Here is a 57671-nt window from a genome sequence, read left to right as displayed (position 1 = left end):
CATGCCAAGGAGCCGAAATGAGTAGTTGGGGTATGCAAAGGGCCGCCCTGGGAGAGCGCTTGGCGGCCGGCCGAAAGCACGCGAAGGGAAAGGTCGTCCCGATCCCGAGCCTGCCCGCATTTTTGAATGCGGTGATCCGGTCAGGAGACCGGGTGTGCCTGGAGGGTGACAATCAGAAGCAGGCTGACATCCTCGCCTCGGCGCTCGCGAACCTTGACCCCGAAGACGTCCGTGACCTCCACATGGTCCAGTCCGGGGTGGTCCTCCCATCCCACCTCGACATCTTCGACAAGGGCATCGCGCGGCGGCTCGACTTCTCCTATTCAGGCCCGCAGTCGGCGCGGATCGCGCGGATGCTATTCGGGCGAAAGATCGAGCTCGGTGCCGTCCATACCTATCTCGAGTTGTTCGCCCGCTACTTCATCGATCTCACGCCGAACGTCGCGTTGATCGCGGCCGTCAGCGCCGACAGGGACGGCAACCTCTATACGGGGCCAAATACCGAGGACACTCCGACCGTCGTCGAGGCGACGAGCTACAAGAACGGCCTCGTCGTGGCGCAGGTCACGGAGATCGTCGACAAGGTGCCCCGCGTCGACATTCCCGGCGACCTCGTGCATTTCGTGGTCGAAGCCGGGCGCCCCTTCTATGTCGAGCCGCTCTTCACCCGCGATCCCGCCGCCATCACCGAGACCCAGATCCTGACGGCGATGCTCGCCATCAAGGGCATCTATGCGCCCTACGGCGTGCGCCGGCTCAATCACGGCATCGGCTTCAACACCGCCGCAATCGAGCTCTTGCTGCCGACTTACGGCGAGAAGCTCGGCCTCAAGGGCAAGGTCTGCACCCATTTCGCGCTCAACCCGCATCCCACGATGATTCCGGCGATCGAATCCGGCTGGGTCGAGCAGATCCACTGCTTCGGATCGGAGGTCGGCATGGAGGATTATGTTGCGGCGCGCTCCGATATCTTCTTCACGGGTCCCGACGGCTCGCTGCGATCCAACCGCGCCTTCTGCCAGACGGCGGGCCTCTATGCCTGCGACATGTTCATCGGATCGACGTTGCAGATCGACCTCGAAGGCCACAGCTCGACGGTGACGACGAGCCGCATCGCGGGATTCGGCGGCGCGCCCAACATGGGCTCCGATCCGCGCGGGCGCCGTCACCCGAGCGAACCCTGGCTCAAAGCGGGTGCCGAGGCCGACCCCGCCTCCAATGCTGCCCTGCGCCGAGGCCGCAAGCTCGTGGTGCAGATCGGTGAGACATTCGGTGACGGCAATGCCCCGCTCTTCGTCGAGCAACTCGATGCGCTAGAGCTGGCGCGCAAGCTCGACCTCGATCTGGCACCGGTGATGGTCTACTCCGACGACGTCACCCACATCGTCACCGAGGAAGGCATCGCCAACCTGCTGATGTGCCGCAGCAAGGACGAGCGCGAGCAGGCGATCCGCGGCGTTGCCGGCTACACCGACATCGGGCGCGCGCGTGACGCGAAGCTCGTCGAGCAGCTCAGGCAGCGCGGCGTGATCCGGCGCCCCGAGGATCTCGGCATCGATCCGCTTGACGCCGACCGGCGCCTGCTGGCGGCCCGTTCGATCAAGGATCTCATGCTGGCCTCCGGCGGTCTCTACCGCCCGCCCAGCCGCTTCCGCAACTGGTGAGGAGTTTCGCATGGAAAAGCTCAGCTTCAGACTGACTGCACCGAACCGCGCCGGCGGCACCCGCGCGCAGGCGATCGTCGGCGTGGTCGCCTCCGGCAATCTCGAAGTGCTGCTGGAACGGACCTCGCCGGCCGACAGCTGCACGATCGACATCGCAACCGCAGCTCACGGCTTTGGCTCCGTGTGGGACGCTGTGGTCCGCGATTTCGTCGCCCGCCGCTCTGCCGGGGGCTTGCGCATCTCCATCAATGACGGCGGAGCCCGACCTGACACGGTCGCGCTGCGCCTCGCGCAAGGCATCCGCAAGATCGAGGAGCCGGAACGATGACGGTGGCCACAGCCAATACGGTTTCGCTGAGCTGGTATGAGGCGAGCGCCCGGCAACGCATAGAAGCGCTGGTCGATGCCGGCAGCTTTGCTGAATTCATCGGTCCCGAGCAGCGCGAGATGAGCCCGCATCTGGCGATCTTCGACCTGCCGGAGCAGTTCGACGACGGCATCGTCATCGGCCGCGGTCGCCTGGATGGCTCGCCGGTGTTCGTCGCCGCACAGGAAGGACGCTTCATGGGCGGCGCCTTCGGTGAGGTCCACGGCGCCAAGCTCACCGGCCTCCTGCGCGCAGCTCGCACGCTCAAGCAAGATCTGCTGATCCTGTTCGACACCGGCGGCGTGCGGCTCCAGGAGGCCAATGCCGGCGAGCTTGCGATCGCCGAGATCATGCGCGCGATCATCGAGGCACGCCGCGCCGGCATCCACGTCGTCGGCCTGATCGGGGGGCGCGCCGGCTGCTATGGCGGCGGCAGCCTGATCGCGGGCACCTGCTCGCGGCTGATCATCTCCGAACAGGGGCGGCTCAGCGTCAGCGGCCCCGAGGTGATCGAAACCAACAAGGGGATCGAGGAATTCGACTCGCGCGACCGCGCGCTGGTCTGGCGCACGATGGGCGGCAAGCACCGCTATCTCATCGGCGGTGCCGATATCTTCGTCGACGACGAAGCGACGGCGTTTCGCGAGGCGGCCATTGACGCGATCAAAATAGCCAGACGATGCGACGCCGAGATTCTCGAGGCCGAGCAGAAGCGCCTCGAACGACGGCTGCAGCGCTTTGGCGAGGCTGAGGACGCCGTCGATATCTGGGAGACGCTCGGCATCGGGCAGCCGACCGAGATTCCCGCACTTCCGACCGGCGCATTTCTTCGCGCGGCAGCCAACAGGGAGAATGCCGATGACGCTCGATGACATCCTGGCCGGCCTATTCCCGAACGGCCACAAGATCAAAACGACCGGCGCGATGATCGCGGGGGAGGCGACGCTGCCTGACGGCGGACCAATCCACGTGCTCGGCATCACGCAGGGGCAGCCGCTCGGCGTGGACGAAGCCATCGTGCTCGCGGGGCGGCTGGTCGAGATCGTCCAAACGAAGGACCGTGCGCCGATCCTGTTCCTGGTGGATTCCGCCAGCCAGCGCATGAGCAAGCGCGACGAACTGCTGGGCCTCAGCGAATATCTGTCGCATCTCGCCAAGGCCCTGCTGCTGGCGGAAGCCGAAGGACACCGCACCGTCGGCCTGCTCTATGGCGGCAGCGCCGCCGGCGCATTCATCGCCACCGCGCTTGCCGCCGGCACGCTGGTGGCGCTGCCCGGCGCGCATCCCGCGGTGATGGATCTGCCGTCGATGGCCCGGGTCACCAAGCTTCCGATCGACGTCTTGAAAGCCAAGGCCGAAGCCACGCCGGTGTTCGCGCCCGGGCTCGACAACATGGTGCAGACCGGCGGCATTCACGCCGTCTGGGATGAACATGCGCCGCTGGCGCCGCAGCTTGCGGCCGTGCTGCAACGACCGCACGGACAGGATGATCGCGGCCAGATCGGTGCCCAACGTGGCGGCCGGCGGAAAGCGGCCGAACTTGCCGAGCGCGTTGTCGTCTCAGCCACTTCACATCAAGGAGCGCCAAATGGGTGAAGCTCTCGCGCGCCACAGCATGGTCAAGGTCACAGCCGCCGGCTGGACGGCCGTGATGAAGCGTTATCCGGAACTCGCCCGCGAGCCGATCGTCGCAGGCTGGGTGCACGTCGGCCGTCCCCTCGTCGTTCGCCGACCGGCTTGCAGCGATACTGCAGGCCTCGTTCCGCTCGGACTGCCGCTGCCGCCGAGCCATGGTAAACGTCGTATTGCGGTCTCGCTGGCCGCAGCCGATATCGTCGCGTTCGCTCAGCCTCCGTTGCTGGCCGACGCCGCGGCCGCGGCGCCGCCCGCTTGGCGCGAGACGATCGAGAAACTGGTCCAACTCCTGCCGGAGACCCGCGCCTATGGCAGCCTTGCGTGGCAGCACCTTACCGGCCTGCCCTATCTTTCGGAAGGCTCGGACCTCGATCTGCTGTGGCCTCTCTCGTCGGCCGACAAGACAGGAATTCTGTTGTCCGACATCGCGCGGATCGCAAGGCAGTCGCCGATGCGGCTGGACGGTGAGATCACAGGTCCCGCCGGCGGGGTTCAATGGCGCGAACTGACCGGCACTGACGAAGACGAAGTGCTTGTGAAGAGCCCGGCAGGAGTGACCACCACGACTCGCGCGGCCTTCCTCACAGGTCATGTCTCATGACCATTGCGCTCAGATGGCAATCACAGCCGGGCGGCGCGCTTGATGCCGAGCAGCTCGGTCATCTTGCTTCGCTATGCCTGAAGCTGGAAGTAAAAACCTATCCGAAGCCCGGGCTTGTCAGCCATGTCGACAACGGTGCGCATCGCGACATGGACGCCGGGCTGTTGTGCCTGAGCGCTGAGACCTTGATGCCTTTCTTCAGCGATCTCGCCCTCGCGGGCGCCGCAGGTGCGGGCATGAACCGGCTGCGCGCCATCGGGGTTGCCGCGGAGCGCGCGATGATGGCTGCGACCTCCGGCGTCAACACCCATCGCGGCGCGATTTTCGGACTGGGCCTGCTCTGCGCCGCGGCCGGCTATCGGAGTGCCGTCGGCATTCGCAAATCTCTTGGCCGGCTGGTTTCGGAGCGTTGGGGCGAGGACATCCTATCTGGCCCGGTATCGCTGCGCAGCCACGGCGCTGTGGCCGCGCGGCGCTATGGCGCCGGGGGCGCCAGAGGGGAAGCCGCCGACGGATTCCCGTCTGTCTACGACATCGCCCTACCCGCGCTGCAGGCAGCGCGCGAGCTTGCGCCTCATGACGAGGAAGCCGCTCGCGTTCAGACGTGCATGAGCTTGATTAGTAGCGTCACCGACACCAACCTCCTGCATCGAGGCGGGCCGGAGGGACTGTGCTTCGCGCAAGCCAGCGCGTCAGCGTTCCTTGCCGCCGGCGGTGTTGGATCGCCGGAATGGCGCAGGCGTGCCGCCGACATCCACCAAGCGTTCCTGACCCGCAATCTCAGTCCCGGCGGCTCCGCAGACCTGCTGGCCATGGCGCTATTCGTCGATCGGATAGATCGCGGATGTTAGCACTGCTCTGCGGCGGACAAGGTGCGCTTTCGGACAAGATCTTTGATCTTGTCGCGCACCAGCCTGCCGCGGAGTCAATCTTCACGGCGGCGGCGGCTTGGCTCGGTGAGGACCCGCGAGAATTCGTTCGGACGCGCAGCCCCGAGCAACTGTCCGAGAATTATGCCAGCCAGATCCTGACCGTCACATCGGCTCTCGCGACCCACGCCTGCATCGCTGACCTGTTGACCGAAGAGACCGCTGTCACCGGGTATAGCGTCGGCGAGATGGCGGCCTGGAGTATCGCGGGAATCTGGACTGCCGAAGAAGCGTTGCGGCTTACCAATATTCGTGCCCGGCTGATGGAGAACGCAGCGGGGCCCACCGGTCGCCTGGGTTACATCCGCGGGCTCGACCGGGCTACGATTGAACCTCTCCTTGCAAAACACCGCTGCGAGATCGCGATCAGGAATCCGGACCTTCTTTTCGTGATCGGAGGCGTGGAGCGGGAGGTCATTGCGCTCTGCGACGAGGCTGCCCGGAAAGGAGCGCGAACGGGGCTTCTGGCCGTCAAAATCGCGTCGCATACGACAAGGCTCGCGCAGGCCTGCCGACCTCTGCAACAGGCACTCGATGTCAACAGGGACGCGGCCGTCGCAAACCATCGCGTCTTACTTGCCGGCGGTGACGGCGAACGCATCTTCTCGGTCGCGGGCGCGACGGTGAAGCTGGCAAACCAGGTCGCCCATCCTATTGATTGGGCGGCAACCCTGGACGCGCTTACAGAGCTGGGCGTCACCGAGGTACTAGACCTCGGGCCCGGACACGCGCTGGCGGAGATGATGCTAGCATCTCAGCCGGACATGCGCTGCTACGCCGCCGACGGCTTTCGCACGATCGAGGGCCTACGTAACTGGGTTGCTGCCGTATAGCAGGAGATCCGGAAGCGAGCCACGCTCGCGTGCGTTGCAAAGCAGGTCGGATCCACATGGGCCCGAACAGGACTACCAACCGATCGTCGCACGGGTACGGTACCTCCGACAGAAGATCCTGGTTGTTTTCTGCCCACCTCATCGCCTCAGCCCCCAGAGCACGATGCAAGAGCTGGCCAGCCTCAGGATGCCGACCCACACGAAGCCGGTCGTCACCAGCATCACTTGCCAGGCCGGCGCACCTCGACCCGCGGCTGTGATGGGTGAGAGTGCGGCTGTGCCGGTCACAGCGGCGAGCGTTGTCGTCGCCCAATTGCGTTATGTCCCCGCCACCAACGCTGCGAACGTGCCGCGCTCAAGCGCGGCGGATAGTCGAACCTGCGTCCAACAGCACCCCAGCCCCAAAGGAAAGTCCCGTTCCTGACGCCCTAGAGGTGCGCCGCAAGCCCACCCTCCTGTTCGAGAAGCTTTGTTCGGCAAGCCGGTCAGCAACCCCAATAGGAACAGAACCATCCCGTGCCACAGCAGCCAACGTCCGATTGTCTGCAGGCTTCGCCGTCTGCGATTTCGGGTTCCGGCATTCAACCTGCAGCCCCGACATCAAGCTTAATTCGCGACTTAGGTTGACCCGGCCTCCGGCGACGCTAGGCTGAACACAGGACATTGCCCCCGTCCGGGTCCATCAATGGCGAAGTCGGCGCGCCGTCACATTCGGCGCGTCGGTTTCGCGTTTTTGCTACGGATAGCGCGAGCCCCGGTTTGACGAATGATCCGGATGATCACCCGCTCGATTTAGTCGAGACACGAGGAGAGATCACGGCGTTGCGCTCGCAAGACTCTGACAATCGTCTCGTCACATCGCGATTGAACCGCTTCCTCGTCGAGATTCTTAGAGCCAAAAGATGCGGCGCACACTCGACATCTTCAGTCTGAATCCGCTCGGATGCTGCGAGCTGTCGAGGAAATGGTCTCACGCGGCCGATCCACGAAGCGGCCGAACGTAGTTAGGCCGCGGTTCAAGTAACACTAACGCACGGACGATCTTGCGTCGATCGGGCCCAGCGCCCATGCTGGATGCAGTCGCGAAGTGGTCCGCGTCTCGCGTAACGGCGCCTTCGCGGCGAGGGGTCGCCGCCGTCACAAGCGACGGCCCCGCCCATGATCAGCTCTAGTGACCGCGCCGCACTGCTCGGGGCACAAACGGCAGTCTCGGAGAAAACGACTTCGCGATCGCGAGAACTGCGGCTTCGTCAGTTTCGAGTGCGATCTTCTGGGCGAGCATCACATCGCCAACTGCCAACGCCCGTTCGGGGAGGAAGCACCACCCCACCTTAGGCTCCAACTGTTCATCCAGCTCCAAAACATTACTCATCGTGCCCTGATAAATTCGGTATCGACGGCCAGTAAGAGAACCAGCGACTTCAAAAAAGCCATTGGCATCAAATTGCGCGCGCTGTTCTGGAGATAGCCATTCCCGCAAAAGACGACGTGCACGCGCTTCCGGGCCATTGTGCTCGTTGAAGCTCCGATAGAGGGCACGCAGGGCACGCAGACGCGCGCCCTGGGCGACGTTACGTCCGAACAAAAACATCTTTGATGCTGGACGGTTCTACCCGCCGACTAAGTGCGGATAGAACAGCGTTTCCTCCGCTGTTGGATCAAATGACCGTATCAGCTTGAGATCGCCGGCCGGCGTCCGAGTGGCAGCGGTAAATCCCTGGGCGGTGAACTTCTTGAAGCGCCGCTCAGCCTCGGCGAGCCCCTTCGGGTCCTCTCGCTCAAAAAAATGTCTGCTGTCGCCTGTGCTGTCCATTACGATCTGGGTAGCCATGGAAGAGAACTCCGCGATGCCTAGCCTCTGATGAAGAACAAACCTCGCCCCTGTGAATAGTGTTCCTGCTCTCGGGAAATTTCGTTCTGCCGTCTTTATAATCGGGATCGTCTGGCTCGCTGAAATCAATGAGAACCTGATCCGCCGCGACCTGAGGGCGGCACAACTGGCGAAGCTGGTCGGAAAGCGGAAGCCGGCTTATGAGGCGGTGCATCCGAGACGAAGAAGGGCGGCGACCGCAGATCAATCCGCCAAATTGGCGGTACGGGCAGCTTCGCAAGGGACACGTCAGAAAAGAGCGGGACACCGCTTCGTACGGTCGAACGGATAGTACGCGCACTCGGAAGCTAGGTCCCGATCTCGGACCATGTTTCAACAAGTTGCGTACCAACCGTCAGGAAATGGAACGAGGAGCGAGGGGCCGTCCTCGTTGTTATCGTTTGCAGCTTCGGGCCTGCCGGTTGCTAGAGGCTCGGCGGCGAGCTCTTCCACCTCAACGGCACTCGCCGCGTGACGCCCGGCGCACCTTAAATCGCTTTGCATGAACAAAACTCCCCACCGGGGTACGATCAAATATGGAGCGTCTTCAAAGATTTCGATCAAAGGGTTACGACGATAAAATATCAGGTCTCCTTCCCAAGCGATAGGAGCGCGACCCTGTCCTTTCCGCATCCTTATCGTGCAGCGCCATCGGCGTTGCAGTGCAGCCAAGAGTCGCCCCTCATCGTTTGAGCAATGGGCGCTCGGCGAAGCTCGCTCGCCACAGTCACGTCCATCTCAGACAGCGCACACACAATGTGGAAAGCCGCCCCCGTGATGCTTTGCGGCGGGAGGTGATCGGCCGTCACGACGTCGTCATGGAGCAGCTCGTAAGGTCATCTTCGTTCTCGAGCCCACTGTTTCGCGAGCACGTAGCACTTTTGTGCCTAGGCAGAACCGGGGCGCGTCTGCATGTCGTTCTCCTCAACCGCCTCAGCATTGCGCTCGACAGCCTGTGCGACCAGGTCCATCGCGCCGCGCTCTTCATCGGGCGAGCGCGACCCTCCTCGTCCGGATCACGATCGGCCGCGGCTCGACGATTGGGGGCAACGTCTGGGTGACCGAAGATGCGCCGCCAAACAGCTTCGTGACGCAGGCTACGGCCCGCAACAACGGGGCTAGGCCGCTACGGGCGCCTTCCAGCGCATCAAGCGACGTTCCAGCGCCTCGAGGATCGCGTTGAAGACGAGGCCGATCACGGTGATGCCGAGGATGCCGAAATACATCTGCGGGATCAGGAAACTGTACTGGCTGTTGATGATGAGATAGCCGAGCCCGGACTTGGCACCGACCATCTCGGAAGCGACCAACACCAGCATCGCGGAAGCGCTTGCCAGCCGAATGCCGACGAAGATGGTTGGCAGCGACGCCGGCAGGATCACCTTGCGGAACAATTGGCTTGGCGTCGCGCCCATCGTCCGCGCCGACTTGACCAGCAGCGGATCGACCTGCCGCACGGCCGCGATGGTGTTGAGCAGCAGCGGCCAGGCGCAGCTATAGACCACCATCGTGACCTTCGAGAGCTCGCCGATACCGAGCAAAAGGATGAACACCGGCAGCAGCGCCAGCGGCGCCGTGTTGCGCGCGATCTCGATGGTCTGGTTCAGCAGATCGCCAAGCCGGGCGTACCAGCCCGTGAGCAGGCCAAGCGGCACCATCAGAACGACCGCAATCAGGAATCCGCTCAGCGCCCGCAGCAGGCTTGCGCCGACGTCCTCATAGAGTTCACCGCTCTGCGCGAGCTGCCAACCCGCGGCGATCACCTCGGAGAACGGCGGCAGGAACGTCACGTCGATCAGACCCAACCGCGGCGCCGTCTCCCAGACGGTCAGGAACAGCAGCAGCAGCAGCGATCGCTGCCCGATGGCACCGAACCATCGCGCGAAGTCGCCCGGCGCCGCGGTACGCGCGCCGGCGCGTCGTGCGGCTCGGTCCTTCGGACTTCCCTCGGCCAGCTCCAGCAGCGTCAGCACCTCCAGATTAGACATGAGCCAATTCCTTCGGCTTTGCGACGCCCTCGCCGTCCGCTGCGGGGCCCTGAGCTCCTTGCGCCTTCAACACCTCGTCGCGCAGCAAGGACCAGACCTCATGCCGCACACGCCCGAACTGATGCAACGAGCGGACGTCCTCGGTTTCGCTATGCAGTTCGTCGGGAATATCGACGATCTGCTTGATGCGGCCGGGACGCGAAGTCATCACCGCCACGCGCTGGCCGAGGACGACGGCTTCGTCGATGCCATGCGTGATGAACAGGATGGTCTTTCCGGTGCTGCGCCAGATCCGCAACAGCTCGCCTTGCAGCGTCTCGCGCGTCTGCGCGTCGAGCGCCGCGAACGGCTCGTCCATCAGCAGCACCCCGGGATCGTAGGCCAGGCTTCGCGCGATCGCGACGCGCTGCTTCATGCCGCCCGAGAGCTCGTGCGGATAGCGGTCGGCAAAGCCGGACAGCCCGACCAGATCGAGATAGTGCAGCGCCTTCTCCCGCCGTGCCCTGGCCTTCAGGCCGGCGATGTCGAGTCCGAACTCAACATTCTGCGCGGCCGTCCGCCAAGGAAACAGCGCGTATTGCTGGAACACGATGCCGCGGTCGCGCGCCGGCCCGTTGATGGCCTTGCCGTCGAGCAGGATCCGCCCGCTGCTCGGCAGCGAAAGGCCGCCGAGCAGGTCCAGCAAGGTCGACTTGCCGCAGCCGCTCGGCCCGACCAGCGCAAGGAACTCGCCGGGCCGGACATCCAGCGTGATGTCGTCCAGCGCGGTGAAGCGTTGCGCCGGCCCGCCATCCTTGCCGCGGACCAGGAAGTCCTTCCGGACATGCTCGAATCTGATCTTGGTCGTAGTCATTTCGCCTCCGCGGTCTTGCCGGGGCGGAAATAGTTGAACTCGTTGGTGTAGAGATCAGACGGCTTGAGCTGGTCCGGCTTCAAGAGACCATCCTTGACCAGCCAGTCGACCCACACCTGCAGCTCGGCATCGCCGATCACGCCGCCCTTGGTCGCAACACCCGTGCTCTTCCAGTACTTGATCGGTGTGGCGTCCTCGTTCCGCTTGCGATCGGCGATGATGCGCTCGAAACGGGCGCGAACTTCCTCCGGCGGCGTCGTCTGCGCCCAGGCGATGGCACGCGACACGCCCTCGACCAGCCTGCGCGAGGTGTTGGGATTGTCCTTGATGAACTTGTCCCTCAGCACGTAGGACCCGCCGGTGAAGTTTCCGAAGATGTCGGTATCGGCAAACAGCCTGCGGATGCCGCCGCGTTCGAGCGCCTTGTCGCGCAACACGCCGTTGAGCGTGGCCACCTCGACCTGTCCCTGCCGCAACACCTGCTCGCCGGTGACGGGCGGGATCGCGACCAGCGTCACCTGCTTCGCATCCGCCGGCGTAAGGCCGTTACGAGCCAAGTATTCGCGCAGCACGAATTCGAGATGTGCTCCGAGCGTGTTGACCGCGACCTTCTTGCCGATCAGGTCCCGCGCGGTCTTGATCGGGCTGTCATCCTTCACGTAATAGCCGTTGTAGGTGTTGTCGTCCGAGCCGTAATAGCCGACCACCGCCTTGATCGGCGCCTTGGCCGCGATCAGCTTGATGATCGCGCCATAGAACGCGCCGCCGATGTCGATATCGCCGGTCACCACCGTCTGGATGTCCTGCGGACCGCTGATGGTGTTGCCGATCCATTTCAGCTTGAGCGGCGCGAGATAGCCGAGGTCATCGGCCAGCTCGATAAACGTGACTTGGCCGGCCCAGCCTTGATAGCGGACCTCGGTCCTTTCGAGCTGCGGCTCGGCCATGGCGCTGCCGACGAGCCCTATCAGCCCGAGGGCGGCGAGGCCAAGTTGCCACCCTCTTGCACGCAGACCGGCAACCAGGCGACGCAACGCAGAGATAGCGATTTCCATTGTATTCACTCCTCGCTCGTTTCAGGCGGCCTTCGCCTGTGGCTTGGTCGACTTGACGCGGGTGACGCTGTTGCGGCCGTCGATGCTGACCGGCACTTCGCCGTCGATGGTGGCGCGCCGGACGACGCGGTGCTGGTCGCCGTAATCGTTGACCGCGTAGTGCTGGGTAGCGCGATTGTCCCAGATCACCACATCACCCTGCTGCCAGCTCCAGCGCACCGTATTCTCGGGCGCAGTGATGTGGGACTGGAACAGGTCGAATAGCTTCTGGCTGTCATATTTCGACAGGCCGACGAAGCGCTGGACGAAATTGCCAAGCACCAGCGTCCGTTCTCCGGTCTCGGGATGGACGCGAACGACGGGATGCTCGGTCTCGTAGATCGTGCCGGTGAAGACCTCCTCGAAGTGCTTCCTGTCGGCCTCGCTCGCGCGGGTCTTGACGGCGTAGTCATAGGCGTTGCTGTGCACCGCCCAGAGCTCGTCCGCGAGCTTGCGCAGCGGCGCCGGCAGATCGAGATAGGATGCCGCGGTGTTTGACCAGATCGTATCGCCGCCGAACTCGGGGATCACGACGCCGCGCAGCACGGAGATCTTCGGATAGGCGTCGACGAAGGTAACATCGGTGTGCCACTGGTCGGCGCGGCCGCCGCCGCGTCCGGAATCGAGTTCCAGGATCGACGCCGTTCCCTTGGTCGCGCCGACCGTCGGGTGCGGAACCAGTTTGCCGAGCCTCACGGCAAAACTCTCCTGCCCCGCGTCGTCGAGATGGTCCTGGTCGCGGAAGAAGACGACCTTGTGCTCGAGCAGAACCTGGTTGATCGCCGCGATCGTCCGGTCCCGGAGATCGCCCGAGAGCTTGATGTTCCTGATCTCCGCGCCGATACGTGCCGACCGCTTGACGATATCCGCGCGCGGAATGACGTTGTCGATGGTGATTGCGTCCGTCATGTCATTTTCCCCAAAATCGCGATCCCGTTTGGACAAGGCTCCGCCGTTCGCCGATCGCTGATGCGATGGCGGAGTAAATACACAGCTGATGGTCGTGATCGATCCTCTTGCAGTATCGCCGTCTGCTCTGGCGGCAATCGGGTCCGGCGGGATCTTCCCCGAGAGACGGCATCAATGCAGCCTCTCGCTCAGTCACAGGATGCTAACTCAAGACTTTCGGAAATAGCTTCCAAAGTTGGACGAAGGTGGAAAATAGTTGCACGCACCCGCACGACGTATCCGATTGATATCTGCGCTTTCTGCTATTCAGCCGCGACGACGCTCTGCGTGCGCCACACCGCAGGCGCATAAAGTGCAGGTTCGAAATCGTCGGCGATCGGCGCATTGATGCGGGCCTCATGCGAGGCAAGATCGTCCAGAAAGAGATCCCTGCTGATTTGCGCGACGACGGCCGGGATATCACGCTTGAAGCTCGGGACGTCTCCAATTGGCAAGCCGAAGCTCACGAACGCCGCAGGGTTGAAGACGTGGATGTTACGGAGATAAGGAGCGCGGCCGGGTGCCTTCTCGAGGAATTCGTGCCCCGACCCGAGATAGGGATGTGCGCCTAGGGTCTCGTCCTGCTCGTCCGCAGAAGGCGAAAAGCGGTCGCGCCACAACAGGATGTTATCGGAGAAGGCTGCCAGCTCCGGTGTTTTTGCGAGATCGACCCGATAACCCGTACCGGCGATCACGAAATCGAATGCGATATCGCCATGCGGCGTGGTCGCAAGCAGCCGCCGCCCGAACGGCTTGGCCGACGTCCACGGCGCCGCCAGACGAAGGTGGAAATTCGGGAACTTGACGGCGCGCGCGACCGCATCAGGCGGTGGCGTGGATCCGGCACGGCGGAAGCGGATGGCCTGGTGCCAGCGAAGAGCATCCGGCAACGATCCGTAATTGTCGTAAGCTCCCGGATAGCCGCGCGTCCTGATCACCGGCTCCGAGGCAAGCCTGTCGCGCCGCGCGAAGAGATGCACCTCCCTCGCCCCGGCTTCGAGCGCCACCGCCGCCGCGTCGAATGCGGAGGCCGCGCTGCCCAACACCGCGACTGACCTGTCGCGCAGCTTCTCGAAATCGATCGCTTCCAGCGTATGAGCGTAAAGCTCTTTTGGCAGATTGCGCGAGAGCACGTCGGGGACGGACGGACCGCCGTTACTGGGGAAGCCACTGGCAAGAATGATCTTGCGGGCCGTTTCAGTTCGCGCTTCGCCGGCCAGGTCGAGATGAAGCCGCAGATGGTCAGCGGCCGGCTCGACACGGAGAAGCCGCGTCCGGTAGCGTACGTTGATGCGAAGCGTGCTGCGATACCAGTCGAGGTAGGCGGCCCAATCCACCCGGGCAATGCGATCGATCGCTTCATACGCGGCGGCGCCGTGGCGGGCTTCATACCAGGCCTGGAAACTCAGCCCTGTCAAACCGGGTTCGGGCCCAGGCAACCCTTTCGGCGTACGCAGCTTGTTCATGCGCGCGCTGCTCAACCAGGGGCCGGACGAAGCAGCGTCGCCGGCGGCATCGATCAGGGTGACCTTGCCGATGCCGGCACGACGCAACGCAAAGGCGAACGCGCTTCCGGATTGCCCGCCGCCGATGATGGCGACGTTGTGATCGATCCCCTGACGGTCAGGGATCCAGTTCTGCGGATCGGGTCCAATCAGGCGCAAGGTCTCGCGCGCCGCAGTGTCGACATCGGGACTGAAACATATTCGCACCTCGATTTTTCAGCATCAAATGCGGTCAAATCGTAGAAGCGAACGATACTCAGTCAATGAAATGGAATCGGCTTTGTTTTTCAACCCGCACAACGAACCCATCGCCGGGCTACGGCGTGTTGAAAGATTTGCGTAGCGTCGTGGAGCGAGCCAGAGACCGGGGCGAGACGCTCGGCATGCGCGGGCATCCAATTGGCACGATCAGTTTGCAACATCATCTCTTCCAGGGATGCGCGCCGCTAGATTCATGCTCGCATCACACCGAACAACGCAAATCAATTTCATCGACATTCCTCGTTCCGACAACATAAACTTCGTCCAATCAAGCCGTCTCGTCGGCCCGTTGGAGATTTGAGAAGCACGATGTCGATCCCCGGCGTCATCAGCCTTGAACGAGACACACCCGAGCTTGCTCGGACCTATGAGCAGGCCGGCATCCTCCAGTTTCATCACGGTAAATTCCTCGTCGGCCCGCTCGCATTGAAGGCCGGGAATCACGTGCTCGATATCGGTGCCGGTACGGGCCGCCTTACCGAATTCGTCGCAGAACTTGTCGGCCCTGACGGCCGTGTGACCGGCATCGATCCTCTCGAGAACCGTATTGCCATCGCGCGTCTCCGCGCGTCGAAGACGCTGGCATTCGCGGTCGGCCGCGCCGAAGACCTTTCGCGCTTTGAACCTGCGGACTTCGACGCCGTCTATCTCAACAGCGTGTTCCATTGGATCGCGGACAAGCGGCGAGCCCTGCACGAAATTCACCGCGTTCTCAAGCCGGGCGGCCGGATCGGGTTGAACGTTCAGGACCCGACCAAACCTCACGAGTCCCGCACCTTGCTTCGGCAGGCGATCGAACAGGCTGGGTTCGCCGAGAGGAGTAGTGAAGCGCACCGGGTGCTCGGAGCCACTGACGACGAGCTCAAAATGCTCTTCGTTGAGGCCGGTCTCGTCGATTACCGAAGCGACCTGCGTTCACTGGTCGATTTGCATGACGACGTGAGTTCGGCGCTCGGATGGTCCGAGGCTAGCGCATTCGGTAACTTCCTCGGCGGCTTTTCCACAGCGGAACGGGAAGCGATCGAGCGCGCCTTTGCTGGCTTGGTCGAGGCGAAGCGCACCCCGGAGGGCCTCCGCCTGGAGCGATATCTGCGCTTCGCGTTCGCTCGAAAGCCGGAGCCACGGGATTCCTCTCCGGGTCTTTAATCGTTCAAGTCTCACCATTGGCCATCGCATCGGGACAAACGAACCATGAGCAACCAACGCCAGCTTGTTCTCAATCTCTTCATCTATCCGGGCGGCCATCACGAAGCCGCGTGGCGCTATAAGGGATCTGAACCGGACCGCATCCTCGACATCACCCATTATCAGGAGCTGGCGCAACGGGCCGAAGCGAGCAAATTCGACGCCATCTTCTTTGCCGACGGGCCGGCGCTGGCCGACAACGTTCGGTACGCCCAGCGCCTTCGTTTCGAACCAATCACCTGGCTCGCAGCGATTGCCGCCGTCACGAGCCGTATCGGGCTGATCGCGACGGCGTCAACGACCTATACCGAGCCGTACAATCTGGCACGGCTGTTTGCGTCTCTCGACCATCTCAGCCGGGGTCGCGCCGGCTGGAACATCGTCACCACCGGTGCGCAGCAGGCCGCACAGAACTTTGGGTTGCCTGAACATCCGCCTCACCACGAGCGCTATGAGCGCGCCCGCGAATATCTCGACGTGATCTCCCGGCTGTGGGATAGCTGGGAGGATGACGCGCTCGTCAACGATCCGGCTTCTGGCATCTTCGCCGACACCAGCAAGATCCACACGCTCGACCATATCGGCAAGCATTTTCGCGTTCGTGGCCCGCTGAACATCTCGCGGGCGCCGCAGGGACGGCCGGTCTACGTACAGGCCGGCTCTTCCGACGACGGCCGCGCGTTCGCCGCCCGGTTCGCGGAGGCAATTTTCACGGCGCATCAGACACTGGAGTCCGCGACGGCGTTCTATGCCGACATCAAGCGCCAGGCCCGCACCTTCGATCGCAGTCCCGACGAGATCAAGATCCTGCCCGGCATCAGCCCCTTCATCGGCAGCACGCAGGCTGAAGCCGATCGACTTCAGAACGAATTCAACGAGCTGATCCAGCCCGAATTCTCCCTGACGCAGCTGCGTCAGATGATCGGCCTCGACCTCACCGGCTACGATCTCGATGGCCCGGTTCCCCGGGATCTCATCGACACAGCGAGCGCGCGCGGAGTCGCAAGCCGCTTCAAGCTCGTGGTCGATATCGTCGACCGCGAGAAGCCGACCATTCGCCAGCTGGTGCAGCGCCTCGCCGGCGCGCGCGGCCACTGGGTCATTGCCGGCACGCCGGAGAAGATCGCGGACAACATCCAGACCTGGTTCGAGGGCGGCGCGGCCGATGGCTTCAATGTTATGCCGCCATGGCTGTCCGGCGGCTTCGATACCTTCGCCGAGCAGGTCATCCCGATCCTGCGCAAGCGCGGCCTGTTCCGCGAGGACTACACCGGCACGACCTTGCGCGAGCACTACGGACTCGCGCGGCCGGCCAGCGTCTACTCCAGCGCAGTCAAGGCGATTGCCTGAGACTGTTTCCGCACCCACATCCAGACTCGCGAACAGCAAGCTGACATGAAGACCGCGTTGTTTCTCCTCTCCAGTCTTTTGGCCATTTTCCTCCTCGCCGCCGGGTCCTATGTCGATTTCTCAACAGGTGCTGAAGCCAACAACGCCGTGTTCAAGTCCGAGATCGACTCCATCCTGATTCGTACAGTCGTGTCGGCCTTCTTGCTATTAACGATCGGGCTGGCCAACTATTTCATTCTAAATCGACGCGACCGATAATAAGGGCCGGTTCTACGCGAAGGGCGGCCGACCGCGTCAACCGACGCAATCCCAAGGACCGAGTGTTGGAGAGTCGGCAGAAATGGGCGGTCGTTCGCCAAGGGCTAGTAAGTTCAGGTTGCGGGAGCAAGCACGGTTTCTTGCGATTGATCGACAGTATAGTTCCGCGACGGATTGCGTGGCGTAAAAGTCTCCCGCTCGCCGGTCGCAACGTCAGGCGACAGAAACGACGTTTACTGGGTGCCGGACGAGGATTTCGCGCAAAGTCTGTAGCGCATCGGAGAGTGCGACAACATCTTTTGGTGCGCCAAGGCAGATGCGGGTTGCGCCGGGGTCGCCGTCATTAACCGCGAATGCGATGCGTGGGGTTACGAGTATGCCGCGGCCGCGGGCCGCGGCGGCAAATTGATCTGCGGACCACTCCCGCGGCAATGGCAACCATGCATAGAACGCCGGGCACTGAAGCTTTGCGGCTTTTGGAAAAACGTCCAGGAACACCCGGTAACGCTCAAGCGCCTGCAGGCGCCGCTCACGCAGAAGATGTTCAAGCTTGCCGCTCTCGATCAGCCGCACCACCACCTCGCTCAGCATCGGAGCTACGAACCAGGCGGAGGCGTGCATAAGGAGCTCGGTTTGAGAAATGTGGTCGGTCGGGACCGTCAATGTTCCGAGCCGGAAGGCGGGAGCAAGGCACTTGGAGTACGAGGTGATGTAGAAGGTGCGGCTCGGTGCCAAGGAGGCGATCGGCACCGGACGCTCGGTGAAGAAAAAGCCGTAAACATCATCCTCTATCACGGCGAGATCGAGCTCTTCGGCCACTTCGGCGATGCGCCGCCGGCGGGCGAGACTCATCGTACGAGCCGTGGGGCTCTGTAACGTCGGCATGCAGTAGAGCACCCGCGCCCCGGACGTGCGACAGGCCTCTTTTAGCGCCTCCGGCTTGATGCCCTCGTCGTCCATCTCGACTGGTATCAAGTTGAGGTGGCTGGCCGCCGCGATCGCTTTGAAGCCGGAATAGGTGAAGGTATCGACCAGGATATTGTCGCCCGGCTTTGCTACCAAGCGAAGGGCAATGTCGATCGCGTGCTGAGCGCCGTTGCACAGGAACAGCTGAGTCGGGTTGACGGTCAGCTTGCTATCCGACATCGAAGCAGCGATGATTTCGCGATGCTGCCAAATGCCCCCATGGGGATGGTAGCGGAGCAACGGTGCAAGATCAGCCTCGCGCACCACCTCACTGAACGTCTGTGAGAGGATCTGGGTCTCGCCGCCCTCGACGGGTACGTTCAAGGCCAAATTGATCGGCTCATCTCTAGGTGGCGGCTCGGCTCGGGCGGCGGAACGGCGCCGGACGAACGTACCCTGCCCGACATGACCGCTGACGATACCGCGTTGTTCGGCCTCCTGATAGGCTTTGCTCACAGTCCCGACGGAGAGACTAAGCTCACGTGCCAGGTCACGGTGCGGCGGCAGACGATCGCCGTCCGATAGCCGGCCATCGGCGATGTCCTGCTCAAGAGCATTGACCAAGGCTAGATAGCGCGGTCCCTCGGAAGCGAGCTGCCGAGGTCGCCAGGCGGAAAGTGGCCCGTCCAAGCTCACGTCTCGCGCTCCTTTTCCTTTCGGTCCCATCGGATGCTAGACATGAAGATGGCCGACATATTTTCTGACAGTGTAGGACTCCAGACCCTCGATGCCGCCCTCGCGGCCCCAGCCACTGTCGCCGATTCCGCCGAATGGCGTCTCGGGTATCGTCACCACCATCTGGTTGATGCCGATGACGCCGACCTCCATCTCCTCCGCTATGCGATTGGCAGTCGCGGCGCAGCGGGTGAAGGCATATCCGGCCAGACCGTAGGGCAATGCATTCGCCCGTGCGATGGCCTGTTCTAGGTCATCAACAGGTTGTACCAGCGCAAGCGGGCCGAACGGCTCTTCTCTCATAGCCCGCGCCCGGTCCGGCATATCCGCCAGGATGGTGGGTCGATACATCAGACCCGTCCCCTTCAGTCGTTCACCTCCGACCACAAGGCGCGCCGAGTGGGACAAGGCGTCGGAGATCAGGTCGTCCATGGCAGCGACACGGCGCGTGTTGGCGACGGGCCCCACTGTGGTGCCCGCCTGCAGGCCATCACCGACAACCTGCTTCTCCACGAAGGCACGAGCGTGTTCGAGGTACTCTTCGTAGACCGGCTGTTCCACGAAAAATCGTGTCGGCGAAGTGCAAACCTGGCCAGTGTTGCGCAGCTTGATGGTCATGGAGAGTTCCGCCGCGCGCTGTACGTCGGCGTCTTTCGCGACGATCACCGGTGCATGGCCGCCCAGCTCCATTGTGGCGAGGGTCAGGGTCTCTCCTGCAAGCCGAGCGAGGTGACGTCCCACGGGTGTTGATCCCGTGAACGAGATTTTGCGGATGATGGGGGAACGCAGGAGATATTCGGAGACTTTTGCCGGGATGCCGAAAACCACGTTCAGCACGCCTTTGGGGAGCCCTGCGTCGGTGAGCGCCCGCGCGATCTCCAGCGTGGTACCCGGCGTTTCCTCAGCTGGCTTGATGATGCAAGTGCATCCGGCGGCAAGAGCGGGGGCGATTTTGCGCGCGGGCGTTACTGCCGGGAAGTTCCAGGGCGTGAAGCAAGCGACCGGGCCGACCGGCTCCTGCGTGACCGTCTGGCGCATATCGGGCAGGCGCGCCGGGATCACTCGCCCATAGCTGCGCCGCCCCTCTTCCGCGAACCAGTCAAAAAACTCTGCCGCGGCGGTGATCTCACCCCTCGCTTCCGCGAGGGTCTTACCTTCCTCCAAGGTCAGCACAGTGGCGATATGGTCTAAACGCTCTCGCATCAGGCCGGCCGCGCGGCGCAAGATCTGCCCCCGCTCATAAGGCGAGGTGCGCCTCCAGCCTGCGAAGGCCCGGTTTGCCGCCGTGAGTGCGCGGTCTAGTTCTTCCGTCCCGGCGTGCGGCAGCTTACCAAGAGGCTGCTCCGTCGCCGGGTTGAGAACGGTCTCGCTTCCAGCATTGGTTTCCTCGATCCACTCACCATCGATCAGGAGTGCCAGTTTCGTATACATCTTCGATTCCTTAGACGGATATGTTGCGCTCAGGCGCGAGTGAACGAGAGTCCGATTGGACCGAGCCCCTTCTGTCGAGGTGGCACCGATGTGAACCGTCTCTGCTCTCAAAGTAAGTGGGCTCTGCGACCGACGTTGATTTCCCCAGTGGCAGGATTGGACCGGCCTTCTTAGGCCTTAGCCCAGCGCATAAGACCGGCCTCGGAAATGATCTTCGCGATGGCCGCCTTCTGTTCGTCTGCCAAGGGCAGCAGCGGCAGCCGCGGGTCACCCGCGCTCCGACCGAGCTGGCTCATGGTCTCTTTGATGGCCGCGTAATAGGATCCGGACTGGAAGCAGCGATAGAAGGCGAAGACGTCGCGGCCGAGATCATCCAATCCCTTGTCACCGCTGAGAGCCTTGTCCCAGTAGTCGCGGATCAAAGGCCCTGCGATTTGATGCGCCATGGCGACAACGCCGTGAGCACCAACGGCGCGGGCGGGCACGATCATTGTCTCGTAGCCGACGAAGACACGAAGTCTGTTCCCGACACGCTGCACAAGCTCAGTCACTTGGGTAATGACGCCGGAGCTATCCTTGATCGCGACCACCGTTGGCAGTGCGGAGAGCTGCTCGACAAGGGCTGGCGTGATGTCGACGCCGGCGCGCCGCGGGCTGTTGTAGAGCATCAGCGGCAGTGACGTGTTACGGGAGATGTGTTCGAAGAAGGTCACGATCTCACGCGGACTCGGCATGGCGTAGATAGGTGGCAGGATCATGCCCCCCGCGCACCCCGCTGCCACGGCCGATTGGCACGCTTCAAGCACGTCCTCGACACGCAAATCGGCGACGCCCGCCAGCACGGGAAGGCGGCCGCCCACATGGTCAACGGTCAACTTGTAGAGACGCGCGCGCTCGGCCTTGGTGAGCGCATAAAATTCTCCGGTGCTGCCAGCCGCCACGACGCCCTGCGCACCATTGGCGATCGCATCGTCAATGAGCGCCTTATATCTGGTCTCATCAATCGAGCCATTGGCGCCAAAGGGAGTGACGAGCACGGGGAAGATACCGCCCCAGGTCACGTTGGTCATGATCTACTGTCCTATGCTGGAGATGTGGTTGAAGGTGCGGCCGCCTGCGAAGTGAGGGGGCCGAGAAGACGGGCCTGCTCAGTGAACCGGCCGACGAAGGCAGCGAGCCTCGGGTTTGCGTTCGAAAGCAGGAGTTCACGCGGAGCTCCGCTGGCTGCAACGACTCCTTGGTCCATGAAGACCACTCGATCGGCTAGCTCATAGGCGAAGCCGATTTCATGGGTGACGATCACCATGGTCATTCCTTCGGCGGCGAGCTGGCGGATCGCGGCGAGCACCTCGCCAACCAGTTCTGGGTCCAGCGCCGAGGTCGGCTCGTCGAAAAGCATGATGGTGGGCTGCATAGCGAGCGCCCTGGCGATGGCAACGCGCTGCTGCTGACCGCCCGATAATTGCGAAGGATATTTGTGCCCGGCCTCGGGAAGACCCATACGGGTGAGGAGCTCGCGACCCCGAGCCTCGGCTTCGGCGCGCGACACTTTCTTCACCACCACTGGGGCTTCGATGATGTTCTCTAGCGCCGTACGGTGGGGGAACAGGTTAAAGCTCTGGAACACCATTCCGGTTTTGACGCGCGCGGCGCTGACCTGCCGGCCAGAGAGCTTCAGCCGCTCGGCCCCGGAGCGACGGAAGAGAGGCGCCCCCTCGATGACGATCTCGCCTTGGTCTGGCTCCATCAACAGGTTCATGCATCGCAGCAGCGAGGTTTTGCCCGAGCCGCTCGCGCCAATCAGGCAGACCACCTCTCCGCGATGGACGTCGAGATCGACGCCGCGAAGTACATGGTTTTTACCATAGGACTTCTCGATGCCCCGAACGCTCAGTACGATTTCGGCGGATGTCACGGTCATCACGCGGCCTCCTTGCGCTCGAAGCGGCGAGAAAGAGCGCTGAGGGGGAACAGCAAGAGGATAAAGACGGCGCCGATCGCGGTGTAGACCTCCATTGGCCGGTAGGTGAAGCTCGCGATGTAGCCTGCCTGATAAAGCAGATCAGGGATGGTGAGCACCGAGAGCAGCGTCGTATTTTTGAGCTGCATGATGGTCTGGCCCATCAGCGGCGGCACCATGCGGCGGAGTGCCTGCGGCAGGATGATCCGCTTCATGCGCTGCACGTACCCCATTCCCAAGGCGATTGCGGCGTCAGTCTGGCCACGGTCGATCGACTGGACGCCAGCGCGCAGGATCTCGGCATAGAAGCCGCTGGCATAGAATCCGAGACCCAGAATGCCCGCAGTTTCTTTTCCGATCTGGATCTGAAGAAAGATCGGCAAGGCATAATAGGTCCACATCAGCAGCACGAGCAGCGGGATGTTGCGGAAGAACTCGACCCAGACACGGCCGGTCCAGCGCAAGATCAGCCATGGGGTGAGCTGAAGCAGCGCCACAAAGAGGCCGATCGCGAGCCCGATGGCGCAGGTGTAGATCGTGTATTTCAGAGTGACGAGCAGCCCGTAGGCCAGAATGTCCCAATTCGCGAAGACGATGGAGGGATCGAATTTCATGGCACTCTCCATCAATTGGGAAGAAAGCCGGCTGGCAGCGGATCGTCCGTTTCCAGCACGAGCGTGGAGAATCCCGTTATATGAGCCATGCCCCGCACCTCCGGGATCACCGCGGGCTGGCCATCATGCCCTCTGCCCAACTCGGCGACCTTGGCCTCAAAGGGCACGCCAAGAATGTTCTCCGCTCGGTAGTGCGCGCCCACGGCCAGCTGCCCGCGGGCGTGAAGCTGGGCCAATCGGGCGGAGGTCCCGGTGCCGCAAGGCGAACGGTCGAACTTATTGCCGGCCAAAATCACCAGATGGCGGCCGCCACCCGTGATCGACTGATAAAACAGAACGCTGTCGACCTTCGGCACTCCGCTTTGATTCAGCGCTTCCTTGATTCCCAATCCCACACGGCACCAGCGGCTGGCGTGATCAATGCTGAACGGAAGATCGAGTTTATCAGCGTCGACCAATGCGTAGGTAATCCCGCTGTAAGCAATATCGCAGCTCACCGTGCCGAGACCTTCGACCTCGGAAACAACATCGGAGGCGAGCACGAAAGAGGGCACGTTGCGCAACAAGACGGACGTGAGCTGGCCGGCTTCGAACGTGCCGGTCACACGGACGATACCCGCCGGGGTCTCGATCGACATGCCGTTTTGCTCAAAGCCCTGCGGCAGAGCTCCCGTTGCGGCCAGACTGGCGATGTAGCCGATCGTGGCGTGCCCGCACATGTCGGCGTAGACGTAGGAGAAGATGAAAAACAGCCCCTTGTCCGCCTCACGGGAAGCCACGGGCACGGCCGCAGCCATGGCGGCATGCCCGCGCGGCTCATGGAGCAGTAACGTTCTCAAGCCGTCATGATTGTTACGGAAATCGTCCCGCTGCTCGCGGACGCTGTCCCCGCGCAACACAGGGATGCCTGCCATGACTGTTCGGGTGGGATGCCCTGCGGTGTGGCTGTCGATGACTGTGAAGAGACGGCTCGTACGCATGGCGTCAGCAATACTTGCCGGACTGGGGAACCACTTTCATGTCGATGCCGCGATCGAGCATGTAACGAGTGATGCGCGAGCAAGCGAGGCCGAGCGAATTCTGCTGCGACATCCAATTGGCCAGGAAGTTGGAGAAGCCCTCGTTTCCGGCTTCGCGGCGGATACCGATCGTCGCAGGGTTGCGCAGGATAGGCGTCGGTACCACGGCCTTGCCGACGCCCTTGGAGTCGAGAAGGGCCGCATCCTGGTCGGCAATGATCATCGCATCGATTTTGCCTGACTGTAGCTCGAGCACCGCCTGGTCGCGCGTGGGCACCACGACGATGGTGGAGTTCGGGATCACGGATTCGGCGATGACTTGCATTGTGCCGCCCTTCTGCACGGCGATGCGCACTTCCTTCTTGTCCATCTCGCGCCAGGTCTTGGGCGTAAAGCCAGGACGCGCGACCAGCGCCCAGATGCCCTCGACGATGGAGCCCGGCACATAATCGATGACGAGGCCACGGCGAGGGTTCGGATTTAGCGCCACCGCAAGGTCGATTTTACCCGCCTGAAAATCGGCAGCGAGGTTGCCCCAGGTCGTCTCATAATATTCGACCTGAACGCCGAGCAGAGTCGCGATGTCCTTGCCCCAGTCGACGAAAAATCCGGACCATTCGCCCGTGCGCGGATCCTTGATGTAGCCTGGCTCTTCCGCAACCATGACCGGAAATTTGAGCTTGCCACTCGCCTTGATGCGGTCGAGCACCAGGGAGGGGTTTTCGGCGCGCGCCGGCTTGGAAGCCGGGCCGCACAGCGCGACCGCACCAATCACAGCAGCGATGATCGTACAGATCCAACGGCTCATCAGGGCCTCCTCGCATTGAACTAGGTCAATTTACTGATTGAACCATAACATAACTGTTCAGCCGCGCAAGGTTAAACTTGCGCGGCTTACTGGTTATCGCAGGCGGTATGGCGCGCTCGAAATACGTGGTGCGCGGCCCGCGACAAGGTCGGAGATGATAGCCGCAGTCATGGGGGCTCCGCTGATGCCCATGTGACCATGACCAGTGGCGAACAAGATGGACGCGTGCTTGGGATGGGCGCCGATGATCGGGAGGCTGTCTGGAGTCGATGGTCTTACGCCCATCCAGTCATTCACCTGGCTGATGGATATGTCCGGGAGCATTGTGCGGGCGTATGCTTGCAGCTTCTTGTTCTGCTTCGCATCACGCGGCGCATCGGGCGCATCGAATTCGGCGATGCCGACGATGCGCAGTCCTGCGTCGAGGGGCGTTGCAACGAAGGCTGCCGCTGCGTCGGTGACCGGGCGGCTGATGGCGCCGAACGTCCCCGGCATCGTAATGTGATAGCCACGCTCGCTGGCCAGCCACAGGGAAACTCCCAGGGAGCGGGCCAGATCGCGGCTAGTGATACCCGCTGCGATAACGACGGTGTCGTAGCGGTGGGGCCCGGCACTGGTCTGCAGCGTTACACCTTCCGTGCTCGGCTCTACGGCCTCAACCCGCGCGGCCTGAATTGAAACGCCAAGCGCAGCGGCTCGCTCCATCAGACCCTCTACGAGGGCCAGAGGGGAAGTCACATGGCCACTGTTTGGAAAGTATATCCCGCGTTTGTAGTCGCGGGATAAAGCTGGCTCCAATTCGCGAAGCTGGTCGGCGCTCAGCCTCTCAAAGGTCACGCCATGCTTCGTCCGCAGATTGTCCACTCGCTCATCTAGCGCGCTTGGCGTTAGGTCGCGCCACACGTGGAGCGCACCGTTCGGCCGGAATAATCGTCTCCAATCGGAGTCGCCGAGCATGTCGTGATAAAGCACGGCACACGGTTGGTTGAGAGCGTGCAAAGCCGTATACGCCGCCTCCCAAGCCTCCGGGCGCCCCGTACGCAGGAAGCGGACGAGCCAAGGTAGGGTGCGAGGTAACTCCCGGGGGGCCAAGCGCACCGGACCATCAGCGTCAGCAAACCAGCGCATCGCCCGCCACATGACACCGGGATGCGCCATGGGGAGAGCCGACCCCGCATTGTATTGTGCGCCGTTGCCCCAAGAGCAGCCATGGCCGATGCGCCCCGCCTCGACCACGGTGACGTTGTGCCCTTCCCGCGCCAGCATGAGCGCGCAACTTACGCCGACCACGCCCCCACCTATAACGGCGACGGCACGCGATTCAGCCATGTAACATCTCCTGTTCGAACCAAGTCGCGAGCGAGACCGGCCGCGCCTCGATCGGACAGAGTGCTCTCTGCCCTTCAGTTGACATGGTTCATTAGTTCCGATTGCTGCTTTATTGACATATAACAATCACAAGCAGTGGAGGGAATCAATCACCTTCTTTGCTCCGCTAGCGGACTTTCCGCCCCCGCTCGCCTGCAAAGCAACGGCGGGGCTGCTGATTTGGCGACGCCTGCATCAGCCATAGTCAAACGCAGTGTGTCCTTACCGACGGCTTGTCTATAAAGCTCGCGCCGGGTCAGTTCGGAGGCCTTTCGTACGCGGCAACTCGCAGGCTTTCTGCGACTTCCGCGAAGGTGTCGATGCTGCGTTCCGAGAGCGCACGAGACGGCTTCCTGTGCCCGTTGATAGATGGCCGCAGCGAACGTCTCCGGTGGGCTAGATAAGCAGCGCCGCGTAACGTGATCGTTCTCCGAGTGTAGGCGTCAAAGGGCATTTCGATTCGACGGAGCTGAAATTTCTGTGCTTTGAGAGACTGTCCGCAAGCTGCTCCAGCCGGAAGGCTCTTCGTGTAAGTACCTCGTAAAGCAGATGAACAGTAAGGGAGCCGTTAGCGCCACGTACGCCGGTAGCGAGGTTCTTTGAAAATTCGCTGAGTTGAAGGTTTTCCAACACTTGAACTTCGAAGACAGGTCGGGCCAGGCGAAAAGAGATGCACACCTAGTTCAGCTGAGTAGAGCGGGCTCCTGCAAAGGTCGAGAGGCCACACGTTTGGGTCGTATCGAATGCGCAATTATGATTGCTCGCGAGCGAGGCGAACGCATTTGAGCGTGGCATAGAGGCGGTCACCAATGCAGTCGAATTTCAGCGCCCTTACTTTTGTTGGTCGACGTGATCGCTAATGAAGCTGCTTGACCAACGTCAGCTACGTTGAGCTGCGATGACGCACCCGAAACCCATTGAGCGTTGTGCGCAGCGTGCGCACTACACCACCGAATGAGTGCCGAAGGGCTCAGTCGCGATCTTCACTAGAAGCGAAGATAGCGACCAGCAACCGACTTTCAAAGCACGCGCAAGGCGCCGTGGTTGATGGCGCCCGAATGATTCTCTCTGTCATGCGGAGCTCTTCATTCGGCAAAATCGTTATTGGCGGACCAAAGAGTGCAGACCAAGAGAATGGATCGAGCTCTCAATCGAAGAAGGCAGGTCTGTTCGCGTCAGCTGCGAATGCGAAGGCTGCTTCAACGTCACTCTCGATAGTTCTACCTCGCGACAGCGGAGGTAGCCGATCTTTCGGGAAAAAGATCGCCTCGCTCGTCTCCAATCTGGGCCGGGCCTCACCGCCTGAGAGCCTATCGCAAAGAAAGAAAACTTTGTAGAAATCCCGGACATCAGGCGAATAGGAAGCGCCGGCCTTGTGTCGGACTCCGTAGAGGCGACGAACAGACACTTTCAATCCGGCCTCTTCGTACAACTCCTTTGCGATATTTTGGGCAGCAGAAAGGCCAACGTCTGCAAAGCCGCCAGGCAAGGCCCAAAGACCATCACTCTTCTCACGGACCAGAAGGACCTTGTTCTCTTCTACGATCGCTCCGCGCACATCGACTTTCGGTGTCGCATAGCCCTTCGCGAAATCAGAGACGAGCCCTTCTATCCTCTCGATGGGAACACTTCCCAAATCGGCGAGCATTTCATTTGCTATAGAGGCAATCTCCTCGTAACGTTCTCGATCAAATTGATCTCGCGCAAAATGGAGCCCACTAGACGCAATAGCTTGCAATCGTTTCCCATGCGTCAGCCACTGAGGCTCCATAGCGCACTCCGTCATCATTCCGGTGATATCATAGCAAACGGCGCATTGAGGCGAAAGCTTATGCTTTGGAATTCAGCCCGAGTCAGCGCAAACAGCCATAAATGACCAATCCCGAGTTGCCGCGCATTCCAGCGAAGTCGCTCCGCAAAAACGGATTGCGAGGCAGGGTCTTGAATGCCCAGCGCGCGGCGATCATCGGACAACGAAGGGCGGAATTCGCCGCGACGCGGCCTCCTGAAGATCGGGATCTCCTGCCCCAGCTTCTGTGTACGAGTGCTGTGACGGCCCCTGGTACGTCATTTTGAGCTGAGCGCGCTTGTGCGGCGTGAGCGATGTTATGAGGTCGCAAGTTCCAGCGCACGAGCCCGCAGATGCGCTTGGCGCGATGTCCTGGAGATCGGCCAGCATCAGAGGGCCGCGTCGATGCTTGTGCCGGTCGTCTCCATACCGCGCGTCCTGGCAAATCGCCGAACTCGAGGCTACGCGGCGGCGACTAATTAAAAACTAGCTCCGCTGTGGCAGGCTGGCCGGTGCGAAGAGCGAATTGGGGTCTAAGGCGCAGCAAAGCAGGCAAGCTGACATCGACTGCCTCGATGATGACAAATGTGTTCGAACCAATGGCGAAGGCACCGATGGTTCGAGCGGTCGAAATGAGCTTCGTACGTGCGATCGGAAGAGGTGAGACGATGGTCTAGGTTGTTCATGGCGGCACGTCGTGCGGCTTGGGAGGAAGGCTCGATCATGATGTTTCGAAATCGCGCCGGCCTGCAGATAGAGATTGATATCTGAGGACCAAGTGCTCTGCACTCTGCTCTATCGTGCCATTTCCATGAGGACAATCTCGATCGGATCTCCGCCAAGCCCATGAGAGAAGTAGCCCTTCTGGATGGCCCTGAAGCCATGACGTTCATAGAACCGTTGCGCGTTCAGGGTTGACTCGATTTTGATTGGTCCTGGGTGTTCCTTTGCCGCGGCTTCAAGACCAGCTTTGAGCAATCGCTCACCAATTCCGCGGCCTGCTGCCTTCGGCAAAACGAAAAGGCGGGTCACCTCGCCAGGAACTGAGTCGACGAACCCCAATACCTCGCCGTTCTGCTCGGCTATGATCGTGGTGCCCGCAGCGATGACATCCTCGTAATATTTGGCAGTACGTTCTCCCATCCACCCCTCCAGTTGCTCGGGCTTGTAATGGGTGATTGCCAGTTCTTGAACCGATTGTGCCGTCACGTCATAGAGCGACTGGGCATCGCCAGTGCAAGCCGGGCGCAATACCGTTTCGCCATCAACTTTTGTGCTGCTCATTGGTGATTCCTTCGCAACCATTCACCAAAACTTATCTCAGATTGTGGCCGCAGCATTCCCGCAAAATTGCAGCGGGATGGGCCAAATCGTGATCTGTAGCGGGTCGCGTGCACCGAATCGCTGCATCCTGACGCTCCGCATTTGCACGCCCTGCCGGGCGAGAAGATGTACGCGTCATGCCAGCGTGAAATATCTCCACTTCGAAGGGGCCATGCTGCGAGACGTCATACTCGCCGAGCTTGCCGGGGTGGGGTAGATCGACGCAAAAGCATCAAATAAGCCGTTTTTCGAAACAACAGCGCCGGTTGTAGCGAAAAAACTCCTGGAAGGCTTGTATGATGCGGGGCTTACGCAGATTGGTGCTCGAATATCCCGCCGAGCTTGAGATCACACAGGATGTGGAGAGGTGCTGGGGCCGTGGCAGCTTGGCCCTCGTCCTCGGGTATTCAGGCACGACCATCGGCCGCGCCTTATCCTGAGTTGCATGACGGCTTTGAACACCTCGCGATGAACTGAATGGCAAGGATCATGAGCTTATCTCCTCCTGATAAACGAACAAAGCTAATCCTTGCCGCTCTGATGATCGCTGCGTTCGCTATTGGCCTAGATACGTTTGTCATCATCGGGGCACTAGAAGTGATTTCTCGTGACCTCAACATTTCAACCGGTGCGGCGGGATGGATAATCTCAATCTACGCACTCTCCTACGCGCTTTTTGCGCCGCTGAATGCCTGGATGTTCCGGGCCGCAAGCCGCCGCAATGTCCAGATCCTATCCGTTTCAATCTTCATCATCGGCAACGTGATCTGTGCAATCGCTCCGAACTTTGCAACCCTGGCTGCAGCTCGCGTCATTTCAGCCTACGGCGCAGCCATGTTCACCCCGGCGGCCACCGCATTGGCAACCGAGCTCCTGCCGCCCGGTAGCAAAGGGTCGGCATTGTCCCTTATCTTCGGTGGTATGACCGTTTCACAAGTTGCGGGTGTTCCGGCGACCAGCTGGATCGCTGATGTCATCGGCTGGCGTTTTGCCTTCGGTTTCGTGGCAGTTGCGGGGCTCCTGGCATTGCTGATCTTTGCCCCTATGATGTCCGGTGTCTCTGCAAAGGCGCCGGAGCGCGGAAACGGCCCGGCTTCGAAAGACTTTCCCAGGGCTATCTACGGTGTTCTTTCGGTTACCCTATTCGTGGTCATTTCCGAGTTCGTTGTTTACTCCTATGTGAGCGTCATTATCACCGGTTCTCTGCTTACAGGCGTGCCGCTGCTCTCAGCCGCGCTCTTTGCGTACGGTTTCGGAGCTGTGACAGGAAACGCAGCGTGCGGCTTTCTAACCGATCGCTTCGGCCCCTACAAAGTTCTCATTGCGGTGATCGGCGCGCAACTAATCGTTCTCGTAGCTCTGGTTGGATTCGGGCATCATGGTGCCTTAACCGTGCTCATCGCATTTCTTTGGGGCAACGCGAGTTACATGTATCTCGTTCCGATCCAGCACCGGCTTCTCGATCTAGCCGGGGAGAGGTCGAAGCTAATTTTGGCAATGAACAGCTCGACCACCTTCGCAGGAATAGCCATCGGGGCCGTTCTCGGCGGTATCCTCGTCGAAACTAGCGGGGTCACATCCCTTGCTGCAGGGTCGATCCTGATTGGCCTCATCGGCTTCGGACTGGCTGTTGCCTTTATGAGTGAAGTTGCAGCTGCAGAAGCTGCCACTCCGGCAGTCCGTGGGTTCGACTAAGGCATACGACCCTATGACCAGACCTCATAGAGCAAGGGCATCCACCACTTGGCACGCTCGACGATCCTTCACCGCGCCCAAATTAAGAATGCGGGTGGCCTGGTCGCGCTGGCCCGCACCGCGGCGGCTGACTAGGCACCGCGGATGCCGTTATTATGCCGAGCACTGAAAGTGCAGTAACGTACGTGGTTCTTGAGATTGTTGGCCGCCTGGCTATCCAAGACCCGCAGACCTCGATGGCCACATGGGCCAATACTGATTTACTGCGCTCGAGTCAGAAATGCTTTCAATGCCGAGGTGGCGTACTGAGATTGATCGAATTAGTTCAATCAGACCGGGCTGTTAGGGCCCAGTGACTCGGAAAGCCTGAAAATGTTTCAGCCAGAGACCCGGGTGTCCAGCTGGAAAGTATGGTTGCATAGAAAGGAGACGCGAACTTGGAAACTCCATCCGAATTGAACGAACTGCGGAGCAGCATCGACAATCTCGACGCGGTTCTTATCCACATTCTCGCGGAACGTTTCAGGTGCACTCGGCAGGTCGGAAAACGAAAAGCGCGACTTCAATTGCCTTCGGCAGATCCAGCTCGTGAGGAACGCCAGGTAGAAAGACTACGCACGCTCGCACAGGCAGCTAGCCTTGACCCAGAGTTTGCCGAGAAGTTCCTATCATTCATTAGCAAAGAAGTGATCCTGCATCACGACCTTACTCGTGGAGCAAACGCCGACGTCTAAAAGTACTTGACCACGCGCGTTCTCGTCGGAGCCGGTGATCTTCAACTTGGCTGAACAGGTATGCGCTCGATCAGTGTAGGTCATCTTAGCATGGAGGATCACGCTCGAGCCAGAAGCCCGGCCCGCTAAACCACACATTCTCTGAGTCGTTAAATCTCGGCTCACCTACGTGCAACGCGCGAATTGGAAGGTTGCGAAGCGGCAACCCTTCGATCGCGTTATGTAGACGTCTTGCAGCGTCCTCATCGCGTCCACCCCTGCAAGGATAAATAGAGACGGCACCAATGGAAGAGGCCTCGAAGTGGTCTCGACGCCGTACCACATGGAGAAGAAAGCCTTTCCAGGTATCGTCGGTCATAGGCATCAGAAGCCGGCCACCTTCGACAAGGCGATCAAGCCAGACACGGGATGGGTGAGTGGCTCCGGCGAACACGATGGCGATATCAACCTTGCCGACATCTACCGCCCGGCCGTCGCCCGAGACGACATCGACCTGGGGCCAGCTCTCGAGGTTCACTCGGGCCCGCGACGCCAACTCTGTGTCGGTTTCGATCGCCGTCACACGACCAGCGGGTCCGACAATCTCGGCCAGCACCGCCGAATAGTATCCGGTGCCGGCACCGACCTGAAGTACCTGCTCGCCGGCGGCGATGTTGAGATGGTCAAAATTGCGGGCCCAGAAGCTGGGCATCCCATTGTTGAGGTTACGACTCGCATCGATCGTCACGAGAACGTCATGGTAGAGCCAGCGCGGGTCGTCATCAGGGGTCAGAAATGGGTCGCTGTATGGGTCGGAGATGATGCTCCACGGCCCAGGGCCTACGAATTGCTCGCGCCGAACGGTGGCGAGGCGAAGGCGTCGATCAGCTTCGGGTTACGCAGGACCGGGACTTTGTATCCCAGGTCTTCTGCATACCAGCGGCGCGCCGCTGCCAACGTGTCGTCCATGAAGGCTCTCCTGTTGCGATACAGACGATGCGTCTGAACTCCGGTCGGGCAGACACGTCAAAAATGTTTTTCTTCGGCTGTCCGCACTGGGCTGGCTGGAGCGCATAGCACAGTGAACATGGAACCATTGACTATCACTCCCCATCCTGCCAACGCGGTCGCCCATGCGACTGATGTCGCATCTGCGATAGATGCCCTGTCCGATATCGATCTCGTGCGGCTCAAAGCTCTTGCACGATTGTGGAGCCGCGACCTGCCGGGAGGGCTCTCCTGGACCGACATCCTCAACGAGGCGATTGCACGCACCCTCGACGGCTCGCGCCCCTGGCCGCCCGGCGTGCCCATCCTGGGCTTCCTGTCGGGCGTGATGCGCAGCATCTGCAACGACCATTGGCGTCGTGCGCGTCTTGAGCAAAGGCTGTTCGTGAGCCGCGATAACGAGGACCAGCGGAGCGGGCCCGGTGGAGATGCCGACGAGGTGCCCGATCCGGAGCGGATCTTGGTTGCCGCACAGACGCTGGCCAACATCTATCGGCTGTTTGAGGGTGATCCACTGGCGCTGAAAATCATCGCAGGCATGGCTGATGGTCTGGCGGCTAGAGAGATTTGCAAGATCCATGAGATGTCCGAGCTCGATTACGACACGACACGACGACGGATGAGGCGCACGTTGCTGCGCCAACACCAGTACTGGAACAAGTGATGACACGCTGGCACCCGAGTCTCGATCTGGAGCGATTGTTCGAATCGCTAAGCGTGGAAATCCTTTCCGCCACCGATGAGGAGGTGCGCCAGATGTCCGACCGTCAAGGATGGAAGGTCGCTAATACGGCTCAAGAGCTCAGAAAACTCATCAGGGCTGCGGGGGCGGATGTTGGCGTGAAACAAGACTGCGACGGGCGCGGGGGAACCGGCGTCGGCGGCAGTATTGGCGGCGTTGAGCAAGCGGAGAAAAATCAGCAATAGACAATAGTATGCCGGGGGATATCGTCCGCGACCGTCCACGATGTCGCCCTTCGGCCCCAGAACTCGGCGGCATTGCCCATCGTCGATGCTGACCTGTCAGGCGCGAGCGGGTCTGCCGCGGCGAGTCCAGAGAGCGAGGAGCGCGGTCGTGACTAGGATCATCACGCCGCATGCCATGTAGAGCTGAGCTTCGGTCGTATTCGGAAGCAAAGTAGGAAGCAGGAAGATCAGCGCACCAACCGCACCCGTTAGAAGAGTGGTAAAGGCCTGGACGCGTCCGATCAGCGCCGAATCGACGACAGTCAAGAGATGTCCGTTGGCCGCCGCCCGCGCCAGATTCCACAGCATCCCAGCCACCGTATAGAGCACAATTGCGACAAGCGGGTCGGTCGCATAGGACAGGACGAGCAACGAGCCCGCCGCGCCGGCGACAAGGAGCGTCGTCATGCGAGCGATTCTCCTGGCCACCGCTGGGATCCCCGCAGCGGCAAGAGCGGCCATGCCCGCAATCGCAGCCGTCATCTCGAGTGTACCGAAGAGGCGACTACCTCCGCCGAGCGAATGAATGACGAATCCAGGTAACAACAGGTTTGTGATCTGAATGACGGCAAATACCAGGCCCACTGATACCGACGCGGACAGGCTTTGTGGCTCGTTCACAAGATAGTTGATCGCTTCACGAGAAGCCGAAAACAGATTGAGGCGCTTCGCTGCGTGTGTGCGCGTAGGATACGCGGTCAGATTCCTCAACAGGGGCAGAACGGAGATCGCGACGAAGGCAAACAGGGCGGCGGTCGTCGCGCTGCCGAAGTGAGCGATGCCGTAGCCGGCCGCACCTGTGCCCAAAGCCATCCCCGCCTGATTGAAGAACGACAATCGCATGTTAAAGCGCATGCGCTCGGTCTCGGGAATCAGCGATTGCAGGATGCCGCTCATGGCGCCTGCCAGAAGCGCATAGCCGAAAGCTCCGAGAACTGCTGATAGAAGGAGGGTAGGACGCGAGAGCGCATCGGGCAAAAGGTGTACCGGAGCCAACATTAGCAAGCCAACAGCTCTGACGAGTTGTCCCGATGCGGTGACCCTGAGGCGATTGTGACGGTCGACGACATGTCCGCTAAGCGGCGCCAGGGCAAAACCGGCAAGACTGGAGGCCAGCAGAACCAGGCCCACCAGGTTCGATCCGCCCACATCGAACGCAACCCACGCCGGCATGACAATCCCGGCGCCGACGATGAAGAAGGAGATGGAAGAAAAGCCAATGAAGAAACGTCGCTGCATTGCTTGCGAATGGAACCCGTGCATCTCTCTCGCTTGGCTCACTGCAAAACGATCTCGGAAAACCCGCCCGCCGGTGCGGTCACAGTTTACGCCTGAGTATCCGCGAGTACTGCAGGCAATCACGAATAGATCCTCGCATCAGGAGACAAATGCGCGAAGCTGGCGGTGGTCTGTCTTGCTCACGGTCGTCTTGGCCTGCGTCAGAACCTTTCACAACTGTCGAGACCCTAGGCCATAGGTATCGGCAACGTAGGCGTGAATCGTTCCCTCGACGGCCGCGCGTAGTTCCTGTTTCATGTCCACCTATCCCTTCGCCGATGCGCCGCTTGGATATCACGAACACCACGCCTCGTCCTGCGACGGCCGGCATGCCGAGCAGAGCAGGTATGCGAGGGATGGAACTCTGGTCGGATAAGCGGGTGTGGGCGGCCTAGTTGCGCAACAGCTCGAAGGCGTCGCGTCGTTCGATCAGGGACTGCCCTTCTGCCGTCAGTCGCTCCAGCAAAACAGGCGTTACCTCGCTGCCGTCCCGTTCTCGTTGCGACCGGGCCGCTGCCGGGCCAAGTCGTTACCGTAGAGCTCGCACTCGATTCTGTGGATGGCACGCTAGAACACGTTCACTGTCGACCAGAGCGGGTCGTGATCTTCATTGAAGCCTCCAGCCGTGGACGAACGATTCAGTGCCCCCAATAAAGGGCGAGCGGATTGGCTTCGTGTGCGAGCTCAATCAAGCCTCTTCTCGTGTCGGGATCAATCTGCGCAAGGGGATGTCGCACTGCCTCGCATTTGATCACGCCACCTTCGGCCATCACGCTCTTGGCAGCGCGCAGACCACATTGCCGGTTCTCAAAGTTGATTAGCGGCAACACCCTGGCATAGGCCTCGCGAGCCTCACATCTGCGTCCGGCCCTATGGTGATCAATGACAGGCCGGAGCAGATCCGGTAGCAGTGCGCTCGACATGGTTCCGCTCGCACCAGCATCGAGGTCCGCCATCATGCTAATGGCTTCCTCGCCGTCAAATGGACCGATGATTGTCTCGCCACCGAGCTGGACCAAGCTACGCAGCTTTGCCGCGGCGAACGGCACCTCGATCTTAAAATAGCTAACGAGTGGCACTTGTTGCGCAAGTCGCACGAGAAATGGCACCGTGAGCGTCACGCCGCTGAGCGGCGCATCCTGGACCATGATTGGAATCCTGGCCGCATCCGCGACACGGCTGAAGTGTTCGAGCGTGCCCACTTCATCGGCGTTCAGACCATAACCGTGATAGGGCGGCATCAGCATGACGAGGCTTGCGCCGCTTTCGGCCGCATGACGGGCGCGCGCCAGCGCTATACGGGTAGAGAAATGGCTGCAGGTGACCATGACGGGAACGCGGCCAGCGACATGTGAGAGGCAGAGGTCGACCAGCAGCTTCCGCTCGTCGTCGGATAGCAGGAACTGTTCGGAATAGTTGGCCAAGATGCAGATGCCGTCGACCTTTTGATCGACCATGCAGTCGATAACCCGCCGCTGGCCCTCGAGGTCGAGATCTCCGGTCTCCGTAAAGGGCGTCGGCGCGACAGGGAAGAGGCCCGTATAGATTGGGTAGGTTTCGTTTGGCATTAGGAGAAATCCAGCCAGTAAGTAGACAAAGTGATCAGACCTTCTCGGCCTCGACCAGCCCATCGAGGATGTTTAGAGATTCAAACAGATAGTAGGATCCGAAGATCGTCTCTGCTTTGTTTGCCGAATCCTGGGCGCGTGCATCGCGACGCTTGTTGAAGCAGGCACCGACCAGCATCCCAGGCAAGCGGGTGTCGTTTGGACCTGCCGTCGTTAGATAATTGTCGATCAATGCCCTAGCGGTCGATTCGCCTGCCTCACGATACTTAGCGCGCAGTGCCGCTGTCGGCGCGAGCCGCGCCAGCTTCAGAAGCGCCGAGCACGTAATTGCAGTTGCCGCCGTGTCAGTCTCCGCATTGGGGATGGCAGGGTCATCGAAGTCCCAGAACGCTACCATGCTGGCTGGCACGTGCGACAGCCACCAGTCCGCCCCCGCAATCAACTGCTCCATCCAGCGCTTCTCATGAGGATCATGAGCAAGCGCGATCGCCGTATAGACGAGACCCCACGCCTGTGCCCTGCCCCACACGCTACTATCGCTGTACCCTTTGTGCGTGAAATGGCGGACGACCTTGCCCGTCGCGGGATTGAGCTCACTTGACTGAACGATTGAGCCATCAGAACGCATATGAATGTCGAGCACGCGTTTGGTGTGGCGTGCGGCGATTCCATCGTAAGAGGAATCCCCTGTCTTTGCGCCAGCCCAATACAAAAGCGGCACTGCCTGTAAGGAATCGATGCTGCTGAACGAATTGCCGACGTCTTCTGATTCCTCGGCATCGCCGCCTAGCGGAATGAGGCCGAGCCGATAATCGAATTGCGCCTTTAGTGAGCTTGCAGCATCAAGGGCTAGGAGAGCTGCATCGTTGTCTTTGCACAGAATATCGCCAAGCGCCGCCCCATAGTAGAACCCAAAGCCCTTGAAAGCGGTTTGCAGATGTGCGCGCGGCCTCAAGCGGCTGCTCCACAACCGAGCTGCATCGAGGTACTTTGCCTTCCCAGTTCGCCGCGCGAGCAGCCACAACATGCCAGGCCATGCGCCACCGGTCCAATCGCCGTCCGCCGTGGTCGTCCATTTGCCGGTCGAGCTGTCGGCCCAATGCGGAAATCCCGTCTTCACGGTGGAAAGCGTCTGATCGACCCGTGTCTGCATGTGGCCGATCGCTTCAGCCCATCGTGATTTGCTCATACCCGACACTCCTTTATCACTTACAAAGATCTCGGACACCATGGACGGTGCTAGCCGTACAACGCCCGATCGATTTCACGTCGGTTCTCCTCGACGGCTTCGGCGTGCTTAGAGCACCGGCCTGACGGATTCGGCCGCCCCTTCATGAGCGCGACGTGCGTAGTTCCACCAACTCATGGCAGGCCCTCACAGCGATTGATGTCGGATGCAACGACTTCGGCGCTTCGGCATCCCGACTCGCGGAACTGCTTGATTTGTCCCACGGCGACCCTGCACGCCAGGCGATCAAGCGGCGCGAGCGGAGCTCAGGGTGCCGACGGCCCCCTTTTTGGAAAGCTCCTTCAGCTGCCTGTCGTCATAGCCAAGCTCCTTGAGGATTTCCTCCGTCTGAGCTCCAAGTGTTTGAGGCGGCAGTCGGACTTCCGGCAGCTTGCCGTCGTAGCGCACCGGGTGGCTAACGAGCGTGACCGGCGTACCCGTCGCGCCACGGACGACCTGGAAGTGTTCGTTATGTACGACCTGCGGGTCGCTCACGACATCTGCATAGTCGTTAACCGAAGCGTGCCAAATACCGCGTGGCTCGAACAACGCGACACATTCGGCCGTCGTGCGCTTTGCGACGTTCGCGGCAATCCGAGTTGAGGCCTCGTCGCGCCGGCGATAAGCCTCATTATCCAGAATGCGCTGATCGGCAGGAAGGTCGAGGGCTTCAGACAATGCGCTGAGGGATCCCAGAGAGATCGCAATATGACCGTCTCGTGTCGGATAGATGCCGTAGGGGGCTCCGAAGTACCAACCGGCGATGGGGCCGGGCTGACGGACATCGTCGGGCCGCTCGCCGTTAAGATAGCAGGTAAAGGATTCCATTTGCAGGTCGAGCGCCGCCGACAGGAGACTAACATCGACGCGGCCCCCCTGCCCTGTGCGGGCTTTCCTCACAAGCGCCGCCAGAATACCCGCTGCAAACAGCGCTGCACCATGATGATCGACTGCCGAAACTCCGACGGCCCTTGGGCCCTGCTCACGGCTCCCGGTGATCGTGGCAAGTCCCGACATTGCCTGCACTAAAAGATCCTGACCGGGGCGGTTGACGTAGGGCCCATCGGGACCATAGCCGGAGGCTGCGGCATAGATGATCTGCGGATTGATCTTCTTGGCCTCTTCATAGCCGAGGCCCAGCTTGTCGAGCACGCCTGGGCGGAAGTTTTCCGACATGACATCCGAGGTCGCAATCAGCTTCCGAGCAATCTCAATTGCCTCGGGCTTCTTCAGGTCAAGCGTGAGGCTGCGTTTGTTGCGGTTCCCCGTGAGCAGCAGCATGGATTGTCCGTCGACCCATTTGTCGGCCCCACCCCACTTTCTCTGAAATGCGCCATCGGGCGGCTCCACAGCAATGACGTCCGCTCCGAGATCGGCGAGGAACTGCGCAGCCACCGGGCCCATCAGGAAGTGATTGAAGCTCAGGACGCGAACGCCCTTCAAAAGATCGACCATGGTCCCGCCTTCGGCTTTTCTTCAGTTAAGGAATTTCGTTCGTTGTCCGTTCTGAAATCGATTTCAGAAATATGCATTGTGATCCAGAGAGTCAAGAGGAACGAGACCGGTAAGCCAACTTGAAGCCTGAGTTAATGCAACCGCGTTCCATCGGAAAAGGTGTATCGGGCACAGACGGAGCTTGAGAATGCTCGCCCTCCAATGGTTTAAGTAGATCCGACATAGACATCCTTCTCTGACCGATAGACCCAATGGATAAGAAACGAGCAATCGATCCCAAAGGACGCCAGCAGCCGCGCGTGAAGATCGAAGATGTCGCGCGAAAAGCCAATGTGTCCCCTGCCACCGTGTCGCGCGTTCTCAATCATCCCGAAATCGTGAGGCCGGAGCTCCGGGACAAAGTGATGCGCCACATCACCGATCTCTCCTACACGCGAGACAGCGCAGCAAGAGCGCTGAAGTCGGGACGCATGCGGACCGTTGGAGTCATAGTTCCGACGCTGGCGCTCGGCATCTTTGCCGAAGGAGTTGAGGCGCTACAGAACCGCCTTAGCGAGAGCGGCTACACGTTGTTCATTGCGAATTCCCAGTATGACCAGCGCCGCGAGTTGCAGGAACTGCAGAGCCTCCTCGAGCGCGGCATCGATGGAATTGTGTTGGTCGGCGGCTCCCACGGACGCGAGCTGAGGACTCTGATCGAGCAGGCCGCCGTACCCGTGATCACGACCTATGTTTCAAAGGCAGCTGGCGGCATCCCTGCGATCGGAATCGATAACGAAAGCGCCACGCGCGAGATGACCGAGTATCTCTTGCGGCTTGGACACGTCCGTTTTGGTACGATCGCCAACGTTGTTGCGGCTTCCAACGACCGATCCCGCGCAAGGCTGGAGGGCATTCAGCGCGCGCTTTCCGACGCTGGGCTACCGCTTAAGGCGAGCCAGATCATCAAGGCGGATTACTCGCTTGCCCAAGGCCGCAGCGCACTTCGTCAGCTCCTCACCGAGCATCCCGATACCACGGCGGTGATTTGCACGACCGACACGCTTGCCATCGGTGCAATGGCAGAGGCTCGCAAAATGGGGTTGGCCGTGCCGGCCGCGCTTTCCATAACAGGATTTGATGATGTTGAGCTCGCTGCACAGATGGACCCGCCGCTCACGACTGTCAGTGTTCCCGCAGCTGAAATCGGCCGGGGAGCCGCCGATTATCTGATCAACGCCATCGTCGGAAACCCGGTGCCCAGAAGTGTCCTGTTGCCTTATCGTCTGGTGATGCGGGCATCGACCGCGCCGCCAAGGTCCAACCAACGGCCGGCACGTCGCAGGCGCACTTAGCACTGCAATCCACTTTCAACTGAAGTGAAGGTCTTGGTTCGGATGCGCCGGCGCATGCCGATATGCCCGATATCCCTGGTGCGGCGAATGAGGATGTGACTAAGCATGCCGGCGACGGCTGAGCGAGAAAAAGGAACAGCAACTGACACAAGCTTTTCTCCGCTCTCAATGCTCGCGTTCAACGTGAACGGAATGAATGGGCGCATGGTGATGGCTGGCGCCGAGCTCGTGTAGCTTGTGATGCAGGCGATGATGTGCAAGCTCCAGGGCAACTCGCAGCCGCGAGTGCCGCGCTTCGTCGCTCTTGGGAGCAAGGGTATCCATGTAGGCGATCGATCCCTCAATTTGTGCAAGGACCGACACTGCGTCCGCAGTTGCAAAAATGGGTTTGTCGCCCACGTTGACATACGCCGCACTGGTGTGGGCCGCGATGTCTGCCTCGCGGCCCGCTACGCTGCCCCGAACACGTATCGCGATCCAACAGGACTCGGTGACGCGCAATGAGATGTGACCGCTGCACGCCAAGTCGGCGCATCGAACTTCATCGACAACGATGCCGTTGCGGATCAACTCCAACCTTGTTGGTTGGACGCTGACCGATTCGATCCTCCAATCGACGCTGACGGTGCCGCCTGACGAGGGAAGCGCGATCTTGCTCCCGGGGCGCCGTCCTTCAACTGTCATGTCCACGAGCGGGCCGACCGTGATGAACGTGTCGCCGCTACGAACGGCATCCATCCAGTTGCGATACGTGAACTCGCGCGCGCCTAGCTGCACATAAGACCGCGAGCCTCCAAGGAGCGCGGCGGCATCCATCTTGTCGGAGCCGGCTACCAGCGGCAAATGGTAGCCGATGTTGAGGTAACGGTACCAGTCGGCGAGGCCAAATGCGCTGATCTGCGCCGTCCGCGGGTTGAACGACATCATTTCGATAGCGTCAACGAGGCCCAGCACGATATCGGCGGCCCGTTCGGCCTGCGGGTTGGGCGCGTGGGGCATCACAACCAGTCCACCTTGCTGGCGGCAGCGCTCCGCCCAGTCAGCCATGGTGGCTTCCAGTGGATCGCCAATCGCCGCTTCGTTCGATCCGGCGCACGAGAGGGGATTGATGATCTCGCCTTCATAGCCGAGCAGCGATATATGGCCCAGAACCTGCATCCGGTTCTCTGTGCCGACACGCACGAGGAACTCTCCGTCCCCACCGAAGTCCTTCGCTCCGATCGTGGTGCGTCCGTCGAAATCGGCGACGTTGGTGAATAACTCGCCCCATTGCGCTGCGAGCAGGTTGACGACGTTGACGCCTTCCGCCTTGCCCTCCAGCAGGGCGGTCTGTGGGCTCAGGAAATGGACGTGCGTGTCGGAGCTGACCCAGCCCTGTTCGCGCCAGCGCAGCACCCGATCGAGCTCGAAGGTCAGGTGTTCCGTGCTCGCGGTGACCTCGACGATACAGCGCAGTGGAACCACCTCAAAGCCCCTGCTGATCTCCACGAAGACCGACCCGATCGGCAGGTCTGCATCACAGCTTCCATCCACATAGGCGTACTGGTTCAGCCCATTGGCAAATTCGCCCGAGAAATCCTCGAATCTGCCGGTGTTAACCTTGCGGTGGTGTCCCTTGGGCGGCAGATACTCCCCCTGGGGCCCATGGATATGCAGGCGTGCGGCGACGCGCACACCACTGCCCTTCTCTACAATGCGGATCTTCACGGGTCTCGTTGCGGGCTCGATAGCGACCGCCTGCAGTGACATCTCTGCTGGAATCTCGGAGGCCACCAGGGAGCGGAGGTCCCGAACGTGCAAGCGGCCGTCCTCCGAGCGCAGGTAGAGCTTTGCGTCGGCGTGCGCTGAGTACTCGACGATGACCTCGTCGTGCGAGCGCACCGGCTGTACGTCAGGCTTAGCAGCGAGCCAGTCCGCTCTCGAGTACCTCAGCACCGCCCGGGCGGAGATGACGGTCCCCAGGTCGATGCCGATCTGCTCGCCGCGATGGTCGACGTCGAGCTCGCCAAGCTTGTTCAGATGTACCCCGGGCGGTAGCTGCAGCTTCAGCTTGCGTCGGCCCTGGAGGCGCAGCGGATTCTCCGTGAGCCTTGTTGTGGTTACCGCAAATACTAGCGAGACCTCCTGCTCGGCCCGCAGGCTTAGTGCGGTAAACTCCTTCTCCGGATTCGGATTTGGGAGCGCATAGAGCCACAGGTTCTCCCCTTGTCGGTCCATGCGCCCCGATTCGGTACGGGCTTCGCCGAGGAAGAAACTCTTGCTCGGCGCCCCGCCGAGAGCAAAATCTTCGCCGGTGCTTGCGTGCACGATGGGCCCCCGTAGGGGCAGTGCGGCGAACGCACTCGCACTCCAGGAGATGTGGTTCTGTTGGATGGCGAACCGCCGCACCACTGGCACGTCGGCTTCGCTGCCGTCGGCGTATCGGAGCCCGTATGTCGACACCCGGTCGCCCAGAGGATTGCCTTCCACAGGTAGCGTAGCCGGCCCGATCTCCCCGAATTCCGAGAGGCTCGCAGGTGGACGGTCCGCGGCCACCTGCACAAAGAGCACGTAACTTGCCAATGTGGGCGACAGCTCGATCACCACGGGAGAGGCCCCGGGCCGCAAAGCCAGCACATCCGGCCCGGCCTCGTTGCCGAACAGAAACGGCATGCCGCGATACGTCTGCGACCCTCGCAAGGAATCGATCCATCCGGTATCGCCTGGGCGGCTGCCGAACCCCTCATCGAGCTCCCGGCGCCTCGCATTGAAGTATTGCTTCAGGTCTACGGGCTTAAAGTGCGGCGATGAAGGCGTTTTCATTGAATGGCTCCCCGTTCAGGGCCGTCAGTCACCGATGTAGACGCGACCGCGCCTTTTGGCGAAGTGATAAACTACGACGCTCAAGAGCGCTATCACCGAACCATAGATTGGAAACATCCAGGCCATGTGCTCGCGCTGCAGCCACACCAGCAAATACGGTGACGTTCCGCCAAAGAGCGAGACGCCGAGCGCATAACCGAGAGCTACTCCCGTGGTCCGCACGGCGCGCGGCATCAAGGTGGTAGCGATGAAGTTATAGAGGGCCATGTTGAAGCCGACGATGGCGCCGCCGAACACCGTGACAAGGAAGAACGTTGTGATGTTCTTCTCCGTATAAAGCAAAGTCAGGAAAAAGCACGGGATGAGAAGTAAGCGCAGCAGCGTGAATGCGCGCGAGGGCCGAACCTTGTCCGCGAAGGCGCCTACGAATGGTGCAGCAATCGTCCAGATCAAAATCATCAGCGTCATGATTCCGTACACATACGTGCTGTTCTCCTTGAACACCGTGTTTGCCATGTTGGGCAGCCCCGTGTTCCACGCATAGTTGGCGATCTGCACCGAGCCGATCACCAGGATCACGGCGAGCAGCGATAGCCGCACGCTCCAGAGCGTCTTCCACACGCCGCTCGTGGTTTCCTGAATGCGTGAGGACTCGTCCTGACGGTGCATAGCCCGATGGATCAAAGTTTCCGGCACGGTCGAGCGCAGATAGATGATCAGAAGGCCGAGCACGCCACCGACGGTAAACGGTACGCGCCAGGCCCACTCACGCATCGCTTCGGGGGCAACCGAGGCACTCACCAGGAAGGCGACCAGGCTCGATCCGAGGTTACCCAGCTGAATGAACGTACCACCAATCAGACCGAGAAAACGCCCTTCCTTCCCCGCGGGCGCCAATTCAATAGCGATGGCGTTGGCGACACCGGCCTCAGCCCCGGTGGCAAGCCCCTGAATCAGCCGCAAGACAAGCAGCGCGACGGCCGCCGCAACGCCGATATTGTTGTAGGTCGGCAATACGGAGATCAGCAGCGAGCAAACTGCCATCGCTGTCACCGAGATCATCATGACTCGCTTGTGGCTGATGCGATCTGCGATAGGCCCAAGTAAAACCGCGCCCAGAGGCCGCGCGCAGAAGCCCGCCCCGTATACGGCCAGTCCCGCGAGCAGCGAGGTCGTAGGATCATCGGAGGGGAAGAAGTGAGGCGAGAGGAACGCCGCCATGATGCCGTAGACATTCCAGTCGTACCACTCTAGCGCTACGCCTCCTCCGAGCCCAGCGGTCATTCGTTTGGTGGCAACTTGATTGTCAAGCTGAACGGGCACGGCCGTGGGTTGGGCGATAATGTTCATGGTCTCTTCGAGCTCTGTTGATGGCGTTAATGATGCTGCGGGCCGACCGAGAACGAGCAGCCGCCCGTTCGCTCCGCGGCGCCGAGTGCGGGGTCGAAGATACGGGCGACGTTGAACAGTTCGGCTCGCAACGCGAAGGACGCAGAGGGAAAGGAATGCCAGGCATGCTGCCGGCGAGCTCGCCTGTCGTCACGGTTCTTTAAGTCGCTGCGGCCGCACGGCCGGCTCTTGTACCACCTTGGTCACACAACGCGCTGCCGAGTGGCGGCTCAGATTTACGCGGCTGCTCAAGAGCAGACCTCCTAGAACCGTCTGCGCATAAACCGCGCGCTGGCCCGCGCCCCGTTCGCATGGCTTCATTTCCTCCTGTTGCCAAATCGCACTTCTCGAAGAAGCTTTTATTGTTATTGGACGGCGCGGCGTTACAAGGCCGTTGCTTGGTCGAGTGAATTCCGAACTGCCGCCAATCTCGCGAACCAGACGCCAGCTTCCACAAAAGGCGTGTTGAACCACGCTGTTGCTGAAATCGATTTCAGTGAAATAATTCGATGGTGAGACAGAGTCAAGCGTTATTAATAGGAGTTTTCAGTTCGCTATCGCCGGGGGCCGGTCGTCCCCGCCGCAGCCGAGCACGACACCGGAGCACCAAGCTCGACAAATAGTGCTTCTGCAGCGGAAGTTTGCGCAGAAATCGATTTCAGTATAGGGCTGATCTTCTCGTTGTTTTCTGGAGGCACTATCAATGACCGAGAAGCCCGATTTTATCCTCTCAACATTCCCCAGGCCCAAGGTGCGCCTCCTGACGTTGAACAGGACAGCGAAACGAAACGCCTTGAGCAACGACCTGATCGTGGAGCTTGGCGCGATGTTGCGCCGTGCCGCGGTCGATGAGGATGTCCGCTGCGTGGTCCTTTGCGGGAATGATGCGTTCTTCTCTGCCGGAGCCGACATCAAGGAGATGCGAGAGCGGGGGTTTGAGGCAATCGACAATACCGTGCGACGTTCTGCTTGGCGGGACATCGCGAATTTCCGCAAACCACTTATTGCTGCGGTTGAGGGGATCTGCTTCGGCGGCGGTCATGAATTGGCGCTGCTCGCCGACATCGTGATTGCAGGCGAAGGGGCGATGTTTGCACAGCCTGAGATCAACATCGGGATAATGCCCGGTGACGGCGCAACGCAACGTCTGCCGCGCGTGGCTGGCAAATCTCTGGCCATGCTGATGATCCTAAGCGGCCATTCCGTTTCGGCCCGCACAGCGATGCAGGCCGGCCTTGTCGCCGAAGTTGTTGAAAGCGGCCGGGCACAGGCGCGTGCCGTCGAAGTTGCCGAGGTCATCGCGCAAAAGCCGCCTCGTTCGGTTGAACTTGCCAAGGCAGCCGTTCTCGCGGCGTTTCAGACCACGCTGGACGCCGGTCTCGAATTCGAGCGTCAGGCAATTCGCTATGCGTTTAGCACGGCTGACCAGCAGGAAGGGATGGACGCCTTCTTCGAGAAGAGATCGCCTAACTATCGTGGGCGCTAAAGCATCAAGCGAAGGGGCAGCGAGCAAGAGACCGCAAATGCCATCGCGATCGCCGGCCATCGCTGCTGCTGGTCCGTACATGTTGGGTCGTCGCTGGGGATGCTTCGGTTTCGGCACTCGTTCCAGTCGGCCAGGCCGGCGCTGCGCGCTACGATCTCGTACTCGCCGGCCTTGGCCATACTATTACAGATGTTCATCTTGCAGTGGCATCCGCCGGGCAACCATCTCGGCCGACCTGCCCGTGCCTTGCTGGATGTTGGCCCGATCGAGGCCGCAGCTAGCTTCCTCGACTGCGGCTTCCCAGTCCCCCAGAGCTAATCAAGTTAGCGGCGGGCAGACGCGTACCGCTGGGGATGACTGTCTGACCAGCATAGCGACGAGAAGAGCGGAAAAGCCTCTATTAAGGCCAATTCTGAAACCAGAACCGCCTACAATGCAGGAAGCTCGCGAAAGTACCGAACGCGAGACGGCAATCTGGGCGATCCAGCCGGACGATGGGCAGGCTGGCGAGAGGCAGCCTGAGTGTGCCATTTCAGCTACAAAACTCCGATACCGCAAACCTTGGTTCGGCCGTCATCGGGAATGGCAGATGAGTGATGGTGTACGATCTTCCATGCGCCGTCCTCGCGACGTAATACGAAGGTGAAGCGAGCCGGTGTCGACACCTGATGATCATTCCGCAACTGTGAAAAGACATAATTGCCCACCACCAAAATAAGGTTGTGCGCCAAAGTGACGGAATGCCATACGTCCATTTTCACGGTGGCGATGCCATGAAAGTAAGTGCCTATCTCTTTAGCGCCAATGTAGAGCTTATCACTCGATGTACCCTGAAACAGCGCATCATCCGCGTATAGCACAACCAGACGTTCCGGCGCGTGCACATTGAAGGTTTGCTCCCAGAGCTCCAGGAAGTCGCTGACGGCCGGCACCAAGGAGTTGTTGTTCACTACAAATCTCGTTTCGGGCTAAGACTCTGATAAGCTGGACTGCACGTTTCCGGTACGCGGTGTATCACCCGTAAGACCGGCTACTCGCAATCACGCCGCCGACTGACGTTTCGTTATCCGATGCTGAGGACAGGGTCCGATTTGGCGGAGCCAGTAAATCCAAGATGGCATCGCAGTTGTCGACGAACAGTAAGGCGCTCCATGACTTTGAATGTCACACGACGGCTGCGGGACGAACGGTACCGACATTTGACCGATCGTCATGTCGGACGCCTGCTTGCCGACCGCCGCCTAAGAACGTATTCCGCCGAGCTTCCATCACCTCGTCGGCATCGTGGAATGTCGTTGTACTGTTCGAACCTCCGAGGAGCTCAAAAAAACTGCCAGAGCATTGCATCCGGCCCGCCGCATCACTGCGCCATTTTGACCGAAAGCGTTTCTTCGATAACCGGGAGCAAATCAACGAGCCGAATGCTGTAGTCGAGCCCAAGCAAGGTCAGCTCCTGGTCTCACCGATGAAGAATCAGAGCGTTGTCGGCGATCATTGTTCGGCCCGTAGTGCTTCGTTCTTAGGGCAGATGTAGCGAAATTGTCCTGAACCATTTTAGCAGGTGACAATACGGACGTTGTTGGTTGCACCTATTTGCCCAAACGGCACGCCGGATACGACGATCACCAAATCACCTGCTTCAAGATAACCTTCGTTGCGCGCCACCGCTGCGGCTATCTGCGTCATCTCCTCGTCGGTGGCGGGATCGTCTGAAACGATGCTGTGCACCCCCCACAGCAGGCACATGCGCCGCGCGACTTTCTCATCTGGAGTGAGAGCAAGAACCGGCACCGGGGGCCGCTTGCGCGCGATGCGCGCCGCCGTCGTGCCGCTTGCAGTGAAACCGATGATCGCCTTCGCATTGAGGGTCACCGCAAGGTCTGCACCAGCGGCGGCGACTGCATGCGGTGGGGACATCTCTTCGTCGGCTTGCGAGGCTTGGACCAGCGACCGATAGAGATGATGCCGTTCAGTACTTCTGATTACTTTGTCCATCATGACAACTGCCTCGATTGGATAGGCGCCGCTTGCCGACTCAGCCGACAGCATGACCGCGTCAGCTCCATCGTAGATGGCGGTAGCGACGTCTGAGGCTTCCGCGCGCGTCGCTGTCGGTGCAGCCACCATCGACTCCAACATCTGTGTTGCGACGATCACGGGCTTTCCGGTCAGCCGACAGGCGCGGATGAGTTCCTTCTGTCGGCCCGGCACCTCCTCGGGCGGGATTTCGACACCGAGATCACCGCGTGCGACCATAATGCCGTCTGACAGGAGAATGATATCGTCGATACGATCGAGCGCCATAGGCGTCTCGATCTTCGCTATCAGACCGGCACGCTCGCCGATCAGCCCGCGCGCCTCTAGGAGGTCGGAAGGCTTCTGGACGAACGACAGGGCGACCCAGTCGACCCCGAGTGCGAGGCCGAAGGCGAGGTCGCCGCGGTCCTTCTTCGTCAGAGGAGATATAGCAAGCAGCGAACCTGGCAGGTTTACCCCTTTGCGATCGCGGATCGCTCCACCGACGAGAACTGTCGCGATGATCTGCCCATCGCCCGGACTCTCAACGCGCAGGCGCACTCGGCCGTCGTCGACGAGAAGAGTCTGGCCCGGACGTGCGGCCGCGAATATTTCCGGATGAGGTAGTGGGATCGATTGCGTTCCGCCCGTAGCTCCGTCGAGCACAAATCGAACCTTCTCGCCGGCGCGTAGATCGAGCTTGCCGCCTTCGACGGCGCCGATGCGGATCTTCGGTCCTTGCAGATCCTGCAGGACGCCTATTGGCGTGCCGAAGTCCCGTTCGAGATTGCGGATCGAGTCATAGACCCGTGCGTGATCGTCCAGGCTCCCGTGACTGAAATTGAGTCGGAACGTATCTGCGCCTGAGAGATAGAGAGCACGCAATCGTTCTGGTGCAGCTGTCGCCGGACCAACGGTCGCAACGATTTTGGCGAGGCGCGAACGACGCATGTCGATTCCAGACGTAAGAGGATGAAACGCGTGTGAATAAAATGCGAAGGTCGGTCTTCGATGATGGCGTTCAGACTCTCGCGTGATGGGCTCGCATCCCGCCGCCGCAATGCACCTGCGCCGAAGGCGAAATTGATCACCCCGGCTCAACGCGGTCCGGGAGGCATCCAGCAGAGATTCGAACAGGAGAACGCCGCCAGAATGAAGACATGGTCCTTGCTTCCCAAAGCAGCAAAATCGACGGCATCAAGATGACCGAATTGACCTCGTGTCGCGATACAGATGCCGTGAGTCGCGATTTCACGTTGCGGATGCAGGCGCCTTCTGCACGCGATGAGCGGATGCCAGAATGTTCGAAACTGCCCGGTAAGCGAAGACTATGCCGGGGCCGATGGTGATGCCTGCTCCCGGATAAATTCCACGCATTGGTGAGGTCATATCATTGCCGCAGGCATAAAGACCCGGGATTGGCTTGCGTTCTGCGTCCAGAACCTTGCCGTAGCTATCGGTCGCCAAGCCGGCGGCTGTGCCGAGCGTTGCCGGAACGATCGGCAGCGCGATGAAGGGGCCACTCTGGATGGGCCCAAGATTTGGATTTTTCGTTCCTACCGAGGGATCGCCAAGCGTGCGGTTGAACGCCGATTCACCGCGTTTGAAGAGCGGATCGACGCCAGTGGCGGCGTGCGCATTATGCTCCTCGACCGTCCTTTGGAGCTCGCCGGGATTCAACCCAATTTGCATGGCTAGCTCCGGTATCGTTCGGCCCAGTGTGACGTAGCCGAGCCGCGCGTACTTCCGGATACTCAACGTCCATGGCCAAGGCAGCAGATGTCCCATGCCCCTCAGCCGAACGAACTCGTGATCGCAAACGAAGTAGAACCGCTTGTCTGCGGGATATCCGTTTCCAAACATCGCGAGGCAGATATCGTGGTATGAATTGGATTCGTTGACGAAACGTTGCCCATTCGGGGCAACCGCAATGACGCCGGGTCGTCCGCGGTCGAGCCATCCGTAGGGGACGATTTGGGAGCCTGTCCCACTCCTGAGCATCGAGACTGGAGTCCAGAACCCTGCAGAAGCGACGTCCTTGTCGATTGCAGCTCCGAGCTTTGAGGCAAGGTTAATGCCATCGCCTGTAACATCGGCATGAGCCAGCGTGTCGTCATGCTGGTGTGGGCCGCTCAGCTCGGCTCTCAGCTGCGCGTTGCGGGCGAAGCCGCCGGTCGCGAGAATGACAGCGTGGGATGCGCGCACGCGGATCTCAGAATTGCCGCGTTTGACGATTGCCCCTGTGACGCGCCCGTCTTCCATGACGAGCTCAACGAGAGGAGACGCCGGCCATATTTCTACGCCTAACTTCCGCAAACTCACGAGCAGGCGCGCAATCAGGGCATTGCCTCCGCTGAACTCGGTGCCGCGCCTGTAGCTCAAGCGATCCCGCGCGTAGCGAGTCACGCGACGCAAGACATGCTTGAGGGAAGCAAACGATTGGAACGGATTCAGGAAGCTTCGGACTTCGCTGGAAGAAATCATCATCCCCCCGAGCACAACGCGAATGGGGTCGCCGATCAGATCGAAGTCGGGGCCGAGCAGCCGCGCATCGTAGGGTGCAGGGCTGAGTGCCCGGCCTTTGTCGACTCCGCCGACCTGGCTTGAGTGATAATCGGGCGCGGAGGCCAGCGTGAACTTGACCTCTGTCCCGGTCTCGAGAGCGGCAAGCGCAGTCGGCCCGTCCTCAAGATAGGCTTCGATGAAGTCTTGCCGATAGTAATTGCCAAGCTCATGCTCGAGGTATGTCCTGGCTTTCGGAAGCGAGTCATCGATTTTGGCGGAGCGCGCCTGAAGCGAACAGGGAACCCAGATCATGCCATTCGACAGCGACGTGGTCCCGCCGAGACGCGAAGACTTTTCGCAAACCGTCACGCGAAGTCCATTCTTTGCGGCGTAGAGTGCCGCCGAAAGGCCGGCTGCCCCGCTACCGACTACGAGCACCTCTGTTTCGAACGTTTGAGTAGCACCTATTGGTGGCAATGCCGCTGTCCTTTGTTCGCCTGATTGGTTGATCGGCTTGTCCATCTCCGCCTCGCTGCGGTGTTTCTTTGAACGTCAGTGATGTCGCGGAAGGGGAACGGCTTTGAACTCCTCTGCCGCCGCTTTGACCGAGCGTTCAATCGGTATTCGTTCGATTGAGGAGGCCCCGACAAAGCCGACACACTCGGTCGACCGATAGACCTCGAACGTGTGCTGGGGCTCCGCGACCGCCCCACCATGACAGAGCAGGATGACGTCCGAGCGGACCGCTTGCGCGGCCGCGTTGATCTCGTTGATGCGCCGGATCGCCTCCTGGATGGACTGGCCCTCCTCATGGCCCACGAGCCCGCCGCGCGTCGCGCCGACATGTGGGACGATGCAGTCGGCTCCGCTGCTTGCCATGGCTTTGGCATCTTCGGGGCTCGCAACGTAGGCAAGCGAGAAGATGTTCTTCTTGCGGGCGGTCGCAATCATCTCGAGCTCGCGCTCGAAGCCAAGTCCAACGCGGCCGCGGCGGTCACGCCATTTCTCTCCCATCGTGGAGATGGTCGGATAGTTGATGACACCGGAGAATCCCGCGGCTAGGAAACTGTTGAGAAGACTGTCGAGATCGAGCCGCAGGGGATCCCAGGCCTCGACGCCGCCTATGACGGGTACGGAAGACACGACGTTGCGGATTTCTACCGCAAGCTCCAGCGTACGCGCGTTGGAGTCACCAATACGACTGGTGGGGAGCCCCATGAGCCGCGAGAGCCCAGTAGAGTAGACCACCAGCATATCCGCCCCTCCGAGTGCCGCGCATTTTGCGACGAGGCCGCAGCTGCTCGCCGCGGCAAGGACCGCTTTTCGCTCCGCGACCTGACCTGCAATCCTCGAGAGAATTTCGGTTCGCTCAAACATCTGCACGGGACGTGCCTCCTTGACCTAATTGTTTGAGGAGCCACGTCACGGCGGCCTCGGCAAATTCGGGGTCGTTGATGTGACAGTCCAGCTCGCAGACAACGATCTCTGGCCGGAGATTGTCCTTAACTGCCTGGAGCCATGCCCCATCGGCATCGGCATCGCGAAAGACGCCACCCTCTCGGTCGTAATCTGACACGCCTTTGGCTGGCCAAAGCACGGCTGCCGGCCCGCGTGCTTGCGAGAGCCGCTCGGCCGTAACCCGGCCGATCTTTGCGCTCTCCGCAGGCGTGGTTCGCATCAGTGTCGTGTACGGTGTATGTGAATAGAATTGGCGGCCGCGAAATTGATCGGGAACGCTGGCCGGTGGACCAAAATTGACCATGTCGATCGCGCCGGGCGCGATGACTTGTGGGATTGAGCGGCGCGAGGCCGCCTTGAGCCGATCGGGCCCGGCGCTGGCCGTGCCTCCCATGAGTTCATCGGCCAATTCCGTTGTGGTCAGATCGAGCACGGCATCGAATTCGCCGGCAGCAATCAGCTGCTCCATTTTGCGACCGCCAGCACCGTTGGCAGGAAAAACGATCGCGTCTGTGCCGGCCTCTGCAAGACGTGCCACGCATTGAGTTGCCGCGGGCGTCGTCACACCGAAGGCCGTGATCGCAACAATCTTTCTTTCGCACCCATGCTTGGCCGGCACATAGCGCATGGCCGCAATGGCTCGGCCTGCATTCTCCAGCACCCTTGCCGTGAACGCGTTAATGCCGAAGAAATCGACCAAGGTCGGATAGAGCATGATGTCGTTGTGGATCGCGAGTTCGGCCAGGAGCGCTGGTCTTGCACTGGTCACCAGCAGCTTGGGGAAGCCGTAAGGCAAATCAGACACGACCTCGCCGAAAACAGCGCTTCCCTTGCCTCCTGCAATGGCCACAATCGCGCTGATTGCGCCCGAGGCGAGCAGGCCAGCCACCTTTATGCGGGTAGTTGCGGCAATCTCTTTCAGGAGCTCGGCGGGCGAGGCTGAGCGCGCGCGGCTCGCGTCAGTTGCGTGGGCGGCCTTCACCTCATTGTTCGAGGTCCCGATATCGATCAGGATGGTCTTTCGGCCGCATGTTTGGATGATGTCCGAGAGGAAGGATGCTTCGGGGCCTTTGGTGTCCAGCGTAGCCACGATTGCAACCGCGCCTGAGGCGCCGGCCGAAATCCCAGATCGATTACCATCCCGGACCGACCCCTGGTCGCCCGTGCAATGGTGAGACACGATCTTCCTCCCGGATCATTCTTAATAGCATGTGGTCTAAACCGAGCCGACGCTGGCTATAACCTCGGCGAGGAGTGTGATTGGGTAAGATTGGGTAGATGCCCTGAAACGGCGGCTTATAGGAAGACTGCCGGCCTCCCCTCAGCTTTTCTCAAAAGCGCGTCCGTCTGGAACTTGATGTAGCGTGTCTGTGGGCTCGACCAAGCAATCCTGGCGCCCCTGCAAGCGCAACCCATGCCCCGGAGCCGGAGTGCATTCGGCAAAGGCCGCCGCGCCCTACGAATTGGACGTGAGGACCTCCGTCCTCAGCAACAAACCGCCGGGCCCGTGGTGGCCTATTCGTGCTGCACGCCGGCGCAATGCCCGCCCCCCTGCGAAGGTCACACGTTTGCGGGACGTCATCGTCTGCGCCGAGACACTCTGTGGCTGTGCGATTGAGCGGGCCTAGCAGGGGCACTGCGGTCACGACGCACAAAATTCACCTTCGCGTCTCCATTTCCGGGAGAAGCGCGGCGTCTTCGGTGTCATTAGGCGAGAGCTGCGCCGCCGCTTCCCCATCGAGCCCATGATCGGACACACAAAAGCCGAAGGTGACCTCGGCCACGTACCTCAAGTGCAGCGCCGACGATGCCGCAAATGTCATCCTCTCAGCCGTTGGCCACAACATGCCGCCGCATCCTCGCTGACTCAGACAACGCTTGAGCGGCCTGTTCGCCGGACTGCTATGGCGAACCCTCGCCTGCTCAGCCACGCTCACTTAGCGAGTGAGTTAACTATCTCGGACTGGCGCTAAAAACTAAGGTGCGAGGTACCGCAGAAGTTCCGGATTGCCGCGGACATCGCCTGCCGCGCCGTGCAGCGCGATGCGGCCGCGATCGAGTACGTACGCGTGGCTCGCCACGCGCAAAGCGAGATCCAGGTGCTGCTCGACGATGACCACCGCGATCTCCTTGGTGAGCGCAGTCAGGCGTTCAGTGATCTCCTCGATCACGCCGATCCAAACTCCCTCGGTCGGCTCATCCAGCAGCAGCAGCTTTGGGCTTCCCAGTAGCGCACGTCCGATCGCTAGCATCTTACGCTCGCCGCCCGAAAGAGTGCCGGCTGCCTGATCCAATCGGTGGCCGAGCTTGGGAAAGATCGTCAGGACCCGATCAATCGCCGAAGCGTCGGTGTTGGAGAGCGATCCCACTGCGAGATTATCACGTACCGAGAGGCGTGCGAACACCGAGTGCTCTTGCGGCACATAGCCGATACCGGCGCGCACACGCTGCTCGGTCCGGAGGCGATTGAAATCGTGGCCATCAAAGAAAACCTCGCCTCTCCAGCTTGGTAGCTCGCCGACGATGGCCTTCATCAGCGTGGTCTTGCCTGCACCATTCCGGCCAAGCACGGCGACACCGCCGCGCCTAGGAATGCCGAGGGTAATGTCAAACAGCACCTGGCTGCGGCCATAACCCGCGTCGAGATGCCTTATGTCGAGGAACTGTTGTTTAAGCACGGCGTAAGTAGATCTCCTGGACACGTTTGTTGGCCTGGATCTCCGCGACGCTTCCTGTCGCAAGCACCTTGCCTTGGTCGAGGACGGTGAGGCGGTCGCAGATATCGCGGATGAAATCGAGATCGTGCTCTACGATAACGAGAGAGCAATGCTCTTTGATTGGTCGCAAGAGTTCGCCGGTGACGCGGCGCTCCTCCAGACTCATGCCTCCGGTGGGCTCGTCCAAAAGCAGGAGCCGGGGCTTGCCCGCGAGCGCCATCGCAATCTCCAGCCATTGTTGCTGACCATGAGAAAGCGCTGCTGCGGCATCAAACGCGCGATCGGCAAGACGAAACTGGGTGAGCATCATCATGACCTGGTCGTGCAACTGTCTGCGGCTGCGCGAGAACACAAGATCAAGAAGCGAGCAGTGCCCCTGCAGCGCGAGCAAGATATTGTCGTAGAGGGTGAGGGTTGGCAGCACCGATGTGATTTGGAACTTCAGGCTCATGCCAGCCCGAGCGCGCTCGGTGGGCGTGAATGCGGTGATGTCAGTGTTGATGAAGCTGACCTTGCCTTTCGTCGGCACTTCCGCCCCGGCAATGCACTTCATCAGCGTGCTTTTGCCCGAACCGTTTGGCCCGATCAAACCGTGGAACTCGTTCTCGCCGACCGTGAGAGCCGCGCCATCGAGTGCCGTAAGCTTGCCAAAGATCTTTCCAATGCCTGCGGCTTCAAGAAGCGGCATGATGCTGCGCCCTCTTCTTGCGTTGCCCTTTCGCGGCGAAGCCACCCACGCGCTCGCGCTCCGTCAACACTATGCTGATAAGCCCGAGCGGCCGGAAAAGGATCACGAGTAGCAGGAGCAGGCCCAGAATGATCGGCCAGATGTCGCGGTAATTGTCCGACAGCCAGAAAGAGAGGCCTTCGACGATGGCCGTACCGATCACCGCGCCTATCAGCGTGCCGGAGCCGCCGAACAGCACGTAGAGCACGACCTGCGTGGAGACCACAACGCCGATCATGTTGGGCCACACAAAACCCTCGTGGAAGGCATAGAGGCTGCCGGCCAGGCCTGCGATGGCGCCGCTGATCGCGAACACTATGGCCTTCAGATGCTGTGTCTTATAGCCGAAGAAAGCGATGCGCTGCTCGTTCTCGCGGAGGCCAGCGAGCGCGAGACCGAACTGCGAGCGCACCAGGAAGCGGCATGCTAAGTAGACAATGACGAGAAGCCCCAGTGCGAGATAGTAAAAGATCGGCCCTTCCGAGAGTTCGTAGGAGCCGAGCGTCATCGGCGGAATCGAGGGAATGCCGTTCTGGCCGCCAAGATAGTACCAGCCTCGCGCGAGACGATCGGCGGCATAGGCGCCGGTGAGCGTACCGAGCGAAACGAAGATCACGCTGGCTGGATGCCGGCCGAGTAGGAGGAAACCACCGAGCAGCAGCGCGAAGACGAGGCCGATTAGTGTGCCCGCCGGCAGCACTAAAAGGATTGAGGTGATGTCGAGATCGCGTGCAAGCAGCGCGACGCCATAGCCTGCCGAGCCGAAGAAGAGGGCCTGCCCGAAACTCATGATCCCGGCATACCCCCACACCAGATCGAACGAGAGAGCGAAGATCGCCAGGATCACGACGCGAGTCGCAAACACCGTAAGATAGTCGTGCAGCATCACCGGGAGGACTAGTGCTCCAATCAGCACTAGCCCTTCGATGATGAGCAGGACCCGTCGCGCAGGGCCAACTTGCCCTGCAAAGGCGGTTTCCGCCATTTCAGCCGTCGCACAATTCACTTCTAATGTGGGCACCGATGGCCTCTCTACCGCGCTCATCGCTTCCGCCGCGACTCGTCAGCATTCCCTGGGATCAACAAGCCCATTGCTACGTTCCACGATTTCAAACTTCCCGCTTTTGCACACCGCCGTGTACATGTTCATCTTACAGTGCCGCTTGCCCGGCACCATCTCGGCGGGTCCGCCCGGACCTTCCGCGATCTTTGCATGATCGAGCGTCGCAGCCACCGACTCGCGATCGACCTTCCCGGCTTCCTTGACCGCGGCCTCCCAAAGTTTCAGACCGCGATAGGTGCTGGGCGCGGCACTGCTCGCGGCAAACAGGGAATCTCCAGGATAGTCCTTTTCATAGGCCGCCTGAATTCTGGCGGAGACGGGATCATCTTTGGCGACTGCTTTGTAATAGTCGAGGCAACTCGCAAGCCCTTCCATCTCATTGACCGGATGAAGGCTAAGATAATTCTCATCCTCATTCACGGCAGCAAGCCGTCCGCCGTTCTTGAGATAGCCCGCTTCATAGAGCTGCTTGAATAAGGGGCCGACACCGGGTGGGATGACAGTGTTGAAGACAGTGTCGACCTTGTTAGAGATAATCCCGTGGACAGTAGCGGAGAAATCGACCTGGTCGAGAGGATAATACTCCTCGAACACGACCTCGCCGCCGTTTGCTTCAATTAACTTACGGGCGTATGCATTCAGATTGCGCGGCCAGATATAGTTAGAACCTGGAAGGGCAAACCTCTTGCCGCCGTTTTTGATCAGCCAAGGGATAAATGTGTCGCATTGCTGCGCCGGTGTGGCGCCGGTGCAGAACAGGTATGGTGTGCATTCCTGACCTTCATAGAATTGTGGATAAATATAGAGCGTCTTGCCCCGTGATACGATTACATCCTTGATCGCGTTGCGCATCGAGCTCGCGAGGCCGCCGAGGACCATGTCCACCTTGTCGCGCTGGATCAGCTTGCGCACATTGCCCACCGCCACCGATTCATTAGAGGCGGTGTCTTCGATATAAAGCTCGAGCGG

The 57671-nt window shown here is 60.8% G+C and carries 50 protein-coding genes and 2 pseudogenes (1 of these 52 cut by a window edge); 17 read left to right on the top strand and 35 right to left on the bottom strand.

What is annotated here, in order from left to right; all coding sequences use genetic code 11:
- The first annotated feature begins 17 nt into the window (after window positions 1-17).
- Genes mdcA through IVB45_RS38725 form a run of 7 tightly spaced genes read left to right on the top strand, consistent with a single transcriptional unit; the run spans window position 18 to window position 6029 of the window.
- On the top strand, window positions 18-1664 hold the full coding sequence (mdcA, locus tag IVB45_RS38755) for a malonate decarboxylase subunit alpha (protein WP_247360220.1): 1647 nt from the start codon (window positions 18-20) through the stop codon (window positions 1662-1664).
- 10 nt (window positions 1665-1674) lie between these two features.
- Entirely contained in the window at window positions 1675-1992 is a 318-nt protein-coding gene (gene mdcC / locus IVB45_RS38750) for a malonate decarboxylase acyl carrier protein (RefSeq protein WP_247360221.1), read from the top strand.
- Window positions 1989-2903, top strand: a complete 915-nt coding sequence (locus IVB45_RS38745; RefSeq protein WP_247360222.1) for a biotin-independent malonate decarboxylase subunit beta — start codon at window positions 1989-1991, stop codon at window positions 2901-2903. Before mdcC ends, IVB45_RS38745 begins: the two co-directional genes overlap by 4 nt.
- Window positions 2890-3627, top strand: coding sequence for a biotin-independent malonate decarboxylase subunit gamma (mdcE, locus tag IVB45_RS38740; RefSeq protein ID WP_247360223.1), 738 nt, complete (start codon window positions 2890-2892; stop codon window positions 3625-3627). The genes IVB45_RS38745 and mdcE overlap by 14 nt, the downstream gene beginning before the upstream one ends.
- Entirely contained in the window at window positions 3620-4267 is a 648-nt protein-coding gene (gene mdcG / locus IVB45_RS38735) for a malonate decarboxylase holo-[acyl-carrier-protein] synthase (protein ID WP_247360224.1), read from the top strand. Before mdcE ends, mdcG begins: the two co-directional genes overlap by 8 nt.
- Window positions 4264-5118, top strand: a complete 855-nt coding sequence (gene mdcB / locus IVB45_RS38730) for a triphosphoribosyl-dephospho-CoA synthase MdcB (RefSeq protein WP_247360225.1) — start codon at window positions 4264-4266, stop codon at window positions 5116-5118. Before mdcG ends, mdcB begins: the two co-directional genes overlap by 4 nt.
- Window positions 5112-6029, top strand: coding sequence for an acyltransferase domain-containing protein (locus tag IVB45_RS38725; protein WP_247360226.1), 918 nt, complete (start codon window positions 5112-5114; stop codon window positions 6027-6029). The genes mdcB and IVB45_RS38725 overlap by 7 nt, the downstream gene beginning before the upstream one ends.
- A gap of 1168 nt (window positions 6030-7197) precedes the next feature.
- Here IVB45_RS38725 and IVB45_RS38720 read toward each other — a convergent pair.
- From IVB45_RS38720 to IVB45_RS38685, 7 genes are all read right to left on the bottom strand, one after another.
- A complete protein-coding gene (locus tag IVB45_RS38720; RefSeq protein ID WP_247360227.1) occupies window positions 7198-7620 on the bottom strand; it encodes a hypothetical protein in 423 nt (140 codons plus the stop codon).
- A gap of 18 nt (window positions 7621-7638) precedes the next feature.
- Complete coding sequence (locus IVB45_RS38715) at window positions 7639-7860, bottom strand: hypothetical protein (protein WP_018457704.1); 222 nt, start codon at window positions 7858-7860, stop codon at window positions 7639-7641.
- A 1157-nt stretch (window positions 7861-9017) separates the two neighbouring features.
- Entirely contained in the window at window positions 9018-9887 is an 870-nt protein-coding gene (locus tag IVB45_RS38705) for an ABC transporter permease (protein WP_247360228.1), read from the bottom strand.
- Window positions 9880-10740, bottom strand: coding sequence for an ABC transporter ATP-binding protein (locus tag IVB45_RS38700; RefSeq protein WP_247360230.1), 861 nt, complete (start codon window positions 10738-10740; stop codon window positions 9880-9882). Before IVB45_RS38700 ends, IVB45_RS38705 begins: the two co-directional genes overlap by 8 nt.
- Window positions 10737-11795: an ABC transporter substrate-binding protein gene (locus tag IVB45_RS38695; RefSeq protein ID WP_247360231.1), complete on the bottom strand. Its 1059-nt coding sequence runs from the start codon at window positions 11793-11795 to the stop codon at window positions 10737-10739. The genes IVB45_RS38700 and IVB45_RS38695 overlap by 4 nt, the downstream gene beginning before the upstream one ends.
- A 21-nt stretch (window positions 11796-11816) precedes the next feature.
- A complete protein-coding gene (locus tag IVB45_RS38690; protein ID WP_247360233.1) occupies window positions 11817-12743 on the bottom strand; it encodes a TauD/TfdA family dioxygenase in 927 nt (308 codons plus the stop codon).
- Between the two features lie 302 nt (window positions 12744-13045).
- Window positions 13046-14488: an FAD-dependent oxidoreductase gene (locus IVB45_RS38685; RefSeq protein ID WP_247807641.1), complete on the bottom strand. Its 1443-nt coding sequence runs from the start codon at window positions 14486-14488 to the stop codon at window positions 13046-13048.
- A gap of 369 nt (window positions 14489-14857) precedes the next feature.
- Here IVB45_RS38685 and IVB45_RS38680 point away from each other — a divergent pair, with 369 nt between their 5' ends.
- Genes IVB45_RS38680 through IVB45_RS38670 form a run of 3 tightly spaced genes read left to right on the top strand, consistent with a single transcriptional unit; the run spans window position 14858 to window position 17341 of the window.
- Window positions 14858-15694, top strand: a complete 837-nt coding sequence (locus IVB45_RS38680) for a class I SAM-dependent methyltransferase (RefSeq protein WP_247360237.1) — start codon at window positions 14858-14860, stop codon at window positions 15692-15694.
- A 45-nt stretch (window positions 15695-15739) separates the two neighbouring features.
- Window positions 15740-17083 (top strand): LLM class flavin-dependent oxidoreductase, encoded by a 1344-nt coding sequence (locus IVB45_RS38675; protein WP_247360239.1) that lies wholly within the window; start codon window positions 15740-15742, stop codon window positions 17081-17083.
- 45 nt (window positions 17084-17128) lie between these two features.
- Window positions 17129-17341: a hypothetical protein gene (locus IVB45_RS38670; protein ID WP_247360241.1), complete on the top strand. Its 213-nt coding sequence runs from the start codon at window positions 17129-17131 to the stop codon at window positions 17339-17341.
- A 213-nt stretch (window positions 17342-17554) separates the two neighbouring features.
- On the opposite strand, the gene IVB45_RS38665 is transcribed toward IVB45_RS38670, so the two are convergent.
- From IVB45_RS38665 to IVB45_RS38620, 10 genes are all read right to left on the bottom strand, one after another.
- Entirely contained in the window at window positions 17555-18973 is a 1419-nt protein-coding gene (locus IVB45_RS38665) for a PLP-dependent aminotransferase family protein (protein ID WP_247360243.1), read from the bottom strand.
- Between the two features lie 6 nt (window positions 18974-18979).
- Window positions 18980-20413 carry an NAD-dependent succinate-semialdehyde dehydrogenase gene (locus IVB45_RS38660; protein ID WP_247360245.1) on the bottom strand — a complete coding sequence of 478 codons (1434 nt, stop codon included), beginning with the start codon at window positions 20411-20413 and terminating at the stop codon, window positions 18980-18982.
- A gap of 170 nt (window positions 20414-20583) precedes the next feature.
- Window positions 20584-21483: a dihydrodipicolinate synthase family protein gene (locus IVB45_RS38655; protein WP_247360246.1), complete on the bottom strand. Its 900-nt coding sequence runs from the start codon at window positions 21481-21483 to the stop codon at window positions 20584-20586.
- Window positions 21484-21494: 11 nt separating this feature from the next.
- Window positions 21495-22334: an amino acid ABC transporter ATP-binding protein gene (locus IVB45_RS38650; RefSeq protein ID WP_247282772.1), complete on the bottom strand. Its 840-nt coding sequence runs from the start codon at window positions 22332-22334 to the stop codon at window positions 21495-21497.
- Window positions 22334-22987: an amino acid ABC transporter permease gene (locus tag IVB45_RS38645; protein ID WP_247360248.1), complete on the bottom strand. Its 654-nt coding sequence runs from the start codon at window positions 22985-22987 to the stop codon at window positions 22334-22336. Before IVB45_RS38645 ends, IVB45_RS38650 begins: the two co-directional genes overlap by 1 nt.
- An 11-nt stretch (window positions 22988-22998) precedes the next feature.
- Window positions 22999-23901 (bottom strand): proline racemase family protein, encoded by a 903-nt coding sequence (locus IVB45_RS38640; RefSeq protein ID WP_247360250.1) that lies wholly within the window; start codon window positions 23899-23901, stop codon window positions 22999-23001.
- Window positions 23902-23971: 70 nt separating this feature from the next.
- The gene (locus tag IVB45_RS38635) at window positions 23972-24814 is read right to left on the bottom strand and encodes a transporter substrate-binding domain-containing protein (RefSeq protein WP_247282775.1); all 843 of its coding nucleotides are present in this window, start codon (window positions 24812-24814) and stop codon (window positions 23972-23974) included.
- A gap of 93 nt (window positions 24815-24907) precedes the next feature.
- On the bottom strand, window positions 24908-26143 hold the full coding sequence (locus IVB45_RS38630) for an FAD-dependent oxidoreductase (RefSeq protein ID WP_247360252.1): 1236 nt from the start codon (window positions 26141-26143) through the stop codon (window positions 24908-24910).
- A 1186-nt stretch (window positions 26144-27329) separates the two neighbouring features.
- Window positions 27330-27953, bottom strand: coding sequence for an NUDIX hydrolase (locus tag IVB45_RS38625; protein ID WP_247360253.1), 624 nt, complete (start codon window positions 27951-27953; stop codon window positions 27330-27332).
- Window positions 27954-28766: 813 nt separating this feature from the next.
- Window positions 28767-29255, bottom strand: coding sequence for a GNAT family N-acetyltransferase (locus tag IVB45_RS38620; protein ID WP_247360255.1), 489 nt, complete (start codon window positions 29253-29255; stop codon window positions 28767-28769).
- A 516-nt stretch (window positions 29256-29771) separates the two neighbouring features.
- On the opposite strand from IVB45_RS38620, the gene IVB45_RS38615 reads away from it, so the two are divergent.
- Both IVB45_RS38615 and IVB45_RS38610 read left to right on the top strand, forming a co-directional pair.
- A complete protein-coding gene (locus IVB45_RS38615) occupies window positions 29772-30989 on the top strand; it encodes an MFS transporter (protein WP_247360256.1) in 1218 nt (405 codons plus the stop codon).
- A gap of 437 nt (window positions 30990-31426) precedes the next feature.
- On the top strand, window positions 31427-31723 hold the full coding sequence (locus IVB45_RS38610) for a chorismate mutase (protein ID WP_247360257.1): 297 nt from the start codon (window positions 31427-31429) through the stop codon (window positions 31721-31723).
- Between the two features lie 85 nt (window positions 31724-31808).
- On the opposite strand, the gene IVB45_RS38605 is transcribed toward IVB45_RS38610, so the two are convergent.
- Together IVB45_RS38605 and IVB45_RS38970 are read right to left on the bottom strand one after the other, a co-directional pair.
- Window positions 31809-32450, bottom strand: coding sequence for an rRNA adenine N-6-methyltransferase family protein (locus tag IVB45_RS38605; RefSeq protein ID WP_247360258.1), 642 nt, complete (start codon window positions 32448-32450; stop codon window positions 31809-31811).
- A 92-nt stretch (window positions 32451-32542) separates the two neighbouring features.
- Window positions 32543-32671 (bottom strand): hypothetical protein, encoded by a 129-nt coding sequence (locus IVB45_RS38970; protein ID WP_256466617.1) that lies wholly within the window; start codon window positions 32669-32671, stop codon window positions 32543-32545.
- A gap of 118 nt (window positions 32672-32789) precedes the next feature.
- On the opposite strand from IVB45_RS38970, the gene IVB45_RS38600 reads away from it, so the two are divergent.
- Together IVB45_RS38600 and IVB45_RS38595 are read left to right on the top strand one after the other, a co-directional pair.
- Complete coding sequence (locus tag IVB45_RS38600) at window positions 32790-33374, top strand: hypothetical protein (RefSeq protein ID WP_247360259.1); 585 nt, start codon at window positions 32790-32792, stop codon at window positions 33372-33374.
- Window positions 33374-33637 (top strand): hypothetical protein, encoded by a 264-nt coding sequence (locus IVB45_RS38595; protein ID WP_247360260.1) that lies wholly within the window; start codon window positions 33374-33376, stop codon window positions 33635-33637. Before IVB45_RS38600 ends, IVB45_RS38595 begins: the two co-directional genes overlap by 1 nt.
- 96 nt (window positions 33638-33733) lie before the next feature.
- On the opposite strand, the gene IVB45_RS38590 is transcribed toward IVB45_RS38595, so the two are convergent.
- From IVB45_RS38590 to IVB45_RS38570, 5 genes and pseudogenes are all read right to left on the bottom strand, one after another.
- Window positions 33734-34939 (bottom strand): MFS transporter, encoded by a 1206-nt coding sequence (locus tag IVB45_RS38590; RefSeq protein WP_247360261.1) that lies wholly within the window; start codon window positions 34937-34939, stop codon window positions 33734-33736.
- Window positions 34940-35348: 409 nt separating this feature from the next.
- Window positions 35349-35554: pseudogene (locus IVB45_RS38585) on the bottom strand (hypothetical protein); the annotation flags it as partial.
- Between the two features lie 38 nt (window positions 35555-35592).
- Window positions 35593-36522, bottom strand: a complete 930-nt coding sequence (locus IVB45_RS38580; protein ID WP_247360262.1) for a dihydrodipicolinate synthase family protein — start codon at window positions 36520-36522, stop codon at window positions 35593-35595.
- A gap of 34 nt (window positions 36523-36556) precedes the next feature.
- Window positions 36557-37711, bottom strand: coding sequence for a glycoside hydrolase family 88 protein (locus IVB45_RS38575; protein WP_247360265.1), 1155 nt, complete (start codon window positions 37709-37711; stop codon window positions 36557-36559).
- A 285-nt stretch (window positions 37712-37996) separates the two neighbouring features.
- Window positions 37997-39205 carry a CoA transferase gene (locus tag IVB45_RS38570; RefSeq protein ID WP_247360267.1) on the bottom strand — a complete coding sequence of 403 codons (1209 nt, stop codon included), beginning with the start codon at window positions 39203-39205 and terminating at the stop codon, window positions 37997-37999.
- Window positions 39206-39456: 251 nt separating this feature from the next.
- Here IVB45_RS38570 and IVB45_RS38565 point away from each other — a divergent pair, with 251 nt between their 5' ends.
- Window positions 39457-40539 (top strand): LacI family DNA-binding transcriptional regulator, encoded by a 1083-nt coding sequence (locus IVB45_RS38565; RefSeq protein WP_247360269.1) that lies wholly within the window; start codon window positions 39457-39459, stop codon window positions 40537-40539.
- 165 nt (window positions 40540-40704) lie between these two features.
- On the opposite strand, the gene IVB45_RS38560 is transcribed toward IVB45_RS38565, so the two are convergent.
- Window positions 40705-43341, bottom strand: a complete 2637-nt coding sequence (locus IVB45_RS38560; RefSeq protein WP_247360271.1) for a CehA/McbA family metallohydrolase — start codon at window positions 43339-43341, stop codon at window positions 40705-40707.
- A gap of 24 nt (window positions 43342-43365) precedes the next feature.
- Window positions 43366-44691 carry an MFS transporter gene (locus IVB45_RS38555; protein ID WP_247360273.1) on the bottom strand — a complete coding sequence of 442 codons (1326 nt, stop codon included), beginning with the start codon at window positions 44689-44691 and terminating at the stop codon, window positions 43366-43368.
- A gap of 742 nt (window positions 44692-45433) precedes the next feature.
- Here IVB45_RS38555 and IVB45_RS38550 point away from each other — a divergent pair.
- Complete coding sequence (locus IVB45_RS38550) at window positions 45434-46216, top strand: enoyl-CoA hydratase-related protein (RefSeq protein WP_247360275.1); 783 nt, start codon at window positions 45434-45436, stop codon at window positions 46214-46216.
- 536 nt (window positions 46217-46752) lie between these two features.
- Here IVB45_RS38550 and IVB45_RS38545 read toward each other — a convergent pair.
- The 5 genes from IVB45_RS38545 to IVB45_RS38525 form a co-directional block, all read right to left on the bottom strand.
- Window positions 46753-47166, bottom strand: coding sequence for a nuclear transport factor 2 family protein (locus IVB45_RS38545; RefSeq protein ID WP_247360277.1), 414 nt, complete (start codon window positions 47164-47166; stop codon window positions 46753-46755).
- A gap of 604 nt (window positions 47167-47770) precedes the next feature.
- Window positions 47771-49183, bottom strand: a complete 1413-nt coding sequence (pyk, locus tag IVB45_RS38540; protein WP_247360280.1) for a pyruvate kinase — start codon at window positions 49181-49183, stop codon at window positions 47771-47773.
- Between the two features lie 300 nt (window positions 49184-49483).
- Window positions 49484-51259 (bottom strand): FAD-dependent oxidoreductase, encoded by a 1776-nt coding sequence (locus IVB45_RS38535; protein ID WP_247360282.1) that lies wholly within the window; start codon window positions 51257-51259, stop codon window positions 49484-49486.
- A 30-nt stretch (window positions 51260-51289) separates the two neighbouring features.
- On the bottom strand, window positions 51290-52114 hold the full coding sequence (locus tag IVB45_RS38530; RefSeq protein WP_247360297.1) for a phosphoenolpyruvate hydrolase family protein: 825 nt from the start codon (window positions 52112-52114) through the stop codon (window positions 51290-51292).
- Window positions 52107-53285, bottom strand: coding sequence for a Tm-1-like ATP-binding domain-containing protein (locus IVB45_RS38525; protein WP_247360283.1), 1179 nt, complete (start codon window positions 53283-53285; stop codon window positions 52107-52109). The genes IVB45_RS38530 and IVB45_RS38525 overlap by 8 nt, the downstream gene beginning before the upstream one ends.
- Before the next feature lie 352 nt (window positions 53286-53637).
- On the opposite strand from IVB45_RS38525, the pseudogene IVB45_RS38520 reads away from it, so the two are divergent.
- Window positions 53638-54040 (top strand): annotated as a pseudogene (locus IVB45_RS38520) (IS5/IS1182 family transposase); the annotation flags it as partial.
- Between the two features lie 131 nt (window positions 54041-54171).
- Here IVB45_RS38520 and IVB45_RS38515 read toward each other — a convergent pair.
- From IVB45_RS38515 to IVB45_RS38500, 4 genes are all read right to left on the bottom strand, one after another.
- Window positions 54172-54873: an ABC transporter ATP-binding protein gene (locus IVB45_RS38515; RefSeq protein WP_247360284.1), complete on the bottom strand. Its 702-nt coding sequence runs from the start codon at window positions 54871-54873 to the stop codon at window positions 54172-54174.
- A complete protein-coding gene (locus IVB45_RS38510; protein WP_018457729.1) occupies window positions 54866-55600 on the bottom strand; it encodes an ABC transporter ATP-binding protein in 735 nt (244 codons plus the stop codon). The genes IVB45_RS38515 and IVB45_RS38510 overlap by 8 nt, the downstream gene beginning before the upstream one ends.
- On the bottom strand, window positions 55587-56624 hold the full coding sequence (locus IVB45_RS38505; RefSeq protein WP_247360285.1) for a branched-chain amino acid ABC transporter permease: 1038 nt from the start codon (window positions 56622-56624) through the stop codon (window positions 55587-55589). The genes IVB45_RS38510 and IVB45_RS38505 overlap by 14 nt, the downstream gene beginning before the upstream one ends.
- Before the next feature lie 78 nt (window positions 56625-56702).
- Window positions 56703-57671, bottom strand: partial view of a substrate-binding protein gene (locus tag IVB45_RS38500; protein WP_247337861.1) — the 3' portion only. 252 nt of this gene lie beyond the right edge of the window; only the last 969 of its 1221 coding nucleotides appear in the window; the start codon falls outside the window, past its right edge; its stop codon occupies window positions 56703-56705.

The sequence above is a fragment of the Bradyrhizobium sp. 4 genome (assembly GCF_023100905.1).
Classification (GTDB): Bacteria; Pseudomonadota; Alphaproteobacteria; order Rhizobiales; family Xanthobacteraceae; genus Bradyrhizobium.
This window is presented reverse-complemented; position numbering and strand designations above follow the sequence as displayed.

Coding starts and splice junctions, on each gene's coding strand:
- mdcA (WP_247360220.1), top strand. CDS start 18: ATGAGTAGTTGGGGTATGCAAAGGGCCGCCCTGGGAGAGCGCTTGGCG.
- mdcC (WP_247360221.1), top strand. CDS start 1,675: ATGGAAAAGCTCAGCTTCAGACTGACTGCACCGAACCGCGCCGGCGGC.
- IVB45_RS38745 (WP_247360222.1), top strand. CDS start 1,989: ATGACGGTGGCCACAGCCAATACGGTTTCGCTGAGCTGGTATGAGGCG.
- mdcE (WP_247360223.1), top strand. CDS start 2,890: ATGACGCTCGATGACATCCTGGCCGGCCTATTCCCGAACGGCCACAAG.
- mdcG (WP_247360224.1), top strand. CDS start 3,620: ATGGGTGAAGCTCTCGCGCGCCACAGCATGGTCAAGGTCACAGCCGCC.
- mdcB (WP_247360225.1), top strand. CDS start 4,264: ATGACCATTGCGCTCAGATGGCAATCACAGCCGGGCGGCGCGCTTGAT.
- IVB45_RS38725 (WP_247360226.1), top strand. CDS start 5,112: ATGTTAGCACTGCTCTGCGGCGGACAAGGTGCGCTTTCGGACAAGATC.
- IVB45_RS38720 (WP_247360227.1), bottom strand. CDS start 7,620: ATGTTTTTGTTCGGACGTAACGTCGCCCAGGGCGCGCGTCTGCGTGCC.
- IVB45_RS38715 (WP_018457704.1), bottom strand. CDS start 7,860: ATGGCTACCCAGATCGTAATGGACAGCACAGGCGACAGCAGACATTTT.
- IVB45_RS38705 (WP_247360228.1), bottom strand. CDS start 9,887: ATGTCTAATCTGGAGGTGCTGACGCTGCTGGAGCTGGCCGAGGGAAGT.
- IVB45_RS38700 (WP_247360230.1), bottom strand. CDS start 10,740: ATGACTACGACCAAGATCAGATTCGAGCATGTCCGGAAGGACTTCCTG.
- IVB45_RS38695 (WP_247360231.1), bottom strand. CDS start 11,795: ATGGAAATCGCTATCTCTGCGTTGCGTCGCCTGGTTGCCGGTCTGCGT.
- IVB45_RS38690 (WP_247360233.1), bottom strand. CDS start 12,743: ATGACGGACGCAATCACCATCGACAACGTCATTCCGCGCGCGGATATC.
- IVB45_RS38680 (WP_247360237.1), top strand. CDS start 14,858: ATGTCGATCCCCGGCGTCATCAGCCTTGAACGAGACACACCCGAGCTT.
- IVB45_RS38675 (WP_247360239.1), top strand. CDS start 15,740: ATGAGCAACCAACGCCAGCTTGTTCTCAATCTCTTCATCTATCCGGGC.
- IVB45_RS38670 (WP_247360241.1), top strand. CDS start 17,129: ATGAAGACCGCGTTGTTTCTCCTCTCCAGTCTTTTGGCCATTTTCCTC.
- IVB45_RS38665 (WP_247360243.1), bottom strand. CDS start 18,973: ATGGGACCGAAAGGAAAAGGAGCGCGAGACGTGAGCTTGGACGGGCCA.
- IVB45_RS38660 (WP_247360245.1), bottom strand. CDS start 20,413: ATGTATACGAAACTGGCACTCCTGATCGATGGTGAGTGGATCGAGGAA.
- IVB45_RS38655 (WP_247360246.1), bottom strand. CDS start 21,483: ATGACCAACGTGACCTGGGGCGGTATCTTCCCCGTGCTCGTCACTCCC.
- IVB45_RS38650 (WP_247282772.1), bottom strand. CDS start 22,334: ATGACCGTGACATCCGCCGAAATCGTACTGAGCGTTCGGGGCATCGAG.
- IVB45_RS38645 (WP_247360248.1), bottom strand. CDS start 22,987: ATGAAATTCGATCCCTCCATCGTCTTCGCGAATTGGGACATTCTGGCC.
- IVB45_RS38640 (WP_247360250.1), bottom strand. CDS start 23,901: ATGGCAGGCATCCCTGTGTTGCGCGGGGACAGCGTCCGCGAGCAGCGG.
- IVB45_RS38635 (WP_247282775.1), bottom strand. CDS start 24,814: ATGAGCCGTTGGATCTGTACGATCATCGCTGCTGTGATTGGTGCGGTC.
- IVB45_RS38630 (WP_247360252.1), bottom strand. CDS start 26,143: ATGGCTGAATCGCGTGCCGTCGCCGTTATAGGTGGGGGCGTGGTCGGC.
- IVB45_RS38625 (WP_247360253.1), bottom strand. CDS start 27,953: ATGGAGCCTCAGTGGCTGACGCATGGGAAACGATTGCAAGCTATTGCG.
- IVB45_RS38620 (WP_247360255.1), bottom strand. CDS start 29,255: ATGAGCAGCACAAAAGTTGATGGCGAAACGGTATTGCGCCCGGCTTGC.
- IVB45_RS38615 (WP_247360256.1), top strand. CDS start 29,772: ATGGCAAGGATCATGAGCTTATCTCCTCCTGATAAACGAACAAAGCTA.
- IVB45_RS38970 (WP_256466617.1), bottom strand. CDS start 32,671: ATGGACGACACGTTGGCAGCGGCGCGCCGCTGGTATGCAGAAGACCTG.
- IVB45_RS38600 (WP_247360259.1), top strand. CDS start 32,790: ATGGAACCATTGACTATCACTCCCCATCCTGCCAACGCGGTCGCCCAT.
- IVB45_RS38595 (WP_247360260.1), top strand. CDS start 33,374: ATGACACGCTGGCACCCGAGTCTCGATCTGGAGCGATTGTTCGAATCG.
- IVB45_RS38590 (WP_247360261.1), bottom strand. CDS start 34,939: ATGCACGGGTTCCATTCGCAAGCAATGCAGCGACGTTTCTTCATTGGC.
- IVB45_RS38580 (WP_247360262.1), bottom strand. CDS start 36,522: ATGCCAAACGAAACCTACCCAATCTATACGGGCCTCTTCCCTGTCGCG.
- IVB45_RS38575 (WP_247360265.1), bottom strand. CDS start 37,711: ATGAGCAAATCACGATGGGCTGAAGCGATCGGCCACATGCAGACACGG.
- IVB45_RS38570 (WP_247360267.1), bottom strand. CDS start 39,205: ATGGTCGATCTTTTGAAGGGCGTTCGCGTCCTGAGCTTCAATCACTTC.
- IVB45_RS38565 (WP_247360269.1), top strand. CDS start 39,457: ATGGATAAGAAACGAGCAATCGATCCCAAAGGACGCCAGCAGCCGCGC.
- IVB45_RS38560 (WP_247360271.1), bottom strand. CDS start 43,341: ATGAAAACGCCTTCATCGCCGCACTTTAAGCCCGTAGACCTGAAGCAA.
- IVB45_RS38555 (WP_247360273.1), bottom strand. CDS start 44,691: ATGAACATTATCGCCCAACCCACGGCCGTGCCCGTTCAGCTTGACAAT.
- IVB45_RS38550 (WP_247360275.1), top strand. CDS start 45,434: ATGACCGAGAAGCCCGATTTTATCCTCTCAACATTCCCCAGGCCCAAG.
- pyk (WP_247360280.1), bottom strand. CDS start 49,183: ATGCGTCGTTCGCGCCTCGCCAAAATCGTTGCGACCGTTGGTCCGGCG.
- IVB45_RS38535 (WP_247360282.1), bottom strand. CDS start 51,259: ATGGACAAGCCGATCAACCAATCAGGCGAACAAAGGACAGCGGCATTG.
- IVB45_RS38530 (WP_247360297.1), bottom strand. CDS start 52,114: ATGTTTGAGCGAACCGAAATTCTCTCGAGGATTGCAGGTCAGGTCGCG.
- IVB45_RS38510 (WP_018457729.1), bottom strand. CDS start 55,600: ATGCCGCTTCTTGAAGCCGCAGGCATTGGAAAGATCTTTGGCAAGCTT.
- IVB45_RS38505 (WP_247360285.1), bottom strand. CDS start 56,624: ATGGCGGAAACCGCCTTTGCAGGGCAAGTTGGCCCTGCGCGACGGGTC.